Source organism: Pandoraea vervacti (assembly GCF_000934605.2).
Classification (GTDB): Bacteria; Pseudomonadota; Gammaproteobacteria; order Burkholderiales; family Burkholderiaceae; genus Pandoraea; species Pandoraea vervacti.
In genome coordinates this window covers 2819553-2877223 of the sequence record NZ_CP010897.2, presented here as the reverse complement: position 1 = coordinate 2877223, position 57671 = coordinate 2819553, and the positions used below count along the sequence as shown (strand labels likewise).

Genomic DNA, 57671 nt, shown 5'->3' with positions numbered 1-57671 from the left:
ACAACCGCGTGCTTTACACGGGAACATTCAGCAAAGTGCTGTTCCCGGGCCTTCGTCTGGCCTATCTGGTCGTGCCCGAAACGCATATCGACCGCTTTGCCGCTGCCGCCGATCAGTTGGGCGGTCCGGCGTCGGTTCCCGTTCAGGCCACGGTCGCGGATTTCATGGAGCAGGGACATTTCGCACGGCATCTTCGCAAGATGCGCACGCTCTACGCCGAGCGCCGCATGTGGCTAGTCGATGCACTCGCCAGTGTCTTTCACGACGATTTTTACGTTCAACCACAGGCAGGCGGCATTCAGACGCTGGCCTATCTGAAGCACAACGGCGAACACAATGCCGCACGACCATACGACGTGCCGATCGCGGACGCGGCACACGCACAGGGACTGGCGGTGCACGCCTTGAGTCGCTGGTACAGCGAGCAGCCTGCGCGATCGGGCTTGCTCATGGGCTTTACCAACATCCCCGACCCGGCAACGGCGATGGCATTGAGCCAGCGTCTGAAGGCTTCCATCGCGTCGCTATAGTATGCCCGGCGCGCAGCCCTCATAAGACCACTTCGGGACTGGTGCTTTCGAAACCCGCTATTCTTCGAGGATTCGCGCTCGCGCGTCCCCCCAGTTCCGTGCCGACGGCGACGACAGACTCGCCGGCACCCATTGCTTTTCAGGAGTTCCACTCGTGGCAGCGTTCGACATCGACGACATCGTTTCTTCATTGCATGCCGCCCGTTTGCGCTGGCGCGACGGCCAGCGACGCCTGCTCGAACCCGGTGGCCGCGATCTGCCCTCGCGCGAGCGGTTGGCCGACATCGTGGTGCAACTCAAGGGTGTGCTGTTCCCGATGCGGCTCGGGCCGCTCGATCTGCATCAGCAAGGCGAAAATTACTACGTGGGCCACACGCTCACGAGCGCCCTGAACGGGCTCGCCGAACAGGCGCGTCTCGAATGGCGCTACAAGGCACGTCATGATGCGGCCATCACCGCGGCGCTGATTGACGAACGCGCCCATTCGGCGATCCAGCAATTCGCCGCCAAATTGCCGCAAATTCGCGACTTGCTCGATCAGGACGTGCTCGCGGCCTATCAGGGCGACCCGGCGGCAGGCAGCGTCGACGAAGTGCTGATCTGCTATCCCGGCATCCACGCCATGATCCATCACCGGATCGCGCACGAGTTGTATCGCCTCGAATTGCCGCTGCTCGCACGCATCATCGCAGAGCAGGCGCACTCCGAAACCGGGATCGATATCCACCCGGGCGCCCAGATCGGTGCGGGGTTCTTCATCGATCATGGGACGGGCGTCGTGATCGGCGAGACCGCCATTCTGGGCCAGCGCGTGCGGGTTTATCAGGCCGTCACGCTGGGCGCCAAACGCTTTCCCGCGGATGATGACGGCCACCCGCGCAAAGGGCTGGCGCGTCACCCGATCGTGGAGGACAACGTGGTCATCTACGCGGGGGCGACGATTCTTGGACGCGTCACCATTGGTGAAGGCTCGGTCATCGGGGGGAACGTGTGGCTTACGCAGGATGTGCCGCCGTTCAGCAACATCACGCAGGCGCGCTCACGTACCGAAGCCGGCTCGCCGCCCGTCTCCGGTTGCGATAACGAGCGTTCGTAGTTCGTCATCCGCCGGGCGCGCCTGAGGGCCACGGCCGTCGGCGTCACCGGTCACACCATCGCAGGCGGCGCCGCGATGCGCGCCCGGACCTCCGGCGAGGCAAGGCACGTGGCGACGGCCTCGTAACCGGGCGAACCCGCGTAAGGAGCGACCCGCACCGGCGGACTGTGATTCGCCGGACAGAGGATGATGGCCTCGTCGGGACCGATGGCGCTCATATCGAGAATCGAGGATGAGCGCGTCATCATGAACAGCGGGTGAACACGACGCTTTGCATGGTGACGCAGATAGCGAATCAAGGCTTCCTGCGTGGGCTGCCCGAGATCCTGTTCAATCATGTCGACGACCAGTGCACCGGCGCGCTCAGCCTCCAATGCGCACAGCAGGACGGTGAGCGATTCGGATGGCTGTGCGCCTTCGTCCATCAGCCACGCCTCGGCCTGTGCGACACGCTCACGCAAGCGCGCGTCGTCGAGCGCGCGAAGCGGGGGAGCGGAAAGAGCAGTCGTGCATTGCGCATCCAGCCGATCCAGTCCCAGGAACGCGCCGTTGGGCATCGCTTGCGCCAGTCGCATTGCCAGTCGCGTCTTGCCGCTGCCCAACGCGCCGATGATGTAGTTCAACGGGCGGATGTCGCGCATGTCGAACCGCTCGCCGCCCCATGGCCATGGCAGATCGAACGAGACGCTCGGCGCGGCTTGTTCGACGAGATCCGGAAGTGCGCCGGCCGCAGGCATTCTGCCGAGGGCCAGCCCGGCGCGAAGACTCCGTACCGTTTCCAGACGCTGGAGCCGTGCCCGAATCTCGGCGTCGAGCACCGCCTCGTGGGTGGCAAGGGCGTCCGCCAGCGTCGGTTTGTCGCCATTCATGACGCTTGCGACCTGCGCGAGACTCAGGCCCAGGGCTCTTAGCGCCACGACTTCCTCAGCTCTGGCCATCTCCCGTGCATCGTAGACGCGATAGCCCGCCGATGTGCGCCCGGGCGTCAGCAGTCCGTGTTGCTCGTAGAGTCGAAGCGCCTTGTTCGACACGCCAAGCCGACGTGCCGCGTCGGAGGCATTCAGACGCGTTGTCGCAGATTTCATTGCTCACCTCGTGGTGTGTTGACCGGAGGCGACCATCGTGAGGTCGACCCCAGGGGACAGGTCAACGGCATATGGATCATCGTTGCGAACGACGTTACCGAACGACATTACGCAAGCGCTCCACACCTGTCGATTTATTTTCGGAATAATTAACCGACCGGTCGGTTTTATCATGTTAGGCTTCAATGCGCTGGCTCATAACACGCCGGCTCATAACACGCCGGTTCATAACAATTACGGAGACATTGATGACCCTGAATTCTCGCTCGCGTGTTTCAGCCCATGCAACCGCGCGCAACGTAACGCGCAGCGGCCCCCGGATGTCGGCAGGTGTCGCAGCCTCATTGCTTGCTATGGCGTTGACGGGGCCGTTGGCAACCCTGGCCGTGCCGGAAGCGTCGGCAGCGACCACGACGGCCGCCGCAAACGCCGTTCCGGGGCGCACGGACGTGACCATCAAGCGTGACGAGTTTGGCGTGCCGCACATTTACGCGTCGACGACTTACGCACTGTTCTACGGTTACGGTTACGCCATCGCGCAGGATCGACTGTTCCAGATGGAGATGGCGCGGCGCAGCACACAGGGCACCGTCGCCGAAGCGCTCGGCGAGAAATTCGTCGACTTCGACAAGTCGATTCGCGGCAACTACTGGCCGGCATCCATTCGCCGTCAACTGGCCGATCTGCCGCAACGCGAGCGAGACATCCTCGACGGCTACGCTGCCGGCATGAACGCCTGGATCGCGCAGATCCGTGCGCAGCCGGACAAGCGGATGCCCAGGCAATTCAACGACTTCGGTTTCCAGCCGGCCAACTGGGACGCCTTCGACGTGGCGATGGTCTTCGTCGGCACGATGGCCAATCGCTTCTCGGACGCGACCAGCGAGATCGATAATCTGGCGCTCGTCACCGCACTCAAGGATAAGTACGGCGAGCAGAAGGGCATGGCGCTGTTCAACGAATTGAAGTGGATCGCCAATCCGGACGCACCGTCGACGGTGCCGGCTTCGGAAGGCGCGTACCCGGTGAAGGTAGGTCCCGCGTCCGGCGCTGCGATGCAGCCGCTCGCCCGTTACGATGGTCCGGCGCCCATGCTTGCGCGGCTCGCGCGCGGTAGCGACGGCGCGCTGCTGCATCTGGACACCGAGGCCAACGCAGCCACGATGCTTGCGCAGTTCGAGACGTCCGGACAACCGGGACTGGCCGGATTTCCGACGACGAGCAACATGTGGATCGTGGGCAAAGGCAAGGCGCGCGATGCCCGCGCCATCATGCTCAACGGTCCGCAGTTCGGCTGGTTCGCGCCGGCGTACACGTACGGCATCGGCCTGCACGGCGCAGGTTTCGATCTGGTCGGCAACACCCCGTTCGGCTATCCGTGCATTTTGTTCGGTCATAACGGAAAGATCTCGTGGGGCTCGACAGCCGGTTTCGGGGACGACATCGACATTTACGCCGAAAAGCTGGACCCGGCCAATCCGAATCGCTACTTCCATAACGGCCAGTGGCACGACATGGAAAAGCGTGTCGAGATCATTCGGGTGAAAGGGGCCGTGCCGGTCGTGCAGGAGGTATATCGCACGGTGCACGGCGTGGTCATGCAGCGCGACGCGAAGCGGCCCGTCGCCTACGCCAAGGCGCGTGCATGGGACGGCCTCGAGGTGCAGTCGTTGCTCGCGTGGACGCATCAGGCGCAGGACTGGAAGTCATGGACCGCACAGGCCGCCCGGCATGCGCTGACCATCAACTGGTACTACGCCGACGTGTCCGGCAACATCGGCTACGTGCACACGGGCGCGTACCCGGCGCGACAGCCGGGACATGATCCGCGTCTGCCGGTGCCGGGCACCGGCGAGTGGGACTGGAAGGGGCTGTTGCCGTTCTCGACCAATCCGAAGGTCTACAACCCGAAGCAAGGCTGGATCGCCAACTGGAACAATTCGCCGCAGAAGGGCTACCCGGCGAGCGATCTGTTCGCGTTTGCGTGGGGCGGAGCGGACCGTGTCGTCGAAATCGACAAACGAATCGAAGCGCACGACAAACTCGGCGTGGACGAAATGTGGCAGATCCTGAAGGACACCAGCGCCGTGGACGTCAACCGCAGGCACTTCCTGCCGTTCATCGAGCGTGCGACGGCCAATCTGCCCGCCACCGACGCACGTCGTCAACTTGCCATGCAACTGAGCGCCTGGAACGGGTTAAGTCATGACGCCGCGCACACGGGCCATTACGACACGGCGGGTCCGGCAGTCATGGACGCCTGGTTGAGCGCCATGCTCAAGCGCACGCTGGGGCAAGTGGTGCCGGCGCCCTATGACAAGTGGTTCCTGGCAAGCGGCTACGCCGCGCCGCAAGACGGACCCACCGGCTCGCTCAATATCGCCAACGGCAGCAAGGTGCTCTATGAAGCGTTGCGCGGTGACAAGTCGGGCGTGCCGTTTGAATTCGACATCTTCGACGGCAAGCGTCAGGACGACGTGATTCTCGCCGCGCTCGACGACGCGATTGCAGCACTGAAGGCGAGGCTTGGGCCGGACATCTCCGCATGGCGCGCACCGACTGTTCCGCTGACGTTTCGCGCGAACAACTTCTTCGGTGTGCCGCAGGCGGGCGCTGGCGAAGCAGTTCGTACGCCCGTCTATATGAACCGGGGAACGGAGAACGACCTGATCGTGTTCGGTCCGAAGGGCAGTGCCGCGAAGGTGGCGGCGTTTGACGTGGTCGCACCCGGCCAGAGCGGTTTTATTGCGCCGGACGGCACACGTTCGCCGCACTACGCCGATCAGGTGGAGATGTACACGACGTTTGGGCGCAAGCCGCTGTGGCACGACCCGGCGGACGTGAATCGCGCCGCGAAATCGGTGGAGCATTTGCGCGTCGAACGTCTGTCCGAAGCGCAGTGACGTCGGCAGCGCTTCATGGATCAGGCAAGGCCCGTCGCACCGGCGATCGCGCACAACGCGACCACCGCCAGCGGCGGGGCTTTCCAGCGCACCAGTAAGGCAAACGCTATCGCGGCCACGGCAAAGTCGGCCGGGCCGCGAACGGCGCTCGTCCAGACTGGCGAGTACAGGGCCGATGCCAGAATCCCGACCACTGCTGCATTGACACCGGCGAGCATGGCGGCGCTCGACGTGCGGGTTCGCAATGCCTGCCAATGCGGCAACGCGGCGATGACCAGCAGCAAGCCGGGAAGGAATATGCCGACGGTGGCCAGCGTCGCGCCCAGCCACGGACCTGTCTGTTCCGCAGACAACCATCCCAGATACGACGCGAACGTGAAGAGGGGGCCCGGCACTGCCTGTGCTGCGCCATAGCCCGCAAGGAAGTCGGTCGACGTCACCCATCCCGTTGTCACGGTTTGCGCTTGCAACAGTGGGAGCACGACGTGCCCGCCGCCGAAAACCAGTGCGCCCGCGCGATAGAAGCCGTCGAAGATCGCCGTCGCCCGGTCATCCGTGAGATGCCGAAGTGCCGGAAGTCCGGCCAGCAGGACGCAGAAGAGCACGAGCGCGATGACGCTCGCCGTGCGGGAGATCCGAAAGCGCAGAAGGGCGGTTTGCGTCGGTGTGTTAAGCAGGACGTCGGACGAGGTGCCTGGCGCGTCAGCCCCGCGCAACAGCCCCCATCCCAGTGCGGCGCCGAGCACGATGACGATGAGTTGGGCGTAGACAGTGGTCGTGAACGCGAGCACCGCCACCGAGGCCAGCGCGATACCGGCGCGACGTGTGTCGGGGCAGAGTCGGCGCGCCATATCCCAGACAGCCTGCGCCACCACGGCGACCGCTACCAGCTTCAAGCCATGGACGATACCGTCGCCGACGGTGCCGCCAAGGTGCGGCGCAACTACAGCAAACGCGAGAAGCAAAAGCACCGACGGCAATGTGAACCCGCACCATGCGGCGAGCCCGCCAAGCCAGCCGGCGCGCAGCAAGCCGATCGAAAAGCCGACCTGACTACTCGCTGGCCCCGGCAGGAACTGACACAACCCGACCAGATCGACGAAGCTCGCGTCGTCGAGCCAACGACGCTTTTCCACGAACTCGCGGCGGAAATATCCAATATGCGCGATCGGCCCCCCAAAGCTCGTCAGACCGAGGATGAGGAAGGCACGCAGCACATCGAGTGCGGCGCGTGGCTCAAGGTCGAGGGATGTGTCCGCGTCAGGCGAGAGATCAGTCTTCAAGGGATCCAACGTGCGTTTTCCTGGGTGACGATGCGTCGAGCATAGCAGCGAAGCGGTGTCGCCGGAATGACGCGACGCGCCGCACCGTCGTCGTCGTTGTCCTCGTCGTTCTCGTCGTTCTCGTCGCCGTTCTCGTTGACGTTGCCGTCAACGCTGGCACAAACGCCGGTTCGTTTCAGCAATCATGAGGCTGCCAACCGCGCTAGCGTTTGCCGTGTGGCTGCGATTGGCGACTCGACGGGCATTTGCGCGACGGCCGTTCGCAGCGACTTACCCAGGAGACACGCGTCATGACCCGAATGCATCAGTCGATCCCGCACCACGCCCATCGCCCCGTGTCGCATGTTTACGACGCACCGCATCGCCGCCAGCGTCACGCGTTCGCCGACGACTGGCGCGCGGGCCGGTCGTCCTACCGACGCAGCGCGCACAGTGGCGCTCACCCACGAACCCGCCGCGTTGTGGACACTCGCGGTGGGGTGTCGGGTGCAGCGTCGGGTTCAGCGTCGGGTGCGGCACCGAACGATTTATCGGGCCGATCGAGCGCGCCGGGCATGTCGAACCGGTCGGGCGCCGTATTCGCGCTGACCTTGCTTGGCGTGACCGGACTGGCGACTGCTGCGGTGATGCCGGCCACGCCTGTCACCTCTCTCGCCTCTCTCGGCCGTCACGTTCTGGTGCCCCGCACGCCAGGCCGCAGGCACGTCGCACCTGAGCTCCTGCCACAATCGAGCCTCAGCCATGGCGTTTTCGGATTGCTGGGTATGGGGCCGGCAAGCCGCGACGCACATGACGTGTCCCCTGCGTGCCTGCCGTCCGCTGAGCACCGTCCGCTTGGTGTCACGCCGCTGCCGCGCGACAGCGCCGCTGCATTGCGCATGGGACGCGCGACGTACCGCCAAGACCTCCAACGGGCATTAGTGACGCTGATCCGTGAATCGGTAGCGGTGTCGGACAGTGAGACACGCGAGGCGTTCGCTCGGGCAGATCTGCTGATTCCATTTCGAACCTCGCTGATTGTGGGCCATGCCGCTCACCCGGGTTCGCCCGCGCAGCGCGTAATGTACGACGCGACGCACGCGATCTTGCTGGCCCTTCGCGATCCGGACGGCGACTGGCGCCAATATGCGTTATCGCTGTCTGACCAGGCCCCGCAACTCGTCTCTCCCGTATTGAACTGCGTGCCCCGTCACACGTTTTGGCCTCGCTGCTACGCGCGCACGCACGGCCCGACCTTCTGGGGCGACACCTGGCCGACGATCGAATCACGCATTGCCGAGGGCGACGAATTGCGGTTCTGGGACCGGCGGGCAGGGGCGTCGATTTCGCCGGGCTGGCCTTCGCCCGACTCGACTGTGCTCGATTCGCCCGACCTTGAGGAGGTCGTCGAACTGCTGCTGGACACGGTGCAACGGCATTTGCCTCGCGATCGGCGTCACGTGTCGGACAATGCGATGCCGGTTCGTCCGCGTCGTCATGTGGCGTTTCATTTGGCCTTAAGCGAAGATTCAGTGCGCGACCCCGCGCGAAGACTGGCCGCGCGTATGACGATGTCCGGGTTCGGGTGCCTCGCGGCAGTCGTTCGTCCCGATACGCTTGGCCACGAGGCACTCGCCTTGCTTTCGCATTTGTGGCCGCAAGACGCCTCTGACAATTCACACAACGCCCCTGCAGTCTCGGGGGAACGCACCGGCCATGCCACATACGAACACGAGTCGTTCGACGGCGCACTCGGGCGTGGCGTGCAGTGGTCGTTACCCCCGAATACCTACGTCGAATACCGGCCGGATCTGACCCGGAACGGGGTTCAGGTTTTCGAAATCGACGGCGTGCTTTACGGTACGACCGTCGCGCGCACACGCAAGCACGCGTCCAATCTGCGAGCGCTGGACGAACTGCGTGCAGAAGGGGGGCCGGACTCCCTATGTCGCGTCTCGCGTGGCCTTGGGGCCGACGTCGACGGCATGTGTCTCGAATGCCATGTGGAGCGCCCGGGGCAGGTGAGCGTAACCGAACAGGGCGCGACGGTGTCGCAGCATCAGGCCATCGAGGCCTCGCCGGTGTTGCGGTTGCGACTCGCTGTCTACGCGCAGCCGTTCGCGGGGCCGGACGGCCGCCAACGCTTCTTTGCCTTCGGGCGGCTCGGTGAATTCGATGAGGACGGTGTACCGCACGTCGGCGCGGAATCGCCAGTGGCGCACGCGTCGGTCTACGTGCCGACGGTGGACGGGGAACTGACGTTCTTCGAGCAGGCCACGACGGATGGCCCGGTCGGTGGCCGCCGAGTGCATCTCACGCTGGGCGACATGCGGTTCGCGGCCCCCTTCGGGACTTATCGGGATCGCCATGGCGTCTTGCGCGGCGTGATTCAGGTCACGCACGACATCCATTATCGGTTCGCTCTGCCGCAGCACGCGGGAGGCAGCGCGTCGCAGCACGTGCGACTGCATCGTCGCGACGTACAACATCGGGACATTCGCGAATACCGGGCCGCCCAGCAGCATCGCGCCGCGGCGGAGAACGCCATTGTGCTGCCCGCGATCTCTTACGGGGAGACGCGCACCCTGTTGCAGTTGTACCTGCGCATGTGGGAGCGCGCGCCGTCACCGGCGGACGTGTGGCGGGGATTGGAAGACGTGCCGTTGTCGGTCGTCGATGCGCGGCGCGCACTCGGTCGGATCACTCGCGCCATCGAGCATCGGATCGCCGTCGCAAGGGGAGGCATGGACGAAGTGGATGGCGCCGGCGCAAGCGCCGCGCCCGAGGTCGATCCAGCGTTGCTGCCAACGTTCGATCGATTATGGGCGCATTGGCAACAATATCCCACGCAGTCCGATGCCTTCGTGAATGCGATCGCGCGGGACTTCGTGTCGCGTCCGTCGCCGTTGGCGGTGTGGTCTCAATTGCCGTTTACGGGCGACATTCAGACGACGCGCGACGTGCTGGCGTATTTCGAAGAAGTCTTTCCGGGCATGTCGGGCCTCCAGGCCCTGGTCACGGGCAACGCCCGCGCGGCGCGTGCTGTTCAGGACCGGTTGCGCGGGCTATCCGGCAACGCGAACATTGCGCTTGCCGAGGTCACGCTCGCAGACGGATCGCGCACCTTGTATTACTGCCTGTCCGGGCTTCAGCGTTCGCGACTCCCGATACTGAGCCCCACGTCACCGGGTGTGCGTTTCGTCGACGCTGGGGCAGCTTATGCGCAACGCGAGATGAGCGTCATCCACCAGCGAAACAGCGCTGCCAAGGCGGCAAAAGCTGCAAAAGCGGCAAAGGTGACGGCGTCGATGAAGTTAACGAAAGGAAGCCAGTCGGGCGATGCGACCGAGCCGCCGGAGTTGCGCTATGTCGTGGCGGATGCCAACCTGCCGACCTACAACGCAAGGTCCGGTGAAGCCAAATCGCGCGCGCTGGACACCGAACGGATGATTCTGGCCCAGATCTATGCGGATCATCCGGCGGGTGAAGGTGTCGTGCGCTCCATCGTGATGTGCTCGCGCATGCCGTTTTGCGACTCGTGTGCGGTGAATCTGGCGATGGCCCCGTATCACTATCCCGACGCCGAATTGCGCTTCTACTACGTCGCGCCATCGCCTCGCGACAAGACGCCGGTCACGGCGGTGCCCGACGTGGTTGACGTCATCCCGACGGGCCAGCCCGCGCCGGGAACTCGCTCGCCAGCGGGCGTCGCGCACGAGCCCCTACACGTACACTCGACGCTCTGACCGGGACGATGCCGCGTTTTTCCCCTATATTGACCGCTCTCGGGGTCACGCCATGGGCATGACCTCATGACACGGCGGCCGGGCCGACGCCATCGCAGCGGCCCGGCCGCCGTGTCGCTTCATAGCGTGCTTCACCATGCGCTTCACGACGAGCTTCAAACAGGCATTCACAACGACGTTCGCAACGTCGACAAAGGACCAGCGAACCCATGACGGCGTCAGACGCTTCCTCGCGCGAACCTTCGCTCGGCCTTGGCAGTGCCGCGCGCGATCTCTATCGGGCCCTATGGCGTCACGCGAAAGGTGTGCGAAGTCACTTGCTCGGTGCGGCCGCGTTGTTGTCGGCGGCCCAGTTGTTGCGGTTGACGATGCCCTGGCTGGCGGCACAGGCGATCAACGCGCTCCAGCAAGGGAATATGGCCGTCGCGGGGCGTTGGATCGCGTATCTGGTGGGCATTTATCTGCTCTCCTGGTTGATTCATGGCCCCGGGCGGATCCTGGAGCGCAACGTCGGTGTGCGCGTGCGTGTCCGTCTGGCGGATCAGCTGTACGCGCGCATCGCGGCCGCGCCCCTCGCATGGCGCGACGGGCGGCATTCGGGCGAATTGCAGCATCGCGTCGTTCAGTCGAGCCGCGCACTGTCCGACTTCGCGCAGAACCAGTTCGGCTATCTGCAAAGCGTTTTCAATTTCGTCGGCCCCCTGGTCGCGCTGGCCTTGCTGTCTCGCACGAGTGGCGCGATTGCAGTGACGGGGTACGTCGTCATTGCCGTCATCATCCTGCGCTTCGACCGCGTGCTGATGCAACTCGCCCGGGCGGAAAATGACGCGGAACGACGCTATGCAGCGGCATTGCTCGATTTCGTCGGCAATGCCGGTACGGTGATCGGTTTGCGCTTGCAGGTCGCCTCGCGCAAGCTGCTGGGGCATCGCATGGACGCGGTGATGGCGCCATTGCGGCGCGCCGTCACGGTCAATGAAGGGAAGTGGTTCGCCGTCGACATTCTGGGCATGGGGCTGACCTGGATTCTGGTCGTGGTCTACGTATTGCAGTCACGCGAGCCCGGTCAGACGGTCATGCTCGGCACCGTCTTCATGATTTACCAATACGCGCAACAGGCGGCCACGGTCGTGGGCGCGATGGCGTCGAACTTCCAGAGCTTCGCGCGCATGCATACCGATTACGGTAGCGCCGAGCCGATCTGGGCCGCCCCCGGCGAGCCCGAAGCTGCCGTGCCCGCTGTTGTTCCGGATGCGCCCTGGGAAACATTGACTCTGCACAACGTGTCGTGGCGCTACGCGGCAGATGCGCGTGGCGGCCTTCACGGCATCGATCTGGTGTTGCGGCGCGGTTCGCGCGTAGCGCTCATCGGCCCGAGCGGCGGGGGAAAAAGCACGTTGCTGCGAACGCTGGCGGGGCTCTACCTCCCGCAGCAAGGGACATTGCTGCGCGACGACGCGCAGATCGCGTGGTCCGAGTTGCGCACGCTGGCCACGCTGATTCCACAGGAGGCCGACGTCTTCGAGGCGAGCGTCGAAGAGAATCTGACCTTCGGTGAACCGGCCAACGCTCACGCGCTGCGCGCGGCAGTGCACGCGGGCGTGTTCGACGATGTGCTGAAAACGATGCCCGAAGGGCTGTCCAGCATGCTCAATGAACGCGGCGGCAACCTGTCGGGCGGACAACGCCAGCGATTGGCGTTATCGCGCGGCGCGCTGGCCGCGCAGGGCAGTTCGTTGCTGCTTTTGGACGAACCCACGAGTGCGCTCGATCCGCTGGCAGAGGGGCGTGTGTTCGACCGGATGTACGATGCGTTTCCCTCGGCGTGTATCGTCGCCTCCGTCCATCGACCGAGTCTGCTCGTGCGCTTCGATACCGTCGTCGTGATGGAGAGCGGCCGAATCGTCGATGCGGGACCGCGTGACGAAGTGCTGGCCAGACGCCAGGGCAGTTGAGTGCTGCGCTTTTTTGTTGCGCTGACGAAAGCGGCCGACTTGAGATACGCTGACGTGTGAGTCTTCGCAATTTGCTTAATTCATAGCGTTAACACTATAAATAAGCGATTCACTTGTTATGAGTGAATGATGGAAAACCACAAAAACGTATAAAAAATAAGAGTTAATTCGAAATATTCGGGTTTTCCCTTTGTTCGTCGCCAATTAATTTGTAGTGTGTACGCTTTTTTGTTTGTGCTATACATGCACATAAGCAAGCCGCATGCACCTGCGTATCACGCGAGCGCCGCTTGCGTCACCGTTATCCAGTCGCTCACGCCACGGGAAGTCGCCATGTCCTACACCGCCACACCCAACTCGGTCGCGCAGCCTGCCTTGCACGGTAGCAATGTCGATGCGCTTTACCGAAAAGTCACCATCCGTCTGATCACGTTTCTTTGTCTGTGTTATTTCGCTGCCTATCTGGACCGGATCAACGTCGGTCTGGCCAAGCTGCAAATGCTCAATGCGCTGCAGTTCAGCGACACCGTGTACGGCCTCGGCGCCGGACTTTTCTTTGCCGGTTACATCCTGTTCGAGGTGCCGAGCAATCTGATTCTTCAGCGAGTGGGCGCGAAGCTGTGGATCGCCCGCATCATGGTCACGTGGGGGCTGCTGTCAGGCGCCACGGCGTTCGTGACGACGCCCACGCAGTTCTATGTCCTTCGATTCCTGCTTGGCGTGGCCGAAGCCGGTTTCCTGCCCGGGGTTCTGCTGTATCTGACCCATTGGTATCCGGACGAGCGCCGCGCGCGCATCATTGCGCTGTTCATGGTCGGTCTTCCGCTCTCCAGCATGGTGGGTAGCCCGATTTCGGGCTGGATCATGTCGATGTTCGATGGCGCGCACGGCTTTGGCGGCTGGCAATGGCTGTTCGTGCTCGAAGCGCTGCCGTCGGTGCTGCTCGGGGTGGCGATCTTCATGTATCTGCCCAACGGCATTGCCTCGGCCCGCTGGCTGAGCGCCGAGGAAAAGGCCATTCTGAGTGCGAATCTCGACAAGGACGCCAGCGCGCACAAGCAGCACAACCTCAGTGCGGCATTCACCGATCTGAAGGTGTGGGCGCTCGGCCTGATCGACCTCTGTGTGCTGCTCGGCCTGTACGGCGTGAGCTTCTGGCTGCCCACGATCCTGAAGGACACGGGGGTGCGCGATCCGTACACCATCGGCTGGCTGATGGCCATTCCGAACGCGATCGCCGTTGTCGGTGTGCTGGTGTGGGGCGCCAGCTCGGACAAGCGCCGCGAGCGTCGCTGGCATATCGTGCTGCCGTTCATGCTCTCGGCAGTTGCGATGTTCGTTTTCGCGACGGGGCAGCACGGCACCGTCATGACCGTCGTGCTGTTCTCGCTCATCAATCTGGGTGCCGCAGCCGCCATGCCGGTGGTCTGGGCGTTGCCCTCCACGTTCCTCAAAGGGTCCGCCGCTGCGGCAGGTATCGCGTTCGCGTGCTCGCTGGCCAACCTCGGCGGCTTCGGCAGCACGTATTTCATCGGGTGGCTGCGCGATACGTTTCACACGCAGTCCGCTGGCATCTATGGCTTTGGGGTCTGCATGCTGATCGGCTGCGCGCTTGCGCTTGCGTATCCGAAGCAACTGGTGAACCGATAGTCGTTGCGCCGGGCGACCGGCGTAATACGTCAGCGTGCGCAAGGGAAGGGCCGACAGAGGATGTCGGCCTTTTTTCGTTGTGGGGGAGGCGAAGGAGGCGGGCAGCGCAAGCGCTCGGCCTGCCTGATGGGCGTCAGTGATGCGCGTCGGTGACGCGCGTCAATGAGCTTGGGCGATGCGTGCGCGCGCCGCGGACACTTCCAGATGTTCCCAGGGCGATTGGTCCGGCGCGTAGCGGGCGCGGATGAAGGCGGCGAGCTCCGCCATTTGCTTGTCGTCGAACGAATCACGGAAACCGGGCATGTAGCCGAGCGCTTCGGTGGCCGGTTGGTCGATGCCGTTCATCAGCACATGCATCAGATTGTCCGGTGTTGCCTGACTTACGCTGGTGTTCAGCCCCATGAGCGGGCGAACGCCGAAGTGCCCGACGCCGCCGCTGTCGGTGTGGCACACGGCGCAAGCCGCCTCGAACGTGCGGCGGCCGTTTTCGAGCCCCAGTGTCGTGGCGATATCCGCGCCCTTGGCGCGCTCCCGCGCGATCTCGGTGACAGCGGCAACGTCGGTCTTCGGGGACAGAGACGCCAGATAATGCGCGATGGCTCGCACGTCGGATTCGGGCAAGGCGGCCAGGCCGGCCACGACGGGCGCCATGGGGCCGGCGGCCACGCCATGTTCCGACGAGAAGCCGGTGCGCAAATAATCGAACAGGGCGGACTCCGTCCAGGGCACCGGCGAGTCTATCGATGCGACGAGCGGCGGCGCACGCCAGCCCTCGGCTTCCCCTCCTTTGAGATACTGCTTCGACTGCTCCGCGCCGAGCATGTTGCGCGGCGTGTGGCAGGCGCCGCAATGACCCGCGCCGTCGACGAGATAACGCCCGCGATTCCATAGTGTGGATTGCGACGGGTCAGGGCGATATTCGGTGCCTTCGTGATAGAGCCAGTTCCAACCGGCGACCAGACGTCGTTGGTTGAGCGGAAACGGCAGCGACGTTTTCGGCGGTGAATACTTCACGGCGGGCGCAGACATCAGGTGTGCGTAGAGCGCCAGCATGTCGGGCTCGCTCATTTTTGCGAACGCCGTGTAGGGAAACGCAGGGTACAGATGCGCTCCGTCCCGCGAGATGCCTTCGCGCATCGCACGGGCAAATGCTGCGTAGGACCAGCGCCCGATCCCCGTCTCGGGGTCGGGCGTAATGTTTGTCGAGTAGACGGTGCCGAAAGGGGTTTCGAGGGCCAGGCCGCCGGCGTTGGTCGCGCCCTTCGGGGCGGTGTGACACACGGCGCAATCGCCGGCCAGCGCGATCTGCCGTCCTCGCTCCAGTGTGGCTGCGGACCACAACGTGTTGTCCGGCGCGGTAATCGGGGCGATTTCCGCCGCGCCGAAGAGCATGACGCCCGCAAGCCCGGCGAATCCGCCAATGCTGCCCACGGCCCCGCCTGCAAGCCACCGGGATAGCCGTCTGGCGCGCCGCTTGGGCTTCTTGCCGGCGGATTTCGGCGGTATCGCGTCGCCGGGTGTTCGCAACGCGGTGCGCAAGTTTTCCGGTGTGAACGGCGGCCGGCGCAGACGAACGCCCGTGGCGTCGAACAGGGCATTGGCAATGGCCGCCGCCGCAGGCGCTGCGGCGGCGACGAGCCGATCGGCATGGTCGGCATGGTCGGCATGGTCGGCGTCCGGGCCGACAGGCAACGTGTCGGCGCTCGATGCCGAATCGGCGTCGAGCATGACGGGGTGCGCGTCGCGCGCCGCCCCCGTCTCATCGTGAGACGGCGCCAATTGCCATCGACTGCCGAGCGCATGGCGTACGGCGTCGGCAATCTGCTGCGCCGGGACCCCGTTGACTTCCGCCGCCTTGTCGGGCGCTCCGGAGGCTTGTCCGGCGACCACGCGTCGCAGCGCGATTTCACCGGACGCGGGGTTCACGTCGAGGTCGACGATCCAGGCGGACCAGGTGTCGGGGTCGGCGTGTGCGCCGGGACTCGATGACCGTGCTGACTGTGCGTCGAAGGCGAAACCGCGGCCGCGTTGCCAGCCGTGCGGCGGCGTATGCGCATCCGTGCCGGACGGTAATCCCCACGCGGCACGCTGCGCGACCATGCGAATGACTTCGCGAGGACCGTCGTCGCTGCCGGGCGTCAGGTGGCGCAGGCGATAGGCGACGGGGTCTTGGGCGGCTTGTGCGGCCACTTCGTCGATAAACGACTCGCGAGCAAACGCATGGGCCGTCGCGGGAATGCGCTGCCCGGGGTCTAGAACCTCGGTAGCGACGTGTTCGTGGCGATACGGCGGAAGATGAGGCGGAACGGCCTCCGACGTCGGGGTGGACGATGCGGCGTCGGCCAGCCATGCGGGACCGTCCACTTCTGCGCGGTAGCGCCAGGTGCGCAGCGTGCCATCGCCCCGCGTCTGGGCAAGGACGTCAAGGTGTGCGCAAGCGTCGCCTTGTCGCGTCGGCCATGCGTAGGTGGCGTGACGCGTCGCCGCGTCGGACGAGGCATGGCTTTGTGCTATCTCCGGGATTTGTCGGGGTGCGACCGTCTGCGATCCCGGCGTGGGCGTGGGGGCGGGAGCGGCGCCGTCTGCGTCTCCGGGTGGCGCATCATCGATTCTTGTCATCTTGGAGGTATTGGGCCGCGCGATGCACGGCCTTGACGATTTCGTAATGCGTGCCGCAGCGGCACAGGTTGAAGCGCAGCGCGTCGTGAATGGCGGCGTCGTCCGGCGACGGGTTGCGATCGAGCAGCGCTTTCGTGCTCATGATCATGCCGTTGAGGCAATAGCCGCATTGCGCCGCCTGTTCGTCGATGAACGCGCGCTGAATCGGATGCAGCGATGTGGTGTCGCCGAGACCCTCCAGTGTCGTGACTTCGCGTTCGCGCGCCACGCTCACCGGCACCACGCAGGAGCGCGTGGGTTGTCCGTCGACCAGCACGGTGCATGCGCCGCATTGCCCGAGGCCGCAGCCGTACTTGGGGCCATTGAGTTCAAGATCGTTGCGCAGCACGTAAAGCAGTGGCGTCTGCGGTGTCGCATCGCTGACCGTGTGCGTCACGCCGTTCACGCGTAACGTGGTGGGGCCCGAAGGCGAGCTGGGTAGTGCCATCAACTGACTCGCAAAATGATTACGAGGGTGACGCAAGCGTCACCCCCTCAGGCTAGTGCAAGTCTCGTCCCCCGGCGGCTCAGGCGGCAGCCGTCAGCGGCGGCGCGACCGTGCGAGACGACGCGGGCACGAGCGGAATCGAGAAGACATCGTAGCCGAATACCCACGCCGGGTCTTCGTTCGTGCGCAGCCACGTGTTGTTGTGAGAGACGCGCTGCACGTCGGAGGCGCGCGCCGCACGATTGGCTTCGTACAGGCCGAACGCGTCGGCATAGTCGCCGACACCGACTTCATCGAGGCAGCGGGTGAGCATGGCGGCGTCCTCGATGGCCATCGCGGCACCCTGCGCCATGTGAGGCTTCATCGGATGGCAGGCATCCCCGAGCAGCACAAGCCGACCGCGACTCCAGACCGGCAGCGGATCGCGTTCGAGCAAAGGCCACTTGGTGATCGTCGGCGAAACTTCGATCAGGTGCTGAACGTCCTGATGATAGCCATCGAAGGCTTCGAGCATTTCCTCGCGGCTGCTCGGCAGCATCGATACCCCTTCGGGCCAATCCTTCTGCGGCACGCCGGTGACGTAGTAGTACTCGTCTTTCTTTTCCGTGACGTAGTACACCATCATGTGTCGATCCCCCGACCACCATTTCACGCACATGTCGTAAGGCTTGTTGCCCAGAAGCGACGCGGGGAATACGGCGCGATGCGCGACGTAACCGGTATAGCGGGGCGGCTCTGCGCCCAGCAGATGCTCGCGGATCTTCGAATTCACGCCATCGGCGCCGATCAGAATGTCCGCCGTTTCGACGCTGCCGTCGGTAAACGTCATGCGCACTTCGTTGCCCGTATCTTCCACCGACCTGAGGCATTTGCCGAAGCGGATCGTGCCCGGCGTGACGGCTTTCGTCATCAGTTCATGGAAGTCGCCGCGATGCACGGTCAGATAAGTGGCGCCGTAAGTCTTCACTGCGTAGTCGCCGAGCGGAATCTGCGAAATGGCTTCGGCGGTCTTCCAGTCGCGGCTGTACCAGTAGTCGGGGTGCGAGCCCATGACGTTGAGCGCGTCCTCGATACCCAGGCGACGCATGATCTTCATCACGTTGGGCCCCAGATGGATCCCGGCGCCCAGCCGTGAAAAGGCCGGGGCCTGCTCGTACAGTGCGACGTCGTAACCGCTGCGCTGCAAAAGACCTGCGGCGGCCGTGCCGCCCAGGCCAGCGCCGATGATGGCGATGCGGGGTTTGCTCATGGTGGCTCCTGATCGTGTGGCCGACATACCTGTGACAGCTGTGACGAGGTAGCCGCCGGGGGTGAGTGAGGTCAGTGATTTGTAGCGTACACATTATAAAAATACGTCGCAACTACAAAACATCCGACCTAGGGTTTGCCCCTACAAATCAAAATAAATTAGCAATAATTGTTGATTTGTTTCGGAAAAAAACTGAGAAAACCTATTTTTCCAGGGTTGCTTGCATATAGTGTATGCACTAGACTTTGAGCGAGGCATTACCTGACCCAACCTTTCGGGAGACCGTCTTCATGACCCAGCACTACCGCATCGGCCAGATCGTGCCGAGTTCGAACACCACGATGGAAACCGAGATTCCCGCGATGCTGCGTCTTCGCGAAACGATCCGTCCCGAGCGCTTTACGTTCCATTCGAGCCGCATGCGCATGAAGAAGGTCGTCAAGGAGGAACTGGCGGCAATGGACGCCGAGTCGGACCGATGCGCCGTCGAGTTGAGCGATGCACGCGTGGACGTTCTGGGCTACGCGTGCCTCGTGGCGATCATGGCAATGGGCCACGGCTATCACCGGGTGTCGCAGAAGCGCCTGACCGAACAGACCATCGCCAATGGCGGGCAAGCCCCGGTGCTCACCAGCGCAGGCGCGCTGGTCGATGCGCTGCGGGTCATCGGCGCGAAGCGCATCGTCGTGGTGGCGCCTTATATGAAGCCGCTCACGGAACTCGTCGTCGATTACATCCGCAATGAGGGTTACGACGTCATCGCTTACCGTGCGCTCGAAATTCCCGACAATCTGGACGTGGGCCGTCACGACCCGATGCGTCTGCCGGACATCGTCAAGGCGCTGCCGTATCAGGAGGCCGATGCCATCGTGCTTTCGGCCTGCGTGCAGATGCCGTCCCTGCCGGCGGTAGCCAAGGTCGAAGCCATGACCGGCAAGCCCGTGATTACCGCCGCCATCGCGACGACTTACGCGATGTTGCGCACGCTCGGTCTCGAACCGGTGGTGCCCGGTGCGGGTGCGTTGCTCTCCGGCGCGTATTGATCTCTCGATCTCCCGTCATCCTTGAGGTGCATCGCATGACTTCGATATTTCAATACGGTGCGAACGTCGCGGCCAACGGCATTCGTCAGCATTTCCTTCGGTACGGCGGCAGGGGCGGGGCGAGAGCGTCGCGTCCTGCGGTAATCGTGATCCCGGGCATCACCAGCCCGGCGGTGACGTGGGGATTCGTCGGCGAAGTCTTCGGCCGCGAATTCGACACCTACGTGCTCGACGTTCGGGGCCGGGGCTTGTCCAGTGCGTCGTCCGAACTCGACTACAGCCTCGATGCGCAGGCGGACGACGTCGTGGCGCTGTGTGCGGCGCTTGGGCTCGACCGGTTCGCGCTGGTCGGACATTCGATGGGCGCGCGCATCGCCGCACGTGCGGCACTGCGCGAACCGCGAGGTCTCACGTCGGTCGTGCTCGTCGATCCGCCAGTCTCCGGGCCTGGCCGCCGCGCCTACCCGGGCAAGTTGCCGTGGTACGTCGATTCGATGACGCTGGCGCGCGCGGGAATCGACGCCGAAGGCATGCGAGCCTTCTGTCCGACATGGTCCGAGGAGCAACTTGCGCTGCGCGCCGAATGGCTGCACACGTGCGACGAGCGCGCGGTGCTCGCCTCGTACGAAGGGTTTCATCGGGACGATTTCTTTGCGGATGCCGCGCAACTGCGCGTGCCGTCGCTGCTCATGACCGCGCAGAACGGCGACGTGGTGCGCGATGAGGAAGTGGCCGAGCTTCAGCAGGCCACGCCGTCGATGCAACATGTTCGCGTTCCCAACGCCGGTCACATGATTCCGTGGGACAACCCCGACGGGTTCTACGCGGCATTTGGCGATTTCCTCGGTGCGCCCGTGGGGCATACGGCGCGCGCTTGAGCCGCGCAGAAGGACCTGATTGGGAACCGACATGGGCGACGTGTCGGCACGACACATCGCCACGAACACGTGCAGGACACGTAACGGAGACGGCCATGGCCATCAGTGATTTCCAGTTGATCGAAGCGTGGCGAGAGGTGCTCACGCTATCGAAGTTGTCGCACGGGCAGAACGTCACCGTGCTGACCAGCGCCTCTACGCATCCCCAGACCCTGCGCTGTGCGCTGATCGCCGCGCAGTCGATGGGCGCGATCACGAACCAGCTCGATCTTCAGCCGGTCAATGGCGAAAAGGCATTCAGCCGCGATTCGCTGTCGTATCTGGGCACCACGCCGCTGACCGGAAACCGCGCCGCTATCGCGGCGCTCAAGGCGAGCGACCTCGTGCTGGACCTCATGACGCTGCTGTTCTCGCCGGAGCAGCACGACATCCTGAAGGGGGGCACGAAGATTCTTCTGGCGGTCGAGCCGCCCGAAGTGCTGGCGCGCATGGTGCCCACACCGGGGGACAAGGCCCGCGTGATGGCGGCGGCGGCCAAGCTGGGTGCGGCGCGCGAGATGCGCGTGACGTCGCCCGCCGGCACGTCGCTCGTCTGTCCGATGGGCGAGTTCGGGCCCACCGCCGAATATGGGTTTGTCGACGAGCCGGGGCGATGGGACCACTGGCCGAGCGGCTTTGCGTTGTCATATCCGAACGATCACACGGCGCACGGCACGATCGTGATCGACCGCGGCGATATTCTGCTGCCGCAGAAGCGTTACGTGAGCGAGCCGATCCGGCTGACCGTGGAAAAGGGCTATGCAACACGCATCGAAGGCGGCGTCGACGCCGACTTGTTGCGCGACTACATGGAGACGTTCCGCGACCCGGAAGGCTACGCGATCTCGCACATCGGTTGGGGCTTGCAGCCGCGCGCGCGTTGGTCGACATTGGGTTTGTACGACCGTGAAGCCACCATCGGCATGGACGCCCGAGCGTTCGAGGGCAACTTCCTGTTCTCGCTCGGCCCGAACAACGAAGGCGGCGGCACACGCACGACGACTTGCCATATCGACATTCCGCTGCGTCATTGCACCGTCTCGCTTGACGGCGAAGTCATGGTTCGCGACGGACGCGTCGTCTACGAATGACGGCCATGCACCATCACAGCGATCTTGCCGACCTCGCTCAACGTCTACCAATTCCGAAGCGCTCAATTCACCATGACTGATATCTCGCAACACGCCGAATCGGGCGTTTATCAACGCCAGGGATTCGGCACGTCCCTCGCGCCTCAGGGCAACGTCGCGCTGCTGATCGTCGATCTGGTCGTCGGCTTCGCGGACCCGGAAGTGTTCGGTGGCGGCAACATCGCGTCGGCGATCGCGCGTACGGTCGACGCGCTCGCCATTGCGCGACGGCAAGGCTGGCCGGTCGCGCACAGCCGCATTGTCTATGCGGACGACGGCAGCGACGACAACATCTTCTCGATCAAGGTGCCCGGCATGGCAACGTTGACGGAGACGAATCCGAACAGCGCCATCGTGCCCGAGCTCACGCCCGCAAAGGGCGAGCTTGTGGTGCGCAAGGTCGTTCCGTCCGCCTTCTTCGGCACGCAACTCGCCCCGTGGCTGGCGCAGCGCGGCATTCAGACGTTGCTTGTCGCGGGCGCGGTGACGAGCGGATGCGTTCGCGCGAGCGTCGTGGACGCCATGTCGTTCGGCCTGCGCCCCCTCGTGCTGTCGGATTGTGTGGGCGACCGTGCGATCGCTCCGCACGAGGCGAGCCTGTTCGACATGGCGCAGAAGTACGCCGCCGTCATGCCGCTGGCGCAGGCGGTGCAAGCCATCGAGGCTCGGCATCGCTGAGCAGGACGGGAGGCGAGGGTTGTGCATCGTGGCAGGTCTCGGTTGACGCCCCGAAATTGTCCTCCTATCGTTGGTCGTTGGCGGTGCGCCTGGCGCACCGGATCTTCAGGAACTCTTTCTCGTGAATCGCTCCGATCTGCTTGCACGTCACGGTTGTCTGGCCGTCGTGCGGCAACCCGTCACGCCAGTCAAACCTGCGCCCGGTCAGCCGGGCAGTCATTCGACGTTCGTCCCCGACGTTGCCGAGATCTTCGTTGCGATTCTCGATGACGGTCGCATTCTTGGCTTTAACGGGCACGTCGATCTCGGCACGGGCATCCGGACCTCGCTCGCGCAGATCGTTGCGGAAGAGCTCGACGTGCTTGCGCAAGACGTGACCATGGCGTTGGGTCACACCGCCGCGACGCCGAATCAGGGGCCGACGATTGCGAGCGCCACCATCCAGATCTCGGCGGGGCCGTTACGGTGCGCGGCGGCGCAGGCGCGCAGCGCGCTGCTGGCGTTGGCGTCCCGGCACTTCGGCATTGACGTCGGCCAGTTGCGTTGCGACCGCGGGCAAATCGTCGCTCACGGCTCACAGGGTGAAGTCCTGACGGTGACGTTCGCTGAACTGGTGCGAGGACGGAGGATTGCGCTCGCGCTCGATCTCGACACGCCGGTCAAGGACCCGTCGACCTATCGGGTCGTGGGCCACTCGACACGACGCGTGGACCTCCCGGCCAAAGCGACCGGCGCACTGACGTTCGTCCATGACGTGCGTGTGCCGGGCATGTTGCATGCGCGCGTGGTGCGTCCGCCGTACAGCGGCCTCGACGCCGGCGATTTCGTCGGCAGTTTGCTGGCGTCGGTCGACAAGGCGTCCGTTGCCGACTTGCCCGGCGTGCGTGAGGTCGTCGTCATCGGCGACTTTGTCGGTGTCGTGGCGCAGCGCGAGGAGCAGGCCATTCGCGCGGCCCAGGCATTGCGCGTCACCTGGAAGCCTTTGCCGCCACTGCCCGCGATGGACGACACGGCGTCGGCCATCGCGGCGGCGCCCGCCGTGAGACGTCCGCTATTGACCGAAGGTGACGTCGATGCCGTTTTTGCCCGCGACGACGTCGTGACGCTATCGAGAACCTACGTATGGCCGTATCAGATGCATGGCTCGATCGGACCGTCATGTGCCGTCGCCGATTATCGGGCGCGTGGCGACGGGCGCATCACCGTGTGGTCGGGCACGCAAAACCCGGTCTCGTTGCGCTTCGACCTCGCACAACTGATCGGCCGGGAGGAAGCCGACATCGATATCGTGCGCATGGAAGCCTCCGGATGCTACGGGCGGAACTGCGCGGACGACGTGTGCGGCGATGCCTTGCTGCTCTCGCGCGCGGTGGGCGCTCCGGTGCGCGTCCAGCTGTCGCGTGCCGACGAACACCTTTGGGAGCCGAAAGGCGCCGGGCAGGTTATGACGGTACGCGGCGCCGCCACGCCGGAGGGCGAACTTCTGGCGTACGACTTTGCCACACGTTATCCGTCCAACGACGCGCCGCTACTCGCTTCGCTGTTCGTCGGCGCGGTGTCGCCCCAGCCGCGCGTATTCGAGATGGGCGACCGCACGGCAGTGTCGCCCTACGTGAGCCAGCACCGACGTTTTGCCTGCGACGACATGGCGCCATTGGTGCGCGCTTCGTGGTTCCGGGGCGTGTCGGCGTTACCGAACTCCTTTGCCCATGACAGTTTCGCCGACGAGATGGCGTGGTCGACGGGCGTCGATCCGCTGGCGTTCAAGCTGCGGCATCTCGATGATGCGCGTGCCGTCGAACTGCTCGAGGCGGTTGCCGCCCGTGCGGGCTGGACACCTCGTGTGCAGGACGCCTCCCGATGGGACGGCGACGAACGCTTCGCGCGAGGGCGCGGCGTCGCCTATGCCCGTTATGTGCACAGTCGGTTTCCGGGCTTTGGCGCGGCCTGGTCGGCATGGATCGCCGACGTGGTCGTGGATCGGCTGACGGGCGAGGTGCGTGTCGAGCGTGTGACCGTGGGGCAGGACACCGGCACGATGGTCAATCCCGATGGCGTGCGTCATCAGCTGCACGGCAACGTGGTTCAGGTGCTCAGTCGCTCGCTCAAGGAGCGCGTGCGGTTTGTCGACGGCCGTCCGGCGAGCCGGGAGTGGGGCGGCTACCCGATCCTGACCTTCGCCGAACTACCGCCACTGGATGTCGTGTTGATGCCGCGACAGGGCGAACCGCCTATGGGCGCGGGAGAATCGGCGTCGGTGCCGGGGCCGGCGGCACTGGCCAATGCGATTTTCGATGCCACGGGCGTTCGACTCTACGCGCCGCCGTTCACGCCGGAGACGGTGCGCGCAGCGCTCGCGCGGGAAGGGCGTTTGCTCCGGCAGGCGGCGAGAACGGCCTGAATGCAGTGAAGGCGGTGAAGTCTGTGAGTGCCGTGCAGGCGGTGTTATCGGGTATTGCCGTTCATTCTGCCGAATCGGTATCCATCATCTTGCGCAGCAGAAACATCAGCGCGACGCGTTCCGCGGGGTTCAGCGCGCCGTAGGTGCGTTCGGTGACTTCCTCAGCAAACGGCACGGTTCGCTCGATCAATGACAGTCCGGCGGGCGTGGCGCGCACCAGCAGTTTCCGGCCATCGGTCGGATCCGGCTCGACTTCGATCAGGTTTCGCGCTTTAAGACGCTCGACCACGCCGCGAATGGTGGCCTGATCGATGGCGGTCGTTTTCACGATGTCGTTGAGCGAGCACGAACGCTTTTCCTTGACGGTGCATAGCGCCACGAATTGCGCGGCTGTCAGGTCGGAGTCGGGAATGGCGCTCTGGAAGATCGAAACGTGACGCTGGTAGGCGCGGCGAAGCAGGTGGCCAATCTGGTCGTGGAAATCGTAAGCGGTTTTACTGGGCATGGCTGCGCATGAGCGATGGAAGTGTGTCCCCGAGCATAGCATCGGAACCGGCGGGAATGAGCGGCGGGTGCGCAACAGACGTGAGCCATATCAAGGCACTGTCGCGACGACAGGCTTGCGGGGTGACCGGTCGGCGAGCTCAGGGTGCATCCGCGCGGACTAATACCATAATCTGATGGTCCGCCAGGGGGGGAGCGACTAGTCTTTCATGGGGTTGCACAGCGCAATACCCCAACAAGCCTCATGACCCCCAGGATCCCGACCATGTCCAATCCCAAACTTGAAGTCCTGACCCCTCAGAACAGCCAGCTCATCATCATCGACCATCAGCCGCAAATGGCCTTCGGTGTGCAGTCGATGGATCGCCAGGCGCTGAAGAACAACGTGGTGGGTCTGGCCAAGGCCGCAAAGGTCTTCGACATCCCCACGACGATCACCACGGTCGAGAGCGAGTCGTTCTCCGGCTATACCTATCCGGAACTTCTCGATGTCTTCCCGAACGCCAAGACGCTTGAGCGCACGTCGATGAACTCGTGGGACGACCAGAAAGTGCGTGACGCCCTCAAGGCCAACGGCCGCAAGAAGGTGGTGGTGGCAGGCCTCTGGACGGAAGTCTGCAATACGACCTTCGCCCTGTGCGCCATGCTCGAAGGCGATTACGAAATCTATATGGTCGCCGACGCCTCGGGCGGCACCAGCAAGGAAGCCCACGACTTCGCGATGCAGCGCATGGTGCAGGCGGGCGCCGTGCCGGTGACCTGGTTGCAGGTCACGCTCGAATGGCAGCGCGACTGGGCGCACCGCGATACCTACGACGCCGTGATGAAGCTCGTCAAGGAACATGCCGGTGCCTACGGCATGGGCGTCGACTATGCCTACACCATGGTTCACAAGGCCGCCCAACGCACGGCCACGCCGCACGAATCGGTGGCGCCGGTGCCGGCACGCTGACGCAGGGCCGCGCATGTCACGACGAGGCGGTCGCCGCCTCGTCGCATGTCTCGCCCGTGCCTGCGAGACGCCATCGATGCAATCGTCGAGCTTCAATCGTCGAGCTTCAATCGTCCAGCGGCAGCCCGCTGCGATCCTTGACGAGTGCGACGGCGACGACCGAGACCAGCGCGCAGGCGATCATGAAGAAGACGACCGGCACGTAGCTGCCACCGAAGTAGGCGACGAGGGCGGTCGCAATCAGCGGCATCGGGCCGCCCACGAGCGCCGCGCCGATCTGGTAACCGAGCGACATGCCGGTGTATCGAATCGACGGCGGGAACGCCTCGGCAAGCAACGTGCCGATCATCGAACCATACGTCGTCCAGATCACGCTCAGCCCCACGCCCACGGCCACCGACGCGAGCAGGATCGACTTCTGATTGAGCAACCAGAAATACGGGCCAATCCAGACGATGAAGGCAAACGTACCCCAGAGGAACACCTTCTTGCGACCGATCCTGTCCGACAGATGCCCGAAATAGAGCATGAACGGGAACGCGATCAGGGCGCACACCAGCACGATATTGAGAATGTCGGAGCGCTGGAAACCGTGACCGATCATGTACGAGATCGTGAACGTCGCGTACAGGAAGAAGGTCGACGTCTCCACCACCTTTGCACCGATGGCAATCAGGACCGATCGCCAGTGATCCTGCAACGTTTCCTTGAGCGGAATACGGGTTTCCGTGCGGTTCGCCATGATCTTCTTGAACGATGGCGTCTCACCCACAGCGTTGCGAATCCACATGCCGACAAGCACGAGCACGATCGAGCCGACGAACGGAATGCGCCACCCCCAGCTTTGGAAGTCGGCGTCGCTGATCGAGTTGCTCAGCACGGAAGTGATGATGTTGCCGAGCGCGAGCCCGAGCACCGCACCCGTTTGCGGCACCGCGCCGTAAAAGCCGCGACGATTGCGCGGCGAGTATTCCACGGCGAGCAGCACGCCGCCGCCCCATTCGCCACCGAGTGCCAGCCCCTGCATCAGACGCAGCAACGACAGCAGAATGGGCGCCCAAACGCCGATCTGGTCGTAATTGGGCAGCAGTCCCATAAGGACGGTCGACATCCCCATCATGCTGAGCGTGATCGCCAGCGTCTTTTTGCGACCGACCCGGTCTCCGATATGAGCGAAGATCACGCCGCCCAGCGGACGAATGATAAAGGCCAGCGCAAAGGTCGCCAGTGCCAGCAAATTACTGACGAGCGGATCGGTGCTCGGAAAAAACTGTTTGGCGAAGATGATCGACGCCATCGTGCCGTACAGGAAGTAGTCGTACCACTCGATGGTGCTCCCGACCGCGCTGCCGAGCAGGGCGCGCCGGCGCTCCGTCTCGGGAACCATGGTTTCCTTCATTGCCGACGTCAGGCCGGGGGTGCCAGCGCTACCCGCACTATTGGGCGCTATTCCGCTCATTGTCTCCACCTTGTTTTTTTGATGACCGGACGAAGTCTACAAAGGCGGTGTGCGCCAGTACACTGAACGTTGGCGTTAGCGCTATAACTTTTTCTCAAGCCAGATGGCGCTTGCACAATCGATCGTCATTTCCGCAAGGCATATCCGCGACATTCAAGGGGCCTCAATCTTTCGTGTCGTTTGCGCCACGTGCGACGATGGCCTGCATGAGCATCTGCGCGCCGTGGGATAGCGGGGCGCTGCGGCGCGTCACCAACTCGTAGGGCTCGCTCAGCGACGACAGCGTGAGCGGCAGTGTGCAGGCCACGCCGTGCTCGGTGTAGAAGCGCGCGACGTCGATCGAGACCAGTGCGACGAGCGACGGATTCTTCTGCAACAGGGAAACGGTAGCGAACGCCGACGTCGTTTCCAGTAAATGGGCCGGGAATCGCAGCCCGGCGTCGTGGAATTCGCGCTCCAGCAGACGCCGCATCGGCATGTTCGCCCGGTAGACCACCCAGCGGTATTGCGCGAGGTCTTCGAGTGAGACCTGCGCTGCGTTCGCCAGCGAATGCGCGACGTTGGCGATCACGGCCAGCGTTTCGTCCTGCACGAACACGCTGTCATACAGATAGGGCGTCTGGCTCACGCTCGTGCGGCAAATGGCGAGGTCCAGACGACCGGCGTCGATCTGGCTCAGCAGCGCCGCACTGGTGTCCTCCACGATCTCTATCGACATGTCGGGCTGCGCCTCGCTCACCGAGGTGATGGCGTCGGTGAGCAACGGCACCGCGCCCATGATGACGCCCACGGACACGCGTCCGCCATGTCCGCGCATGATGCCGACCATCTCCTCGCGAAGATGCGCCAGGTCCGACTGAATCAGACGCGCGTAGCGAATCACGCAATGCCCGACGGCGTTGGGCGCCAACCCCCGGTTCGACCGCTCGAAGAGCGCGGCGCCGAACGTCGTCTCGATTTCGTGCAGCGCCTTGCTGGCGCCCGGCTGGGTCATCGCCAACTGTGTCGCCGCCCCCAGAAGTGAGCCATGCTCCTCGATGGCAATCAACAGCCGGAGCTGTTTGACGTGCAGACGGGAGATGATCGAATTGAGCGAGGGAGGCGTCATTGTCTTGATGAAAAGTTATATCGCTATCAAATGCTCTCAATATCGCCGCGCCGGCGTGGGCCATACACTGCGAAATCTTTGCGTGAGCATAGCCTTCCTATAACTTTTCGTCATCTGCCATGTCCCTCATCAACTACGTTACCCAGATCCAGTTCGGTTACGACGCGATTCGATTGCTTGCCGGTGAATGCGAGCGGATCGGGATCTCCCGCCCGCTGATCGTGACGGACGCCGGTATTCGCGCGGCAGGTCTGCTCGATACCGTGCTCGACGCGTTGCGCGCGACGCAACCGGTGCCCGTGTTCGACCGGACGCCGCCGAACCCGAACGAGTCCGTTGTGCGCGAGGCCGTGGCGATGTACCAGTCCCACGCGTGCGATGGCGTGATCGCGTTGGGCGGCGGCTCGTCCATCGATCTGGCCAAGGGCGTCGCGGTGTGCGCCACGCACGATGGCCCGCTTCAGCACTTCGCGGTCATCGAAGGTGGCCTCGTGCGCATTACCGCAGCGACCGCGCCGGTCGTCGCCATTCCCACCACGGCGGGTACCGGCAGCGAAGTCGGACGCGGCGCCATCCTGATCCTCGACGATGGCCGGAAGGTCGGCGTAATTTCGCCGTATGTGGTGCCGCGCGTGGCGATCTGCGACCCTGCCTTGACGCTCGGCCTGCCCGCAGGTCTGACGGCCGCCACCGGCATGGACGCCATCGCCCACTGCATGGAGACGTTCATGGCGCCGGCATTCAACCCGCCGGCCGACGGCATCGCGCTCGACGGACTCTGGCGCGCGTGGCGGCATATCGAGCGCGCCACGCGCGAGCCTTCGGACCGCGAGGCGCGCCTGAACATGATGAGCGCCTCGATGCAGGGCGCACTCGCGTTCCAGAAAGGGCTGGGCTGCGTGCACAGCCTGAGCCACTCGCTCGGCGGCATCAATCCTCGGCTGCACCATGGCACGCTCAACGCTATTCTGTTGCCGGCGGTGATCGCCTTTAACCGCAGCGCGCCGTCGATGCAGGAGGCGGCCAAGCTGGACCGACTGGCGCAGGCGATGGGGCTGGCGCACGCTGACGATGTCGGCCCGGCGATTGCCGATATGACGGCGAAACTCGGACTTCCGGGCGGTCTTGCGGAACTGGGCGTGACTCGGGAGCAGTTCCCGCGCATTATCGAGGGTGCGCTCAAGGATCACAGCCACAAGACCAATCCGCGGGAAGCCTCGGCAGAGGACTATCGCGAGATGCTCGAAGCGTCGATGTCAAGCTAAAGCGCGGCGAGGCGCAGGGGCTGCGCCTCACCCATTGCCAATCGTTCTCAGGAAATTCAAATGGTTACATCAGGATATACAGATACCCGGCTTCTGATTAACGGCGAGTGGTGCGATGCCGCCAGCGGCAAAACGCTCGATGTCGTGAACCCGGCGACGGGCAACGTCATCGGCAAAGTGGCCCATGCGGGCATCGCCGATCTCGACCGCGCCCTGGAGGCCGCGCAACGCGGTTTCGCCGCCTGGCGCAAGGTGCCGGCCGCCGAGCGCGCCGTGACGATGCGCAAGGCAGCGGCGCTGGTGCGCGAGCGTGCCGACGCGATTGCACGTCTCATGACGCAGGAGCAGGGCAAGCCGTTCGCCGAAGCGCGTATCGAAGTGCTGTCGGGCGCCGGCATCATCGAATGGTTCGCCGACGAAGGGATGCGCGTGTATGGCCGCGTCGTCCCGTCACGTAATCTCAACGCCCAGCAAACGGTCCTCAAGGAACCCATCGGGCCGGTCGCTGCGTTCACGCCGTGGAACTTCCCGGTCAATCAGGTGGTTCGAAAACTGAGCGCCGCGCTTGCCTGCGGCTGCTCGTTCCTGGTCAAGGCCCCGGAAGAAACCCCGGCGTCGCCAGCTGCGCTGCTCCAGGCGTTCGTGGATGCCGGCGTGCCCGCCGGCGTGGTCGGTCTCGTTTTCGGCGACCCGGCGGAAATTTCGAGCTATCTGATTCCGCATCCGATCATTCGCAAGGTGACGTTCACCGGTTCGACGCCGGTCGGCAAGCAACTCGCGTCGCTGGCCGGTCTGCACATGAAGCGCGCAACGATGGAACTCGGCGGCCATGCGCCGGTGATCGTCGCCGAAGATGCCGACCTCGCGCTTGCCGTCAAGGCGGCGGGGGGCGCCAAGTTCCGAAACGCCGGTCAGGTGTGCATCTCGCCAACACGTTTCCTCGTGCACAACAGCGTGAAGGACGAATTCGCCAAGGCGCTCGTGAAACACGCCGAAAGCCTCAAGCTGGGCGACGGTCTCGCCGAGGGCACGACGCTCGGGCCGCTGGCGAACGCGCGTCGCCTGACAGCGATGAGCCGTGTGATCGACGACGCCCGCAAGACGGGCGCGACGGTCGCCACCGGCGGTGAGCGCGTGGGCACGTCCGGCAACTTCTTCGCGCCGACGGTGCTCACCGACGTGTCGCTCGATGCCGACGTCTTCAACAACGAGCCGTTTGGCCCGGTCGCGGCAATTCGCGGCTTCGACAAGCTCGAAGACGCCATTGCCGAAGCCAATCGCCTGCCGTACGGGCTGGCGGGCTATGCGTTTACCCAGTCGTTCCGCAACGTGCATCGGCTCTCGCAACAAATGGAAGTCGGCATGCTGTGGATCAACCAGCCGGCGGCGCCGTCGCCGGAAATGCCGTTCGGCGGCGTGAAGGACTCGGGTTACGGTTCGGAAGGCGGGCCGGAGGCCATGGAAGCGTATCTCGTGACGAAGGCGGTGTCCGTCATGGCGAATTGATCGGCGCATCGCTTTAAAGTTTGTCAATATGTCGAACATCGCGCTTGCCGTACGCGCGATGTTCGACAAACGACAACAATGGAGCGAACGATGACAACGTCGAAGACCCCTCGTGAAGTTGTAATGCATACGGTGGCCGTGGCCGCGCTTACCCTGAGCGCGGGCGGCTATGCCTTCACGGCCAATGCAGCAGACGTCGGTACGGCCAAACCGCGCATTCTCGTGCTCGCCACTGGCGGCACCATCGCCAGTACCGGCGACGCGCGATCCGCCATTGGCTACAACGCGGGCGGTGTGACAGGCGAGCAGCTCACGGCCAGCGTGCCGGGGCTGGACAAGCTCGCGAGCATCAAGGCCGAGCAGATCTCCAACATCGGCTCGCAGGACATGAACAGCAAGGTCTGGTACCAGTTGGCAGCCCGAATCAAGCAGGCATTCGAGCGCAACGAAGCCGACGGCGTCGTGATTACGCACGGCACCGATACGATGGAGGAGACGGCCTTTTTCCTGGATAACGTGCTCACCACGCCGCAGCCTGTGGTGCTGGTCGGTTCCATGCGACCGAGCACTGCCGTGAGCGCCGACGGGCCGGGCAACCTCTACGAAGCGGTGGAGGTGGCCGCGAGCCCGCAGTCGGGTCATCGCGGTGTGCTCGTTGTGATGAACGATACGATTCACGCGCCGCGCTGGGTCACGAAGACCAACACGACGTCGGTGCAAACGTTCGGCAATCCCAATGGCGGGCCGCTGGGCTACGTCGACCCGGCATCGGTCCGCTATCTCTTGCCACCTGCCGCCGCGCGCAAAGCGCCTCTGAACGTGCCCAATGGCGGATTGCCACGCGTGGACATCGTATATGCCCACGCCGATATGGACGCCGGACAGATCGACGACGCGGTGCGGCATAACGCGAAGGGAATCGTGCTCGCGGGCGTTGGCGACGGCAATGCGTCCAAGGCAGCGCTCGATGCGTTGGAGGCGGCAGCCAAGCGGGGTGTCGTCGTCGTTCGCGCCTCGCGCGTGGGCAGCGGCTTCGTCAATCGCAACGTCGAAGTCTCCGACGACAAGACTGGCTTTGTCGTCGCGTACGATCTGAATCCGCAAAAGGCCCGCGTGCTCACCCAACTGCTGATCGGCAACGGCGTCACGACGGCCGACAAGGTGCAGAAGGCATTCGACGCCACCTACTGATCTGCCGAGTGATCCACTGACTCACGCGGTCGCACCCGTCTGCGGATTGCACCATCGGGCAATCCGCAGCGCTGCGCTGCGTTAGTCGGGGGCGGCGATATCGAGGTCCATCAACGCCGAACTGAGCGATTTGCCATGGGCGTCCAGCGCGAGCGAACGTGTGACACCGCCGCCCAGTGCCTCGCACAACACGAAGTTGAAGGCGCCAATGCACGGCAGTTCGTAGCGCTCGACGGCGCCTCGCACAACATCCCCGAGAAACGCTTTGACCCGCTCGGCGGTGACTTCCCGACGAAGATGTTCGTAATGACGGGCGTCATGGCAGATCACCGAGACGTTGAGCGTATTGCCCTTGTCGCCCGTACGCGAGTGCGCAAGTTCACGCAGCTTCATGCTCACGCTCCACAAAAGTGAACGACGGCCGCGCGTGTTCACGCGCGAGCAGGACCGACTGGACAGCCAACACTTCGCGAACCGATTTGCTCGCGCCGCCGCCGCCCGCCGGACCGTTGGTGTATAACGTCTCGACCTCGTTTCCGATGCGCAGGGCTTCGCTCGCCGAGGCCGTGCGCCCCGCCACGCGCACCCGCACTTCGTATGGATCGCCGTGACGTGCGCCGGCTGTCTCGCCGTGCAGGGAATTCATGCCGATCAGATCGCAGCGCAACTCGCTTGTTTGCACACCAGTGCAGGCGAGCCGCTCACGCACGATGTCGATGGCAAGGCGCGCGCGCGCCACGGCGCCGGGGCCGCCGTAAGAGATCTGGCCTTCGCCGATGAACCCGTCGATATAGCCGACCGAGACCTTGAGTTTGCCGGTGTGGGGCGTGCCGCGCCCGCCCTGAACCTTCACCCGATCCGGGCCATCGGCTGCCACGCTCACTTGCGAAAAATCGGCAACGACATCCGGTTGCAGGTAGCGCCGGGGATCATGGATTTCGTAGAGCAGTTGCTCCTTGCAGGTGGCTGGCGTCACGCGTCCACCCGCATGCGCGACTTTGGTGATCACGACCGATCCGTCGGACGACACTTCGCCAATTGGGAAACCGAGCCGGGCCAGATCGGGGATGTCTTTATAACCGGGGTCGGCAAAGTAGCCGCCGGTGACTTGTCCTGCGCATTCGAGCAAATGGCCGACGACGGTCGCTTGTCCGAGCGTGTCCCAATCGTCCATGCGCCAGCCGAATTCATGAATCAGCGGTGCAGCGAACAGGGATGGATCGGCGACGCGGCCGGTCAGGACGATGTGTGCGCCTGCGGCCAGCGCGTCGACGATGGCGCCTGCGCCGAGGTAAGCGTTCGCGGAAACGATACGGTCGCGATACGACGCCACCGGGTCCCCCGTTTCTTCGAACGTTGTGTCCGTCGCCAGCACGACATCGAGCACGTCGTCGCCGGTCACGGCCGCGACTCTGAGCTCGCCCAGTCCCAGGCGATGTGCGATCTGCGCCGTCTTGCGCGCCGCAGCCAGTGGATTGGCTGCCCCCATGTTGGAGATGATGCGCACGCCGTTGCGAATCGCCGCAGGCAGCACAGCCGTCATACGCGCTTCGAGCAGCGGGTCGTAACCGAGATCCGGCGACTGGAGACGGGCCTGCTGCGCGATGGCGATGGTGCGTTCGGCGAGGCATTCGAATACCAGATAGTCGAGCGCACCATGCTCGGCAAGTTCGACCGCCGGTTCGATGCGGTCGCCGGAATAGCCGGCGCCCGCGCCGATACGGATCGTGCGTGTCGCGGGGGTAGACGGCGTCGATGTGCCTGTCATACGTTCATCCTTGATTTCCAAACGGCGTTCAGCGAGGCGTTCAATGGGGCTTCGACGAGGCGTTCAATATCGCGCCGCGCGGTAATGGGCTAAAGCGGGAACACGCCGAGCACGACGGCGGCGATCGTCATGACGATCGACGCGCCGAACAGCAGCGGAAAGGTGAATTTCTGATGGTCGGCGAGATCGATGCGGCATAGACCCACCACCAGGAACGTTGCCGGGGTGAGCGGACTGACCGGGAATCCGGTCGTCATCTGGCCGAGCAGCGCTGCCTGACCAACGTGAACCGCAGGCACACCGAGTTGTCCGGCGACTTCCGCGATGACCGGCAAGACGCCGAAATAGAACGAGTCGGGATCGAACAGCATGCTCAGCGGCATGGATACCAGGCCGAGTGCAACCGGGATATGACTGGCCATGCCCGGTGGCACGAAGCCGACGGCAGATTGCGCCATCGCCTTGAGCATGCCGCTGCCTTGCATCACGCCGGTAAAGACGCCCGCAGCGAGCAGGATGCCGGCCATCATGAGGGCGGCGCGCGCATGCGCATCGATGCGCTTGCGCTGCATGTCGACGTCCGGGTAGTTCACCATCAACGCGACGCACAGACCGACCATGAACATGATCGCGGGCGGGATCTTTTCCCCCATCACGACCATGGTGCCGAGCACGACCAGCGTGAGCACGATGTTGAACCAGAAAAGGTGCGGGCGTCGCAACGCTTGTTCCTCCGGCGATATCGCTCTGCGGGGCATGGGAATCGCGCCACCGACCGACGACAGACCCAGCCGCTTCTCCTCGCGTCGGCCCAGCCAATACGCCACGCCGAAGACGAACACCAGTCCGACGGCCTGCACCGGAATCAACGGATTGAAGAGACTCGAGATCGGCAAGTGCAACGATGCCGACGCGCGGATCATCGGGCCGGTCCATGGCAGGAAGTTGATGCCGGCGGCCATCGACACGGCGGCGGCCAGCACGCGCCGGTCCATGCCGAGACGATCGTAGAGCGGGAGCATGGCGGGAATCGTCACGAGGAAACAGACCGCGCCGGACCCATCGAGATGGATCAGCAGGGCGAGCAGGGTCGTGCCCATGACGATGCGCGTCGGACGGGTGCCCACCGCCTTGAGGATGCGGTCGATGATGGGATCGAGCGTGCCGGCGTCGGTAATCGTGCCGAAGTACAGGATGGCAAACACGAACATGCCCACCACGGGCGCGAGACTCCTGAGACCGTCGAGCGCGAACTTGCTTGTCTGAAAGCCGAATCCGCCGAGTAGCGACGCGCCAATCGGCACGACGATGAGCGCCACGAGTGGCGACATGCGCTTCGACAGAATCGCGCCGAGCAGCACGACGATGGTAGCCAGTCCCAATAGCGCAAGCATGTGCGTGTCTCCAATGTTGTTTTTTAATGCGATGGAGCGTAGTTTCTGGGCTTTGATAGCACAATTGAAATGATTTGATCGCAGCAATCACAAACCATAATGGATCTGAACCTACGGGACATTCGGGCGTTCATCGCGGTCGCCCACAACGGCAGCTTCACGCGAGCGGCCGCCCGCCTGCATTTGTCGCAACCGGCCCTGACCGTGCAAATCAGGCGGTTGGAGGAAACCGTGGGCGTGCGCCTGTTCGACCGTAACAGTCGAAACGTGGCATTGACGCCCACGGGTCGTGAATTGCTGCCACTGCTCCAGAAGTCGCTCCACGACATGGAGCATGTGCTGATCGACGCGCGTGCGCTGGGCGACGGGTCAAGCGGGACTATACGCGTGGCCTGTTTGCCGACATTTGCTGCGAGCGTGCTCCCCGAACTGATCCAACAAATGAACGGCGCGGTGCCACGTGCGCGTTTTCACGTGCGCGATGCCGTGGCCGGGGTCGTCGACGCACTGGTTCGCAACGAAGACGTCGATATCGGACTGACCGGTGGCGAGGTGAACGCCGCCGACTTCGATGTTCTGTACGCCGGCGCGGACCATCTCGTCGCCGTCTTGCCGCCCGCTCACCGGCTCGCGAGACGCAAACGCCTCACGCTGCAAGACCTTACCGACGTGCCCTTGGTCCTGACCGCGCAGGGCACGAGCGTTCGGGCCGTGGTGGACGCCGCGCTGGCTCGCAGCGGTGTCGTGCCGGATATTGCGTGTGAGCCGACCTACATGATGACGGCCGTCGCCATGGTCCGTGCCGGACTGGGCGTAACGATCCTGCCGGCCTCCGCCCGTGAGGTCAGGGCAGAGCCGCAATTGCGCGTGCGTCCGGTCGATCATGACGACTTCCTTCGGCCAATCGCGCTGATCAGGAAGCGCGGGCGTACGCTGCCGCCGGTGACGCAGACGTTTGTGGAGATGTTGTTGGACCGTCTGGCCGCGAAAGAGATCGCCTGAGTCCCGAGGTTCCTGATGTGGCGGAGCCTTGCCGCCGCCACGCGAGGCCTTGGGAACGATGAAAAGTCGTGCGGGCGCCCCATCCATAATGCGTTGACCTGCAATAACGAGGATAACGGCAATAGCGACGATAGCGCGGTAGCCCAGTGTCGGCGTGCCCCATTTCGGGACTGTCGACATCAGGGTTTTCACTTACGTTTTTGCCGGTCTGCGTTACAATCCGCGCTTCGCATCGCTCGGCAACCGGCTTCGACCTCGACCGCCGACGCACAGACACGATGGCGTCGACCGAGACTGGTCCAGTGCCCCTCGGCCCGGTTCTGAACGATCCGGTGACGCCCAACGCCATTTTTTTAGGGTGACTCTCATGACCCAAACGGACAAGAACACGGCGCCCGGACGCGGCCGCAAGCCTTTCACCCGACGCAAATTCCTGGCCACCGCTGTCGGTGCTGCCGCCGTCTGGGGCGGGTATTCCTATTTCTTCGGCAGTCAGTACCGAGCCGCCAAAGCCGATCGCACGGTCGACGTGCTGCTCATCGGCGGCGGCATCATGAGTGCGACGCTCGGTGTCTATCTGAAGGAACTGGAACCGAATTGGACATGCGAGGTGTTCGAGCGGCTGGACAAGGTCGCCGAAGAGAGTTCCAACGGCTGGAATAATGCCGGCACCGGCCACTCGGCGCTTTGCGAGCTCAATTACACGCCGATGGACGACAAGGGCAACGTCCACATTACGCAGGCCATCAACATCAACGAGAATTTCCAGATCTCCCGCCAGTTCTGGGCGCATCAGGTGCGCAAGGGCGTGCTGGGCAATCCGCGCGAATTCATCAACGCCACGCCGCACATGAATCTGGTGTTCGGCGAAGAGAACCGGGAGTTCATCCGTAAGCGCGTCGAGGCGCTCAAGGCATCGCCGCTGTTCGCCGGCATGGAAATGACGACCGACCCGGCGAAGATCGCCGAGTGGATTCCGATCATGATGGAAGGGCGCAAGGCGGACGAGGTGGTGACCGCGACGCGCTCGCCTCTGGGCACCGACGTGAATCTCGGCGAAATCACGCGCCAGTTCTACAAGCATCTCACCGGCAATTCGGGCGTCAAAGTGACGACCGGGTATGAAGTCCGCTCGATCACGCGCAACGAAGACGGCACGTGGCGCGTGTCGGCGTTCGATATGAACGACAGCTCGAAGATCCAGACGGTGGATGCGCGCAATCTGTTCATCGGCGCGGGTGGAGCCGCGTTGCCTCTGCTTCAGCTCTCGGGTATCCCGGAGGCCAAGCAATATGGCGGATTCCCGGTCGGCGGCGAGTTCCTTGTGACCGAAAATCCCGAGATCGCTTCGCGCCATCTGGCGAAGGTCTACGGACTGGCGGATACCGGTTCGCCGCCCATGTCCGTGCCCCATCTGGACACGCGCGTGCTGGACGGCAAGCGCGTCATTCTGTTCGGGCCATTTGCCACCTGGTCGAGCAAGTTCCTGAAGAACGGGTCGTACTTCGATCTGGCCAAGGCGGCCACGCCGTCGAACATCGTTCCGCAGTTGCAGGTCGGCGTCCATGAATTTGCGTTGGTGAAGTATCTCGCGCAGCAGTTGGCGTTGTCCCGTGAGGAGAAGATGGCCGCGCTGCGTCATTACATGCCGCAGGCAAAGGATGAAGACTGGCGTCTCTGGGAAGCGGGACAGCGCGTCCAGATCATCAAGAACGATCCCGAAAAGGGCGGTGTGCTGAAGCTTGGCACCGAAGTCGTGGTGTCCAGCGATCGTTCGGTGTCTGCACTGCTCGGCGCCTCGCCGGGCGGGTCCACCTCGCCGGCGATCATGCTCTCGCTGCTTGAGCGCGTGTTTCCCGAGCAGATGAAGACGCCGGCCTGGCAGCAAAAGATTCGCGAGATCGTGCCCAGCTATGGCAAGAAGCTCAACGAGCATCCGGAACTGCTTGCGGCGCAATGGGCAAGCACGGCCGAGACGCTGCAACTGGCGATCGCGCCGCCGAACCTCGATGGCGTCGTCCCCGCCGCTCCCGTGGCGACCCCGGGCGTGGTGAAGAAGGTGCCGGACATCGCGCTCTAAGCGTGGACCGGTTCGCGCTGGCACGTTCGACTACCCATACCCCTTCGGATTTCGGACCTGCCAGCGCCAGTGATCGATACACATGCGCTCCAGACTTCGGCTGGCTTCCCAGCCGATCAGCTCCCGCGCGAGCGACGTGGCTGCGTAACAGCACGCGACGTCGCCTTCGCGCCGGGGCATGAGTTCATACGGCACGCGCTGACCGCAACTCGCCTCGAACGCCCGGATCACCTCCAAAACGGTGTAGCCGCGTCCCGCCCCCAGGTTGACCGTGAAGCCGCGACCGAGGCGGTCCAATGCGCGAAGCGCCATCACATGGCCGTGCGCAACGTCCATCACATGCACGTAATCACGCATGCCCGTGCCGTCCACCGTATCCCAGTCGCTTCCGTACACTTTCAGCCGCGATTCCTGACCGAGCGCAACGCGTGTCACCCGCGGCATGAGGTTGTTCGGCGCTCCGACACTGTCCTCACCGATGCGCCCGCTCTCGTGTGCGCCCACCGGATTGAAATAGCGAAGCACGGCAAAGCGCCACGCGGTATCCGCTTGTGCGGCGTCGCGCAGCATCGCTTCTGCGACCACCTTCGTTTGCCCGTACGGACTGGCGGCGCACAATGCGCATGATTCGTCGATCGGCACACGCTCGGGGTGGCCGTACACCGCAGCAGACGAGCTGAAGACGAGGCGCCTCACGTGGTGGGACTGCATTGCGCGAATCAACGCCAGCACACCGCCGACATTGTTGCAGTAGTAATCGACCGGTCGCTCGACGGATTCTCCGACGGCCTTGAGCGCCGCAAAGTGAATGACCGCCGAGATATCGAACGTCGCAAAAATGCGGTCGAGCACGCCCGGCGAACAGACATCCGCTTCCACAAATACGGGCGCGCGCCCGGAAATATCGGCAATTCTGGCAACTACCGCCCGCCGGCTGTTCACGAGATTGTCCACGATCACCACGTCGAAGCCGCGCTCAAGCAACGCCACACAAGTGTGCGAGCCGATATAACCGGTACCCCCCGTCACCAGAACGGTCTCTCGATGCATCGCTGATTTCCCTGGCTGCGGACGACTGGCGTCACGTTGCGAGCCGTCTCGCAAATATCGTGCCGCTCGCGCGATCCGCTCGTCGCTGTGCGATCGCGCGTCGGGCGCGACATGGCGCACTGCCAAATTGCACCCGTTTGCAGAATCCGCCAGTTCCTTGCATCCGTCGGGGGACGGCGGGCACGGCGGGCAGGAGGGCGGCGCGATGGTATGGCTCTTGCGAGTCATTGCGCTTCGAGAGCACTCGCCATGCGTCGCGCTCCCCGTACAGGCGAGGGCGACGCCCGGCAACCCGGGAGGTCATGCGCTTGACGACGAAACCCGCTTCCGCCCACGTGAGATGGCAGATCGCGACCTATCTCTGGCAGGCCGTGCGCGCCCATGGCCGGCGTGTGGTCATTGCCCTGAGCCTGCTGGTCGCGGCCAAACTCGCGTCGGTGTCGGTCCCGATCCTGCTCAAAAGCATCGTGGACGAACTCGGGGCGCCCACGCTCGCCATGCTCCCCGTATTTCTGATCCTCGGCTATGCCGTCGTACGCTTTCTCTCGAACGCCTTCAATGAAGTCCGGGACGTTGCCTTCTCGGAGGTCACGCAGCGCACGGTCGCCGATCTTACCGTCAACACCTTTTCGCACCTGCATCGCCTGAGCGCGCGATTTCACGCCCAGCGCGAGACCGGAGCGGTCATTCGCGACATCGAAAAGGGGACGACCGCCGTCGGTTTTCTGCTTGGGGTATCGCTGTTCGCCATTGTGCCGACGCTCATCGAGATCGGGCTGATTCTGGTCATCATCGTGCGCAATTACGGGGCCGGCTTCCTCACCATCATCGCCGCGACATTCGTGTCTTATGCGGCGTGGACCGCCTATGCAACGCGGCGCCGAATGCGCATGCAGATGCAGGTCAATGCGCTGGAGGCGGCACAGAGCAGCCGAATCGTGGACAGTCTGCTCAATGCCGATACCGTCAAGTATTTCGCACGGGAGTCGTTCGAGACCGAGCGGCTTCGCAGTGTCGCGGACGACTGGGCCAAAGCAGGCGTCGCCAACCAGTCGGCGCTCTCCGCGCTGCACATCGGACAAAGCGCCTGCATCGGCGCGGGCATCGCGGCCGTCATGCTGCTCGCGGGGCAACACGTCATGGCGCGCGCCATGACCATCGGCGATCTCGTGCTGATCAACGCCTACATCATTCAGGTCAGCTTGCCGCTCAACGCGCTGGGTTTTGTGTTTCGCGAGACCAACGACGCCATTACCAACATCGAACGCCTTTTCGCGTTGCTGTTCGCGAAGGGGCGCGACGACGAGGACAACGACGCCCCGGGCGCGCATGCATTGAAGGTCGAAGGCGGCGCCATCGAGTTTGCGGGTGTCGATTTCAGCTATGAGCCGGGTCGCCAGCTGTTGCACGACGTCTCATTTCGGGTGGGCAGCGGCCAGACGGTCGCGATCGTCGGCGGCAGCGGTTCGGGGAAATCGACGCTCGCTCGCCTGCTGTTTCGCCTGTATCAACCGGATGCGGGCACCGTAAGCATCGACGGCCAGAATCTGCGTGACGTCACGCAGCAGAGTCTGCGCGACGCCATCGGCATCGTGCCGCAGGACACCATCCTGTTCAACGAGACGCTCGCGTACAACATTGCGTACGGACGCCCCGGTGCGACACGTGCCGACGTCGTCAAGGCGGCTCGCAGCGCACAGCTCGCGCCGTTCATCGAATCGCTCCCGGATGCATACGAAACGCGGGTCGGGGAGCGGGGCATGCGGCTCTCGGGCGGCGAGCGACAGCGTATCGCCATTGCCCGCGCCTTGCTCAAGAGCCCGCCGATCATCGTGTTCGACGAGGCGACGTCCGCACTCGACACGCGAACCGAACGCGCCATCCAGGACGAGATGATGCAATTGGCGGCGCAGCGAACGAGCCTGCTGATCGCCCACCGTTTGTCCACGGTCGTGGGTGCCGACTGGATCCTGGTAATGGAGCGGGGGCGGGTCGTCGAACAAGGCCGCCACGACGACCTGCTCGCGCGAGGCACCGTCTACGCTCAGATGTGGCAGCTCCAGGAGCAACAACGCGCGCTTGAACAAATCGAGCGTCGTGTCGTCATGCGACCGGTGTCGCTGGTGCCGCTCGTCGATGGCGTGCTCGACGCCTTGCGCGAGTCCATTGCTGCGCACGGCACGCAGGTTCACCGGGAAATGACGATCGAGGACCTCGTCGTGAACGTGGATGCGCCGAGCCTTCACCACGTGCTGTGGGAACTCTGCCGCCTCGGCGTGGAAACGATGGGGCAGGGCGGGCAGCTCGAGGTTCGCGTGCGGCGCGACGACGACCACGCATTCATCGAGTTCGCCAGTCCGCTCTTCGACGCGCCTGAGCTCTCCTTGCTCGACTTTGCGTCGATACAGGCAAGCCTCGAACATCACGGCGCCTATCTCACCCGCTCGCACGACGATGTCGGTGTCGCTCTGCGCATTACGCTACCGCTTCGTCGCGAAGCCGTCATCGACGTGCCGCCTGCTCAGGCCCCCGTTGTCCAACATCCCGCGCAACCTCACCGACGCTGATATGACACGCTACCAAGGAAGTCACTTCGCCGATCGCGCAGCGGCCATCGCTGCCCTGGAACTTCTCATGCCGACGTTGCTAAGCGCGATGCAAAACGACATCGTCGGGCAAAGCGGATGCCTGCACATCGTTGTCATGGACCCCGCCATGGGGCCTGACGTGGCAACTTTCGAGGAGTCGATCCTCTACGAGTTGTCGTTGCCCGACCCGAAGCAGTGGGACGCGGATTACGGCGCGTATGCGCGTGCCAAGGCACGCGTGTCATGGCAGACGGGCAAGGACAGCCGGGTGGTACAACTTTGCGAGCCCTACCGTCTGCGCTGCGGCGACACCAATCTCTGGGGCAGTGTGGCGCAGCACGGAATCGTCGTTGCGGTATCCGGTGCGCTGCCGCATTTCGACGAAGCGCTCGCCGGATGCGTCGCCCATTGCCTTCGCGCCATGGCGCAGCACCGTGCCAACGGCACCGCGGAAACCTTGGCGCTGAGCGACGACTGAGGGGTGTCGCGCGCCGCCCCCGGTCGTGTCGACGCCAAATTACATACCGCTGGCAGAAAGGCAGAGGACCGACGCCGCATCTCCCAACGGCGCCCATCGCCGAGTCCGGACTTGCTCACGACCCCAAGGTCATAAGGCTTTATGAAACAAAGGGTTGCGCATGCGCTTCACGGCCGCGACGGGTGCCCTTGGCGACGTGGCACGTAATTCGCTCTATGAGAGACACACGCTTGTCGAATCAAGCGTCACCCACTTCCCCGTGTCTCTCAGGAGCCAGCATGTCAGCAAAGGAAACCCGCGACACCAGTCACGTCGCCACGCCCCTCGAATCGTCGTTACGGGGAAAACATGTTCTCGTGACGGGCGGCGCGAGAGGGTTGGGCGCGGCCATCTGCGAAAACCTCGCGAGCGCGGGCGCTCGCGTGACGCTTGCGGATGTCGATCGCGCCAGCGCATCGAACACCTGCGAAGCGCTCGCCGCGCGAGGACTCGACGTTGCGTGTCAGTGCTTCGACGTGCGTCACGAGGCGTCCGTGTCCGAGGCCATTCACGATGCGCGCACGCGCATGGGGGGCCTCGACGTCATCGTCAACAACGCGGGTATCGACATTACCGCGCCGGTTGACGAAGTCGGCGCGAGCGCGTGGCACGACGTCCTCATGACCAATCTGTTCGGCCCGTATCTGATGTGCCACGCGGCCGTACCGATGATGCGGGCGAGCGGAGGCGGACATATCGTCAACATCGCCTCGACGGCAGCCAAACGCGCCTGGCCCAACGCTTCGGCGTATCACGCGACGAAGTGGGGCCTGTTGGGACTGTCGCACGCGCTGCATGCCGAGCTGCGCCAGGCTGGCATCAAGGTGACGGCCATCGTCGCGGGCGGCATGCGCACCCCGTTCCTGCTCGATCGCTTTCCGGACATCGACGAGTCGACCCTGCAACCGCCCGAAAACGTGGCGAACACCGTGCGCTTCGTTCTCACGCAACCCGAAGGCACAGTCATCCCCGAGGTGATGGTGCTGCCCATGCGTGAAACCTCATGGCCGTGATCGGCGGGGCGCCCGCCATGAACGGCGCCATTCTGATCGACAAGGACGGCACGCTCATCGACGACGAACCGTTCAACGTCGACGCCGACCGAATTCGTCTGGCGCCCGGCGCGGCGCAGGCGCTGCGCGATTTTGCGTCGCTGCGGTGGCCCGTTGCCGTCGTCTCCAACCAACCGGGGGTCGCGTTCGGCTATTTCGCGGAGTCGTCGCTCAGGGACGTGCGCGATTACCTGTCTCGTGCGATGACGTACTACGGCGTCGACTTCGCCGGATTCTTCTACTGCCCGCACCATCCGGAAGGACGCGAGGCGGCCTACCGGACTGCGTGTACGTGCCGAAAGCCCGCGCCGGGCCTGTTGCAGGCGGCGGCGCGACACATCGGCGTGCCGCTGTCGTCGTGCTGGATGATCGGAGACATTCTGGACGATGTCGAGGCAGGCAATGTCGCGGGATGCCAGACCATCCTCGTTGATTGCGGCAACGAAACGATGTGGCGCTGCGGCGCCCATCGAACGCCGGATCACACCGTGGGCAGTGTCGACGCCGCAGCCCGGCTGGTGTTGACCCATGTGCGCGACGCGGCGCCGTCACCTCTGTTACCTCTGGGGAAATCATGATGAGCTATTGGCGCGCGGCACGACGCATCCTGTGCGTGAGGCTCGACAACATGGGCGACGTCCTGATGACGACGCCCGCGATGCGGGCCCTCAAACAATCCGGCACGGACCGGCATCTCACGCTGCTGACGTCGTCGTCCGCCGCCAGGCTGGCGCCGTATCTGAACATGGTCGACGATGTCTGGGCCTATGACGCGCCGTGGGTCAAACACGCCGCCACATCGACATCGGAGGCCGATCTCTCGATGATCGACAAGCTCAGGGCAGGGCGCTTCGATGCGGCGGTGATCTTCACCGTCTACTCGCAAAGCCCGTTGCCCGCCGCAATGATGTGTCGCCTTGCCGGTATTCCGCTGCGGCTGGCGCATTGTCGCGAGAACCCATACGCGTTGCTCACCGAGCGCATCGTCGAGAGCGAACCGCATGCGGGCACACGGCACGAGGTTGTTCGCCAACTCGCTCTGGTGCAGTCGGTCGGCGCGCTCGCTTCCGATGAGCGACTGGGCTTCGACGTCCAGCGCCAGGACAGACACGCCATATCGGAACTTCTTGCCACTGCGGGCAACCGCCGCGCCTGCGGGCGATGGCTCGTCATCCATCCCGGCGCCAGCGCACCCTCGCGCCGATGGCCTGCGGAGCGTTTTGCGCAGGCCGGCGCGCAACTCGCGAATGACTTCGACGGCATTGCCGTGACCGGTTCACACGAGGAGCACGCGCTTGTCGCGGCCGTGTGCGCCCGGATCGGCAAGAAGGCCCTGCCGCTGGCTGGTGCGCTGTCCCTTGGCAAACTCGCCGCGCTCATCGAGCGCGCAGACCTGCTCGTCGCCAATAACACCGGGCCCGTCCATATCGCGGCGGCCGTGGGTACGCCGGTTGTCGATCTGTACGCGCTCACCAATCCGCAGCATCGCCCATGGCAGGTGCCGCATCGTGTGCTCAACGTCGACGTGCCATGCCGGAACTGTTATCGGAGCGAGTGCGCCGTTCCCGGGCATCCGTGCCTGACCGGTGTGTCGCCCGACGCCGTGCTGGCTGCCGCTCGCCATTTGCTGTCGTGCGCCGTGCCGCGCGAGACCTCGCCAGTGGCGCCGCTTCGTACGCCGGCGCAAGGACCACGCAGCCCTGGCCCGGTTAGCAGCGCCACGCGCAACGTGCACCCCGATCCACTCAAGGAGCCGATGATATGTCGTCGCTTGCACCACCGTTAGCCACCCGTTACACGCTGGGTATCAACGCCGCCTTTCACGACAGTGCCGCCTGCCTGATTCGCGATGGCGAAGTCGTGGCTGCCGCCGAAGAGGAGCGTTTTACTCACATCAAGCACGGAAAGCGGCCTGTGCCGTTCTCGGCGTGGGAATTGCCGTACCACGCCATCGACTATTGCCTGCAAACGGCCGACATCGAAATGCGCGACGTCCACAACGTGGCCTACGCCTACGATCCCTGGCTGCAGGTAGCGCGCGGCGACATCCCGGGCATCGACCTGCGCGCGGCGGTCCATGGCGATGCCGCTGGCCATACCGCCGCCCTCGGTCACAACGCGTTCATGCAACTGCCGCTGATGCCATCGGCCCATGCACGGCCCACCGGTGATGGTTCGCCGTGGGATCCGCTGTTTCTGTCGTACGTCGCCAATGCGCCGCGGCAACTGGCCGACGGTGCGCCGCATCACTTGCAAAAGCGCTTTCGCGGGCTGCGCCATGACGGCCCACACGCCTGGCACAACGTCGAGCATCATCTCTCCCACGAGGCCAGCGCGTTTCTCGCCGCGCCGTTCGAGCGATGCGCGGTGCTGACGATGGATGGCCGGGGCGAAATCGCCACGACCAGCTATGGTTTGTTCGACGGCAATCGCTATCAGCGCATCAAGCAGATCGACCTGCCGAACTCGCTCGGTCTGCTCTATGAGCGCATTACCCGCCATCTGGGCTTTCTTCACTCATCGGATGAATACAAGGTGATGGCGCTCGCGTCGTTCGGCAAGCCGTCGTTCCTGCCGGAGATGCAGGCGCTCGCGCGGTATGTCGGCAACGGCGGATACGTTGTCGCGGAGCGCGACCTGACCGACTTGCTGGGGCCCGCGCGGCAACGCGGCTGGCCGTTGGAGCATCGCCATTTCGATATTGCGAGATCGCTGCAGGACACGCTGGAATCCATCGTGCTCGACATGACGGCGTGGCTCTCGCAAGAGACGGGCGAACGTTGTCTGGCAATGGCTGGCGGCGTGGCGCTCAACTGTGTCATGAATGCGCGCGTGCGCGACGACGGCCCCTTCGATCAGGTTTGGGTCCAGCCGGCCGCCGGTGATGCGGGCACGGCGCTGGGCGCGGCGCTGTGGGTCGACTATGAGCAACGGGGCACACGCGGCCCGTGGCGCATGGATCACGCGTATCTCGGGCCGTCGTACGGTGAAGCGGCCATTCAGGCGTTCCTCGACGAGGCCAAGCTTCGCTATCGGCGGATGGACGACGTACCTCGCGAGACGGCGGCGTTACTCGCGCGAAACCGGGTGCTCGGTTGGTTTCAGGGGCGCATGGAGTTCGGTCCCCGGGCGCTGGGGGCCCGCTCGATTCTGGCCTCACCGGTCGATCCCGGCATGCAGCAGCGCCTGAACCAGATCAAGGACCGGGAGGATTTCCGGCCCGTGGCGCCCGTCGTGCTCGAAGAGAAAGCGCACGAATGGTTTCGGGCACGACGCCCCGGCACGCCGGGAGAGGCGGCCACGCTGTACGCGCCCTTCATGCTGTTCGTCTACGGAATCGTGCCGGACCAGGAGGCGCGTATCCCGGCCGTTTGCCACGTCGACGGCACGGCGCGCGTGCAAACGGTCAACGCGTTGCAAAATCCGCTGTATCACGCATTGCTTACCGAGTTCGAAGCGTTGACCGGCGTGCCCGTGCTCGTGAACACGTCGTTCAACACACGCGGCGAGCCTATCGTATGCACGCCACGCGACGCGGTGGAGTGCTTCTGGGCCTCGCCGCTCGATGCCCTCGTCATCGGACCATTCCTGTTGGAGAAACCGCAATGACCGACGATCGCCATGCGAGAAGTGCTGCACCGGTCGTCTCCGTCGTCGTGCCGACATGGCGACGCCCCGACTTGTTGCACCGGTGCCTGACGGCACTTTGCTCGCAGCAATTCGATGCCGAAGCGTTCGAGATCATCATCGCGGACGATGGACCCGACGATGCGACGCGCGAGGCGGTCGAGCGAATCGGGGCGCGAATGGCAGGCGCACCCGCCGTGATTTACCTGCCGGTCACCCGCACCCAGGGTCCGGCTGCCGCCCGTAACGCCGGTTGGCGGCACGCGCGCGCCTCGGTCGTCGCCTTCACCGACGACGACACGATTCCCGACCCGCTTTGGCTGCGCGGCGGATGCGCGGCGCTGTTGCGTGAGCCCGAAGCAGTCGCTGTTACGGGCGAGATCGACATGCCGATCCCGGATCCGCCGACCGATTACGAACGCGATGCCAGCGGTCTGGCGCATGCAGAATTCGCGACCGCGAACTGCTTCGTGCGGCGAAGCGCACTGGAGGCCGTGGGCGGTTTCGACGAGCGCTTTACCCGCGCATGGCGGGAGGACGCCGATCTGATGTTTGCGCTGCGTGCCGTTGGCGCCATTTCCTTTGCGCAGGGCGCAAAGGTTGTGCATCCGGTGCGACCCGCCCATTGGGGTGTGAGCATCGGGCAGCAGTCGAAAGTGTTTTTCGATGCCTTGCTCTACAAGAAGTATCCCACGCTCTACCGCCGTCACATCCGCCCGTCGCCGCCCTGGCTGTACTACACGGCAGGCATCGCCTTGCTGGGCGCAGTCGTGTTGTTCGCCTTTGCACAATTGCCGATGGCTATCGTGGCGCTCGCGGTCTGGGCGGCCGCCACCGCCATGTTCTGTGTCAGACGACTGCGTCATACCGTACGCACGCCCGCGCATGTGGCCGAAATGGTCTGGACGTCGATCGTCATCCCACCGGTTTCCTTGTACTGGCGTATGCGGGGCGGCCTTCATTTCAAGGTCCTATTCCTATGAGCCGCCTCCACAGCTTTCACAGCCTTTCCAACGGTTCCACGTTTGCCACGCCGACAGAGTCGCCGGGCATGCCGCCGCCGGGCGCAATACCTGCGCGCATGGACATTCCCGGCCTCGGCACCCATCGACGCATTGTCGTGTTTCGCGCGCTGCAACTCGGCGACATGCTCTGTGCGGTACCTGCGCTCAGAGCAATCCGGCTTGGGGAGCCTTCGGCGCGCATCACGCTCGCGGGTTTGCCGTGGGCCGAATCGTTCGCCGCGCGGTTCAAGGCGTACATCGACGACTTTCTGCCGTTCCCAGGGGCGCCGGGATTGCCGGAGCAGAACACCGACGCCGAAAAGCTGCACGCCTTCGAGCGCCAATGTCAGGACCGGCACTTCGATCTGGCGGTGCAATTGCATGGCAGCGGCGCTTTTTCGAACGCCGTGGTCCGCCGCATGGGGGCCGACCGGTGCGTCGGGTTCGTGCCACAGCGCGACATGCCGAGCGGAGCGCCACAGGGCACTGCCGAGGGGATTGCGCACGGACTTCCGTGGCCGGAGACCGGCTCCGAAGTGCACCGCTGCCTGGCGCTCACCGGGGCGATGGGCTACCAGGCGTGGGGCGATCATCTGGAATTTCCGTTGGCCGCCCTGGATTACGCCACGTTTCAGGTGCTCTGCGACAAATTCCGCCTTGAACCGGGTCGCTTTGTCGTGGTGCATCCCGGCTCGCGGATGCCATCGCGTCGCTGGCCTGTGGAGCGCTTCGCCAGCATCGCCGACAAGGTAACGCGCCTGGGCTATCGGGTGATTCTGACCGGCGGCGCACAGGAACGCGAGATTGCGGACGCCCTGACGACGCGAGCGCACGAGCCCATCGTCGACTTTTGCAGCAAGACGTCGCTGGGCACGCTCGCAGCGCTGATCGCGCATGCGCGACTACTGATTTGCAACGACACCGGTGTCTCGCACATTGCCGCCGCACTCGGCACGCGCAGCGTTGTGGTGGCATGCGGCAGCGATGTCCCGCGATGGGCGCCGTTGGACGCCACGCGTCATGACGTATTGGCGAAGTATCCGACGTGCCGTCCGTGCATGTTTCATACCTGCCCGTATGGACACGAATGCGCGAACGACATATCGGTAGCCGAGGTCATGCGTCACGTGCAAGCGATGCTCGGCACCGACACCGGCGCGGGAGACATGTCATGAAACGACTGAAAGTACTGACGTGGCAGGTGCATGGCAACTATCTGTTTTACCTGTCGCAGGCGCCGCACGACTTTTACATCGTGACGAAGCCTGGAAATCCTGCAGGTTATGCCGGCTGCGGCAATGCGTTGCCGTGGGGAAGCAATGTGTATGAGGTGCCGTATCACGCGGTGCCGCAAACCGAATTCGACTGTGTCCTATACCAGCACCACCGTCACTATCTCGAAGACGGACCAGCGCTTCTTAGCGAGGCGCAGCAACGCCTGCCCACGGCGTTCGTCGAGCACGATCCGCCGCAGGCGCATCCCACGAATACGCGTCATCCGGTGCAAGATCCCGACGTCATGCTGATCCACGTCACGCCGTTCAACGCGCTGATGTGGGATTCGGGCGATACGCCCACGCGGGTGATCGAGCACGGGGTGAAATTGGTCGACGAGGTCGAGTGGCACGGCACGCTGCCCAAGGGCATCACGGTTGTGAACCATCTCGCGCGTCGGGGGCGACGGCTCGGGGCGGACCTGTTCGGGCAGCTCAGACGAGAAATCCCGCTCGATCTCGTCGGCATGGACGCGCAGGCACTGGGCGGCATCGGTGAAATACCGGCATCGGAGCTGCCGCGTTTCATGTCGGCGTACCGGTTCTTTTTCAATCCGATCCGCTATACGAGCCTCGGGTTGGCGGTGATCGAAGCCATGATGGCGGGGCTACCGGTCGTGGCGCTGGCCACGACGGAAATGGCGATGCTGATTCGCTCGGGCCATAACGGTGTGGCCGACACGCGGCTGGACGTGCTTGCGGACGCCATGCGGCAGTTGATACGAGATCCGGCGCTCGCTGCCGAATGGGGACAAGCCGCACGGCGCGATGCGCAGGCGCGGTTCAGTATCGGCCGCTTTGCGCAGGACTGGGACCGCGCGCTGCGTGAGCTGACGCAGTAGCGGCGGCCCGACGACGGATTCGCCGCCAGGTCGTCGAAGCCCGGGCATCGCAGCGTGCGGTTCCCTCACACCGATATCATCGATATCACCGAGCGGACCGAGCGGACCGATAGGACCGAGAGGGGCGGCGTCTCGCGTCAGCCCATGGCGGCGACTGACACCGCTTCGGGCTGCGCGGTGTCCGGCGTCATCAGCGCCAATCGGTTGTAGAGCGTCTTCAGGCTGATGCCGAGCGCCTTCGCCGTTCGCGGCTTGTCGCCGTCGAAGTGCCGCAACGTGGCGGCAATAAAAGCCTGCTGGGCCTGTGCAAGGGTGGCGCCGATCGGAATGCTGAGTGCACCGTCGAGCAGTTCCTCGCGCTGTTTCGGCGCCGGTAGCGGCTGCAACTCGAGATCGTCATCCGTCATGATGAACGCACGCTCGATCGTGTTGTGAAGCTCGCGCACGTTACCCGGCCATGTATGTCGGCGCAAAACGGCCAGCGACTGTGCCGAAAACCGCTTTGTCGTACCGCGCGCCGTATTGAGGTGGTCGAGGTGGGCTTGCGCCAGTGCGATCACATCGTTTTCACGGCGGCGCAATGGCGGCACGTATAGGGTGAACGCCGCCAGGCGAAAAAGCAGGTCCTCGCGCAGGCGTCCCTCGCGCACCGCGCGCCCGGGGTGAGCGTGCGTTGCGGCGACAACCCGCGCATTGAAGCCCACCGGTTCGCTCCCGCCGACACGCACGACCGTGCGGGTCTCGAGCGCGCGCAGCAACTTCACCTGCAACGGCAACGGCATGTCCTGAATTTCGTCGAGAAACAAGGTCCCGTCCGAAGCTGCCTCGAAGACACCGACGCGTTGCGACACGGCGCCGGTAAAGCTGCCGCGCTCGTGGCCGAACAACTGCGACTCCGCCAGTTCGTGAGGAATGGCAGCACAGTTCACGGCGACAAATGGAAGGGATTGACGCAGCCCCGCGTCATGAAGATATCGGGCAACGACTTCCTTGCCGCTCCCGCTCTCGCCAACGATCAGCACATTGGCCGGTACGTCAGCTAACCGTTCGATTTTGGCACGCAACTCCGTCACGCATCGCGAATCTCCTGCGAGTCGCGCATACGCATCCTCATGCACTGCCATGCATTTTCTCCCTGATTGCCCCGACGACAACGACCGGTAATCCCGGCTCTGTAAGACGGCGCTGACAGACGCTCGATGCTTTTCGCTCTATAAAGGGTAACGCATCGAGCGCAGTGTCGGATTGATTGTTTGGGTACCTGAGGGTTTTCGGATAGCCACATTGCATGACCCCCGCGCAACCTTTGGAATTCGAACGCTGTCCGAACATTGCGATCGTAACGATCCTATTGGGGCGCATCGCAATGCCATACATTCTCGTTGTTGAAGATGATCAGGACACGCGCGACATGCTCAGCGCGCTGGTGAAGACGCAGCAACTGACGTGCGATGCCGTGTCGACGCTCGCCCATGCGCGCGAAAAGATCGCCAGACGCGTGCCCGATCTGATTCTGGCCGATCTCATGCTGCCGGATGGCAACGGACTGGACTTACTTGGCGATTTTCCGCATGCCGCTAATGTCGAGGTCGTGGTGATGACCGGGCACGCCAGTGTCGACAGCGCCATCGACGCCTTACGCAGGGGCGCCGCGGATTATCTGGTCAAGCCCATCAATATGCAGCGCCTGAACAGCATCATCGCGCGCGTGCCTCGTCCCGACGAGCTTCGCGGCGAGATTCTTGCGCTGCGGCGCGAGTTGCAGGAACTCGGACGGTTCGGCCGAATGCTTGGCAGTTCGCCCGCCATGCAGTCGGTCTATCGTTCGATCGGTCGTGTTGCACCGAGCGAAGCGTCGGTCTTTCTGATGGGCGAGTCGGGCACGGGCAAGGAACTCGCGGCGCAGACGGTGCATGACCTCAGCTTGCGGCGCAAGGGGCCTTTTGTGGCAGTCAATTGCGGCGCGATTGCGGCCAATCTGGTCGAGAGCGAAATGTTCGGCCACGATCGCGGCAGCTTTACCGGTGCCGAGCGGCAGCACAAAGGCTTCTTCGAGCGTGCAGACGGTGGCACGCTGTTTCTCGACGAAGTGACCGAAATGCCGCCGGAATCGCAGGTCAAGCTACTTCGCGTGCTCGAGACGGGGCGGCTTACGCGTCTCGGATCCACGCAGGAAATCGACGTGGACGTGCGCATCATTGCCGCGACCAACGTGAATCCGGAAATCGCCGTGAGCGAGGGGCGCTTTCGTCTCGATCTCTATCACCGCCTGAACGTCTTTCCCATCACGCTGCCGCCCCTGCGCGAGCGCGGCGACGATATTCCCATGCTGGCCAAGTCGTTCCTCGCATCGCTGACCGAAACCGATGGTCGGCAGATGCGCTTTGGCGACGCAACGCTCGAAGCCCTCAGGGAGTACGACTGGCCGGGCAACGTGCGCGAGCTTCGTAATCTCGTTCACCGCGCGCGCATTCTCAACGACGGCGATGTCATCGAGACACTGCCGCCGCCGATTCTTGCGGAACTCGACGAGGCCATCGTCAACGACGACAGCGTCACCGTTCCCCTGGAGACACCGCTGGAAGACATGGACAGGCAGCTGATTCTCGGCACGCTGGCGCGGTGCGGCGGCGTCAAGGCGAGGGCCGCCGAAATGCTCAACATCAGCCTGAAGACGCTGTACAGCCGCCTGGCCGAGACCCCCGACAAGGATGACGGGCCGAAGGCGCAGTCACGATGACCCGGCAGCCGCGTGTCAGCAGATCCCGGCCAACATCGTTCGCGAATTCACCGCGCTACTCCCCCGCGCCCGCCAGCGCTGGGTCGAGTTCCGCAGCTTCCACACGCTGGCGCATCGCTTCCACGCGCCGTGGAATGACGCTGCGCTCGCGCAGAATCCATGAGAGGCCGCGCAGTGTATGGGCCCAGCCGACGATGCCGCCGGCTTCGCGCCAGACGTTCGGCGCGTGTCGCCAGGTTTGTTGCAACGCGGCGCACAGCGGAAAGCGCAACCACGCCGTCCAGATCGCGTTGCGAGCGAGCGTGGCACGCCGGGCGACGGTGTCGCGCACGAGCGAGGGATAGTGATGAACGGTCAACTGGTCACTGTAGACGAGCGTCCAGCCGCGCGCGGCGATGTCCAGCGCGAGCAGCGCTTCCTCGCCGCCGAGAAAGAAGCGCGGATGGTATCCGCCAGCGGCCACGAAGGCGGATCTGCGAAAGACAGTAGCGCCTGCAAGCATGCCCAGAATCGTCGGGCCGGGTTGCCTGGAGAAGGTCTCGAGCGGGCTGTGGCGCATGATCTTGCTGGTGGTGTCCTCATGACGCTCGACGCCGACGAGCACGCGGGCCGTCAGCGCACCGATGTGCGTATGTTTATCGAGCAGGTCGGCGGCGAGACACAGCGAGCCCGGTTCCCACCACGTATCGTCGTCGCAAAACGCGACGTAAGGCGTTCGCGCATGGCGTACGCCGATGTTACGCGCGCACGCACCGAGATTCGTTGCAGAGCGCAGCAATGTCACGTCCGGGAACTGTTCCCGAACCATGTCCGCCAGCGCGCGTTCGGAGCCGTTATCGACGACGATGATGGCCGGGCGCTCCGGCAGCGCGACGAGCCTTCGCAGCGTGCGTCGCAGTTCGAACGGACGCCGATGGGACAACACCACGACGGTGAGACGAGGATCTCGCCGCACCACGACTCGGGCGGGAGATGCACTTAGCGAGATACAGGAGACCATTGCAGTTGCCAATAACTCTCGGAAGTATTCAGTTCGATCAACGCCTCGGGCGCGAGCAGCCTCAACTGGCTCTCGTATGCCTCCATGGCCCGGACCTTGCGCGCGGCGCACTCGGCATCGGCGCCATCGGCAGTCTCGGCAGGCACGGGCTCGACGCGCCCGGCCGTGTACCCTTGCGCTCGCCACGCGGCAATGCGCGCGCCGACGAGTCCGCTCAGGCGTCGGTATGGCATGTCCTCGTAAAACCACCAACGCGCGAGGTCCGTCATGCCGGACTCGGGCTCGGTATCCTCACCGGCTGCACCGGCCGCACCGACGAGGGCATGAGTTCGCTCGTGGAGCATTGTCCAGACGGCATCGAATACGAGCGCATGATCGCTGTGAAACAACCCGAGCGGACTGAGCACGCGGCGCTGCGGATATTGGTCGACGACGGCGCCAAGCGCCGTGGCAATGGCTTGCGCCGTATTGCCTTCGACATACTGCCTGTCGAGAAACGGCAGCCACAGAGGTTCGGCGCCGAGCATACCGAGCGCGGTGAGGTCCTCGGCGCGCCGCGCCTGCATGGCGGCATTCGCCGACGCGAAGCCCGCGGCTTCGTCCCACGGCGGCGCTGCGACATCGTCTGGCGGAATACCCGCGAAGACGGTGACGACGATGGCGCCGGGCGCGGCGGCAAGGAGCCGTCCGCAGCTGAAAACGGCATCGTCGAGATGGGGCGATATCACCAGCCAGTTCGACGTGTCCCAAGCTTCGGGAGGTGGGCGTTGCATCATTTGCGTCCTCGATCAATGCGGTGGCCGTCATGAGCAGCAAGTTTCGTGCCGGACGCGGGGCGGCGCTCATCGGGGTCACGGTGGCGGCCTTGGCGATCGATCTCGTTCTGAGGACCCGCACGCCGCCTGGCGTCGCTGAACTCACCGGGCTCATCTACGTGCCGGTGATCGCGCTGGCCGCGTGCTGGACCCACCGCACCGGTAGTGCGCGTGCGGCCCAGCGTGTGCTCGATGCCATGCCCAATGCAACGTTGAGCGTCGATGCCGAGCTTCGCATCACTCACTGGAATCCGGCTGCCGAGCGCATGTTCGGGGTATCGTCGGATCAGGCCGTAGGACAGGTCGCGACACGGTTCATTGCGCGACACTGGCTCAGAAAGCACCCGTTGCGCCTGCCGCAAAGTGCCGAAGCTGCGCGTGCGACGGCAGTCGATGTCGTATGTCTGCGTGCCGACGGGCGGCCGTTTCGTGCGACGTTCTCCAGCGCGCCCTTGCGCGACAGCGCGGGCCAATGTGTCGGCGCGACGGTCCTCATGCGTGACGAAGGTTCCCGACATCTCGACAATCGCCGCATTCGCCAATCGCTGCGCGGCGCGCGCGACGAACGTGATCAGGCCGATACATCCAATCGCATGAAAGATGAGTTGCTCGCAACAGTTTCACACGAGTTGAGAACGCCGCTCAATGCCATCTACGGGTGGGTGGAGGTGCTTCGGCACCCGTCGGGGCAGACCATGCAGTCGCAGGCCGTCGACGCGATCGACCGCAGCGCACGCTCGTTGGCGCACATGGTCGACGACATTCTGGACGTCTCGTCGCTCGCTACCGGAAAACTGCGGCTGGAGCGCGCGCTGGTCGACCTGGAGCGTATCGTGCATGACGTCACGGTGACGATGCAGACCATGGCGAACACCGAAGGGGTCACGCTCACATCGAGCATGTCGGCGCCGACCGGCATGTTGCTGGCCGACGGCGAGCGGCTGCGGCAGATGCTCACGAATCTGGTGTCGAACGCCATCAAGTTCACGCCGCGCGGCGGACACGTGGAGGTGTCGCTTGAGCAGGACGCCCGATGGCTGCGTCTGTCCGTTATCGATTCGGGGCAGGGCATCGCGCCCGAATTCCTGCCGCATGTCTTTGACGCTTTCCGGCGCGAGTCGGATGCACCGGTGTCCCCGCGTCGCGGACTGGGACTGGGGCTTTCGATCGTCCGGCACATCGCGGAATTGCATGGCGGCAGTGTGGAGGTGGCCAGTCGCGGTGTCGGCACCGGCAGTCGCTTTACCGTACGTTTGCCATACGACAGACCTGCCACAAACTTGCTTTCACCGGATGCACGCGTCGTGCCGACGCACCCGTCGACGGTACTTCAGGGACAGCGCATCCTGCTGGTCGACGACGACGATCCGTCGCGCGAGAGTCTGGCCGCCGCCTTGCGCACTCTCGGCGCCGAGGTGCGCGAAGTCGGCAGTGGACAGGAAGCGCTGGCTGCCTTGCACGAGTCCATGCCGTCCGTCGTACTGTCGGATCTGGCGATGCCGGACGGAGACGGGTTCTGGCTCGCACGGCAGTTGCGCGAGGTTTTCGCCGCCCGGGGCAGTCAGCCCGACGTGCCGCTGGTCGCGGTGACCGCACACGCTGACAACGCGCTGCGTCGGCAGGCGCTTTCCGAAGGGTTCGGAGCCTATGTCGCCAAGCCTGTCGAGTTGCGTTCGCTGGCGCGTCAGATACTTACGCTGACCTCGCGCTAAGGGAAGGGCGAACGCTCGACCAGGGCCGTCCCGGCATGCCGTTTTTTCAACCCCACTGTGAAAATTACCCGATAGCCGTCCGACGCGTCGGCGAGACACGCATCGGATCCGCCTCGATCTGCCTCGGTGCGCCTCCCGCCCTCCAGTGGTCCCGTCAAGGTCATTCCTCGGAAAACACCCGAATGCGGCACGAACCTTGCGCTAATCAGGTATTTACCGGGAGGACATTGTCATGTCACAGCGTGTGGGAGATTTTCTGCTTGAGCGACTCCGCTTGTGGGGCGTACAGCGAGTGTTCGGCTATCCGGGCGACGGTATCAACGGCATTGTGGGCGCGTTCGGTCGCGCGAAGAATGATCCCGCGTTCGTGCAGGTGCGCCACGAGGAGATGGCCGCCTTCATGGCCTGCGCCCACGCGAAGTTCACGGGCGAGACCGGCGTGTGTCTGGCGACATCCGGCCCTGGCGCGA

Annotated in this window: 44 protein-coding genes and 1 pseudogene (2 of these 45 cut by a window edge); 29 read left to right on the top strand and 16 right to left on the bottom strand. The window is 64.2% G+C overall.

Annotated features, from left to right (window positions below; genetic code table 11):
- Both pdxR and epsC read left to right on the top strand, forming a co-directional pair.
- A protein-coding gene (pdxR, locus tag UC34_RS12670) for a MocR-like pyridoxine biosynthesis transcription factor PdxR (protein WP_044455828.1) crosses the window boundary here: on the top strand, window positions 1-530 show its 3' end. Its footprint begins 919 nt before the window's first position; the window shows 530 of its 1449 coding nt (coding positions 920-1449); its start codon lies off the left edge, out of view; the stop codon is at window positions 528-530.
- Window positions 531-684: 154 nt separating this feature from the next.
- Window positions 685-1626, top strand: a complete 942-nt coding sequence (epsC, locus tag UC34_RS12665) for a serine O-acetyltransferase EpsC (protein ID WP_044455827.1) — start codon at window positions 685-687, stop codon at window positions 1624-1626.
- 50 nt (window positions 1627-1676) lie between these two features.
- Here the strand turns inward: epsC and UC34_RS12660 are convergent, their stop codons facing one another.
- Window positions 1677-2711, bottom strand: a complete 1035-nt coding sequence (locus UC34_RS12660) for a MerR family transcriptional regulator (protein ID WP_044455826.1) — start codon at window positions 2709-2711, stop codon at window positions 1677-1679.
- A 248-nt stretch (window positions 2712-2959) separates the two neighbouring features.
- Here UC34_RS12660 and UC34_RS12655 point away from each other — a divergent pair, with 248 nt between their 5' ends.
- A complete protein-coding gene (locus UC34_RS12655) occupies window positions 2960-5614 on the top strand; it encodes a penicillin acylase family protein (protein ID WP_237165098.1) in 2655 nt (884 codons plus the stop codon).
- Window positions 5615-5634: 20 nt separating this feature from the next.
- Here the strand turns inward: UC34_RS12655 and chrA are convergent, their stop codons facing one another.
- Together chrA and UC34_RS12645 are read right to left on the bottom strand one after the other, a co-directional pair.
- Window positions 5635-6897, bottom strand: coding sequence for a chromate efflux transporter (chrA, locus tag UC34_RS12650; protein WP_044458105.1), 1263 nt, complete (start codon window positions 6895-6897; stop codon window positions 5635-5637).
- Window positions 6894-7079 carry a hypothetical protein gene (locus tag UC34_RS12645; protein ID WP_044455825.1) on the bottom strand — a complete coding sequence of 62 codons (186 nt, stop codon included), beginning with the start codon at window positions 7077-7079 and terminating at the stop codon, window positions 6894-6896. Before UC34_RS12645 ends, chrA begins: the two co-directional genes overlap by 4 nt.
- 108 nt (window positions 7080-7187) lie before the next feature.
- On the opposite strand from UC34_RS12645, the gene UC34_RS12640 reads away from it, so the two are divergent.
- From UC34_RS12640 to UC34_RS12630, 3 genes are all read left to right on the top strand, one after another.
- On the top strand, window positions 7188-10622 hold the full coding sequence (locus UC34_RS12640) for a hypothetical protein (protein ID WP_167370659.1): 3435 nt from the start codon (window positions 7188-7190) through the stop codon (window positions 10620-10622).
- Window positions 10623-10831: 209 nt separating this feature from the next.
- Window positions 10832-12577 carry an ATP-binding cassette domain-containing protein gene (locus UC34_RS12635; protein ID WP_044455823.1) on the top strand — a complete coding sequence of 582 codons (1746 nt, stop codon included), beginning with the start codon at window positions 10832-10834 and terminating at the stop codon, window positions 12575-12577.
- Window positions 12578-12910: 333 nt separating this feature from the next.
- The gene (locus UC34_RS12630) at window positions 12911-14227 is read left to right on the top strand and encodes an MFS transporter (protein ID WP_044455822.1); all 1317 of its coding nucleotides are present in this window, start codon (window positions 12911-12913) and stop codon (window positions 14225-14227) included.
- 159 nt (window positions 14228-14386) lie between these two features.
- Here the strand turns inward: UC34_RS12630 and UC34_RS12625 are convergent, their stop codons facing one another.
- The 3 genes from UC34_RS12625 to UC34_RS12615 all read right to left on the bottom strand — a co-directional run bounded on the left by UC34_RS12625 (window position 14387) and on the right by UC34_RS12615 (window position 18582).
- Window positions 14387-16846: a c-type cytochrome gene (locus tag UC34_RS12625; protein WP_084070596.1), complete on the bottom strand. Its 2460-nt coding sequence runs from the start codon at window positions 16844-16846 to the stop codon at window positions 14387-14389.
- Window positions 16830-17333, bottom strand: a complete 504-nt coding sequence (locus tag UC34_RS12620) for a (2Fe-2S)-binding protein (protein WP_044455821.1) — start codon at window positions 17331-17333, stop codon at window positions 16830-16832. The genes UC34_RS12625 and UC34_RS12620 overlap by 17 nt, the downstream gene beginning before the upstream one ends.
- Before the next feature lie 79 nt (window positions 17334-17412).
- Window positions 17413-18582 (bottom strand): FAD-dependent monooxygenase, encoded by a 1170-nt coding sequence (locus UC34_RS12615; RefSeq protein ID WP_044455820.1) that lies wholly within the window; start codon window positions 18580-18582, stop codon window positions 17413-17415.
- Window positions 18583-18872: 290 nt separating this feature from the next.
- On the opposite strand from UC34_RS12615, the gene UC34_RS12610 reads away from it, so the two are divergent.
- The 5 genes from UC34_RS12610 to UC34_RS12590 all read left to right on the top strand — a co-directional run bounded on the left by UC34_RS12610 (window position 18873) and on the right by UC34_RS12590 (window position 24751).
- Entirely contained in the window at window positions 18873-19625 is a 753-nt protein-coding gene (locus tag UC34_RS12610) for a maleate cis-trans isomerase family protein (protein ID WP_044455819.1), read from the top strand.
- A gap of 35 nt (window positions 19626-19660) precedes the next feature.
- Window positions 19661-20503, top strand: a complete 843-nt coding sequence (locus UC34_RS12605) for an alpha/beta fold hydrolase (protein ID WP_044455818.1) — start codon at window positions 19661-19663, stop codon at window positions 20501-20503.
- 95 nt (window positions 20504-20598) lie between these two features.
- Entirely contained in the window at window positions 20599-21633 is a 1035-nt protein-coding gene (locus tag UC34_RS12600; RefSeq protein ID WP_044455817.1) for a 2,5-dihydroxypyridine 5,6-dioxygenase NicX family protein, read from the top strand.
- A 72-nt stretch (window positions 21634-21705) separates the two neighbouring features.
- Window positions 21706-22350 carry an isochorismatase family protein gene (locus tag UC34_RS12595; RefSeq protein WP_044458103.1) on the top strand — a complete coding sequence of 215 codons (645 nt, stop codon included), beginning with the start codon at window positions 21706-21708 and terminating at the stop codon, window positions 22348-22350.
- Window positions 22351-22471: 121 nt separating this feature from the next.
- Complete coding sequence (locus UC34_RS12590; protein ID WP_044458102.1) at window positions 22472-24751, top strand: xanthine dehydrogenase family protein molybdopterin-binding subunit; 2280 nt, start codon at window positions 22472-22474, stop codon at window positions 24749-24751.
- A gap of 61 nt (window positions 24752-24812) precedes the next feature.
- Here the strand turns inward: UC34_RS12590 and UC34_RS12585 are convergent, their stop codons facing one another.
- On the bottom strand, window positions 24813-25256 hold the full coding sequence (locus tag UC34_RS12585; RefSeq protein WP_044455816.1) for a MarR family winged helix-turn-helix transcriptional regulator: 444 nt from the start codon (window positions 25254-25256) through the stop codon (window positions 24813-24815).
- Window positions 25257-25520: 264 nt separating this feature from the next.
- Between UC34_RS12585 and UC34_RS12580 the strand changes: the two genes are divergently transcribed.
- Window positions 25521-26207, top strand: a complete 687-nt coding sequence (locus UC34_RS12580) for a hydrolase (protein WP_044455815.1) — start codon at window positions 25521-25523, stop codon at window positions 26205-26207.
- A gap of 106 nt (window positions 26208-26313) precedes the next feature.
- On the opposite strand, the gene UC34_RS12575 is transcribed toward UC34_RS12580, so the two are convergent.
- Window positions 26314-27666 carry an MFS transporter gene (locus tag UC34_RS12575; RefSeq protein WP_052811024.1) on the bottom strand — a complete coding sequence of 451 codons (1353 nt, stop codon included), beginning with the start codon at window positions 27664-27666 and terminating at the stop codon, window positions 26314-26316.
- Between the two features lie 163 nt (window positions 27667-27829).
- Window positions 27830-28774, bottom strand: coding sequence for a LysR family transcriptional regulator (locus UC34_RS12570; RefSeq protein ID WP_044455813.1), 945 nt, complete (start codon window positions 28772-28774; stop codon window positions 27830-27832).
- Between the two features lie 119 nt (window positions 28775-28893).
- On the opposite strand from UC34_RS12570, the gene UC34_RS12565 reads away from it, so the two are divergent.
- The 3 genes from UC34_RS12565 (at window position 28894) to UC34_RS12555 (ending at window position 32736) form a co-directional block, all read left to right on the top strand.
- Window positions 28894-30039, top strand: a complete 1146-nt coding sequence (locus tag UC34_RS12565) for an iron-containing alcohol dehydrogenase (protein ID WP_044455812.1) — start codon at window positions 28894-28896, stop codon at window positions 30037-30039.
- A gap of 60 nt (window positions 30040-30099) precedes the next feature.
- Window positions 30100-31545 carry an NAD-dependent succinate-semialdehyde dehydrogenase gene (locus UC34_RS12560; RefSeq protein WP_044455811.1) on the top strand — a complete coding sequence of 482 codons (1446 nt, stop codon included), beginning with the start codon at window positions 30100-30102 and terminating at the stop codon, window positions 31543-31545.
- 90 nt (window positions 31546-31635) lie between these two features.
- Window positions 31636-32736, top strand: a complete 1101-nt coding sequence (locus tag UC34_RS12555; protein WP_044455810.1) for an asparaginase — start codon at window positions 31636-31638, stop codon at window positions 32734-32736.
- Between the two features lie 81 nt (window positions 32737-32817).
- On the opposite strand, the gene UC34_RS12550 is transcribed toward UC34_RS12555, so the two are convergent.
- The 3 genes from UC34_RS12550 to UC34_RS12540 form a co-directional block, all read right to left on the bottom strand.
- Complete coding sequence (locus UC34_RS12550; RefSeq protein ID WP_044455809.1) at window positions 32818-33129, bottom strand: AtuA-related protein; 312 nt, start codon at window positions 33127-33129, stop codon at window positions 32818-32820.
- Complete coding sequence (locus tag UC34_RS12545) at window positions 33116-34504, bottom strand: acyclic terpene utilization AtuA family protein (RefSeq protein ID WP_044455808.1); 1389 nt, start codon at window positions 34502-34504, stop codon at window positions 33116-33118. Before UC34_RS12545 ends, UC34_RS12550 begins: the two co-directional genes overlap by 14 nt.
- A gap of 89 nt (window positions 34505-34593) precedes the next feature.
- Window positions 34594-35898, bottom strand: coding sequence for a CitMHS family transporter (locus UC34_RS12540; protein WP_044455807.1), 1305 nt, complete (start codon window positions 35896-35898; stop codon window positions 34594-34596).
- Window positions 35899-35997: 99 nt separating this feature from the next.
- On the opposite strand from UC34_RS12540, the gene UC34_RS12535 reads away from it, so the two are divergent.
- Together UC34_RS12535 and mqo are read left to right on the top strand one after the other, a co-directional pair.
- A complete protein-coding gene (locus tag UC34_RS12535; protein ID WP_044455806.1) occupies window positions 35998-36900 on the top strand; it encodes a LysR family transcriptional regulator in 903 nt (300 codons plus the stop codon).
- A 367-nt stretch (window positions 36901-37267) separates the two neighbouring features.
- Entirely contained in the window at window positions 37268-38980 is a 1713-nt protein-coding gene (gene mqo, locus UC34_RS12530; RefSeq protein ID WP_044455805.1) for a malate dehydrogenase (quinone), read from the top strand.
- A 30-nt stretch (window positions 38981-39010) separates the two neighbouring features.
- On the opposite strand, the gene galE is transcribed toward mqo, so the two are convergent.
- Window positions 39011-40030 carry a UDP-glucose 4-epimerase GalE gene (galE, locus tag UC34_RS12525; protein ID WP_044455804.1) on the bottom strand — a complete coding sequence of 340 codons (1020 nt, stop codon included), beginning with the start codon at window positions 40028-40030 and terminating at the stop codon, window positions 39011-39013.
- Window positions 40031-40256: 226 nt separating this feature from the next.
- Between galE and UC34_RS12520 the strand changes: the two are divergent.
- The 9 genes and pseudogenes from UC34_RS12520 to UC34_RS12480 all read left to right on the top strand — a co-directional run.
- Window positions 40257-42561 (top strand): annotated as a pseudogene (locus tag UC34_RS12520) (ATP-binding cassette domain-containing protein); the annotation flags it as partial.
- A 37-nt stretch (window positions 42562-42598) separates the two neighbouring features.
- Complete coding sequence (locus tag UC34_RS12515) at window positions 42599-43096, top strand: hypothetical protein (RefSeq protein ID WP_044455803.1); 498 nt, start codon at window positions 42599-42601, stop codon at window positions 43094-43096.
- A gap of 278 nt (window positions 43097-43374) precedes the next feature.
- A complete protein-coding gene (locus tag UC34_RS12510) occupies window positions 43375-44148 on the top strand; it encodes an SDR family oxidoreductase (RefSeq protein ID WP_044455802.1) in 774 nt (257 codons plus the stop codon).
- Entirely contained in the window at window positions 44139-44765 is a 627-nt protein-coding gene (locus tag UC34_RS12505) for a D-glycero-alpha-D-manno-heptose-1,7-bisphosphate 7-phosphatase (RefSeq protein ID WP_044455801.1), read from the top strand. The genes UC34_RS12510 and UC34_RS12505 overlap by 10 nt, the downstream gene beginning before the upstream one ends.
- Entirely contained in the window at window positions 44762-45973 is a 1212-nt protein-coding gene (locus UC34_RS12500; RefSeq protein WP_084070593.1) for a glycosyltransferase family 9 protein, read from the top strand. The genes UC34_RS12505 and UC34_RS12500 overlap by 4 nt, the downstream gene beginning before the upstream one ends.
- A complete protein-coding gene (locus tag UC34_RS12495; protein ID WP_044455800.1) occupies window positions 45949-47796 on the top strand; it encodes a carbamoyltransferase family protein in 1848 nt (615 codons plus the stop codon). Before UC34_RS12500 ends, UC34_RS12495 begins: the two co-directional genes overlap by 25 nt.
- Window positions 47793-48797: a glycosyltransferase family 2 protein gene (locus tag UC34_RS12490; protein WP_044455799.1), complete on the top strand. Its 1005-nt coding sequence runs from the start codon at window positions 47793-47795 to the stop codon at window positions 48795-48797. The genes UC34_RS12495 and UC34_RS12490 overlap by 4 nt, the downstream gene beginning before the upstream one ends.
- 68 nt (window positions 48798-48865) lie before the next feature.
- Window positions 48866-49993 carry a glycosyltransferase family 9 protein gene (locus UC34_RS12485; protein ID WP_418303940.1) on the top strand — a complete coding sequence of 376 codons (1128 nt, stop codon included), beginning with the start codon at window positions 48866-48868 and terminating at the stop codon, window positions 49991-49993.
- Entirely contained in the window at window positions 49990-50934 is a 945-nt protein-coding gene (locus UC34_RS12480) for a glycosyltransferase family 4 protein (protein ID WP_044455797.1), read from the top strand. The genes UC34_RS12485 and UC34_RS12480 overlap by 4 nt, the downstream gene beginning before the upstream one ends.
- Window positions 50935-51071: 137 nt before the next feature.
- On the opposite strand, the gene UC34_RS12475 is transcribed toward UC34_RS12480, so the two are convergent.
- Window positions 51072-52058 carry a sigma 54-interacting transcriptional regulator gene (locus UC34_RS12475; RefSeq protein ID WP_044455796.1) on the bottom strand — a complete coding sequence of 329 codons (987 nt, stop codon included), beginning with the start codon at window positions 52056-52058 and terminating at the stop codon, window positions 51072-51074.
- Window positions 52059-52300: 242 nt separating this feature from the next.
- On the opposite strand from UC34_RS12475, the gene UC34_RS12470 reads away from it, so the two are divergent.
- Complete coding sequence (locus tag UC34_RS12470) at window positions 52301-53674, top strand: sigma-54-dependent transcriptional regulator (RefSeq protein ID WP_044458099.1); 1374 nt, start codon at window positions 52301-52303, stop codon at window positions 53672-53674.
- A 55-nt stretch (window positions 53675-53729) separates the two neighbouring features.
- Here the strand turns inward: UC34_RS12470 and UC34_RS12465 are convergent, their stop codons facing one another.
- A complete protein-coding gene (locus tag UC34_RS12465; RefSeq protein WP_044455795.1) occupies window positions 53730-54674 on the bottom strand; it encodes a glycosyltransferase family 2 protein in 945 nt (314 codons plus the stop codon).
- Window positions 54653-55450, bottom strand: coding sequence for a PIG-L family deacetylase (locus UC34_RS12460; protein ID WP_052811022.1), 798 nt, complete (start codon window positions 55448-55450; stop codon window positions 54653-54655). Before UC34_RS12460 ends, UC34_RS12465 begins: the two co-directional genes overlap by 22 nt.
- 29 nt (window positions 55451-55479) lie before the next feature.
- On the opposite strand from UC34_RS12460, the gene UC34_RS12455 reads away from it, so the two are divergent.
- Together UC34_RS12455 and UC34_RS12450 are read left to right on the top strand one after the other, a co-directional pair.
- A complete protein-coding gene (locus UC34_RS12455; RefSeq protein ID WP_157123177.1) occupies window positions 55480-57201 on the top strand; it encodes a PAS domain-containing hybrid sensor histidine kinase/response regulator in 1722 nt (573 codons plus the stop codon).
- A 232-nt stretch (window positions 57202-57433) separates the two neighbouring features.
- A protein-coding gene (locus UC34_RS12450; protein WP_044455794.1) for a thiamine pyrophosphate-requiring protein crosses the window boundary here: on the top strand, window positions 57434-57671 show its 5' end (the start). It continues 1571 nt past the right edge of the window; 238 of the gene's 1809 nt are visible here — the first part of the coding sequence; it begins with the start codon at window positions 57434-57436; its stop codon lies beyond the right edge, outside the window.

Coding starts and splice junctions, on each gene's coding strand:
- UC34_RS12660 (WP_044455826.1), bottom strand. CDS start 2,711: ATGAAATCTGCGACAACGCGTCTGAATGCCTCCGACGCGGCACGTCGG.
- UC34_RS12655 (WP_237165098.1), top strand. CDS start 2,960: ATGACCCTGAATTCTCGCTCGCGTGTTTCAGCCCATGCAACCGCGCGC.
- UC34_RS12640 (WP_167370659.1), top strand. CDS start 7,188: ATGACCCGAATGCATCAGTCGATCCCGCACCACGCCCATCGCCCCGTG.
- UC34_RS12635 (WP_044455823.1), top strand. CDS start 10,832: ATGACGGCGTCAGACGCTTCCTCGCGCGAACCTTCGCTCGGCCTTGGC.
- UC34_RS12630 (WP_044455822.1), top strand. CDS start 12,911: ATGTCCTACACCGCCACACCCAACTCGGTCGCGCAGCCTGCCTTGCAC.
- UC34_RS12625 (WP_084070596.1), bottom strand. CDS start 16,846: ATGACAAGAATCGATGATGCGCCACCCGGAGACGCAGACGGCGCCGCT.
- UC34_RS12620 (WP_044455821.1), bottom strand. CDS start 17,333: ATGGCACTACCCAGCTCGCCTTCGGGCCCCACCACGTTACGCGTGAAC.
- UC34_RS12615 (WP_044455820.1), bottom strand. CDS start 18,582: ATGAGCAAACCCCGCATCGCCATCATCGGCGCTGGCCTGGGCGGCACG.
- UC34_RS12610 (WP_044455819.1), top strand. CDS start 18,873: ATGACCCAGCACTACCGCATCGGCCAGATCGTGCCGAGTTCGAACACC.
- UC34_RS12605 (WP_044455818.1), top strand. CDS start 19,661: ATGACTTCGATATTTCAATACGGTGCGAACGTCGCGGCCAACGGCATT.
- UC34_RS12600 (WP_044455817.1), top strand. CDS start 20,599: ATGGCCATCAGTGATTTCCAGTTGATCGAAGCGTGGCGAGAGGTGCTC.
- UC34_RS12595 (WP_044458103.1), top strand. CDS start 21,706: ATGACTGATATCTCGCAACACGCCGAATCGGGCGTTTATCAACGCCAG.
- UC34_RS12585 (WP_044455816.1), bottom strand. CDS start 25,256: ATGCCCAGTAAAACCGCTTACGATTTCCACGACCAGATTGGCCACCTG.
- UC34_RS12580 (WP_044455815.1), top strand. CDS start 25,521: ATGTCCAATCCCAAACTTGAAGTCCTGACCCCTCAGAACAGCCAGCTC.
- UC34_RS12575 (WP_052811024.1), bottom strand. CDS start 27,666: ATGAGCGGAATAGCGCCCAATAGTGCGGGTAGCGCTGGCACCCCCGGC.
- UC34_RS12570 (WP_044455813.1), bottom strand. CDS start 28,774: ATGACGCCTCCCTCGCTCAATTCGATCATCTCCCGTCTGCACGTCAAA.
- UC34_RS12565 (WP_044455812.1), top strand. CDS start 28,894: ATGTCCCTCATCAACTACGTTACCCAGATCCAGTTCGGTTACGACGCG.
- UC34_RS12560 (WP_044455811.1), top strand. CDS start 30,100: ATGGTTACATCAGGATATACAGATACCCGGCTTCTGATTAACGGCGAG.
- UC34_RS12555 (WP_044455810.1), top strand. CDS start 31,636: ATGACAACGTCGAAGACCCCTCGTGAAGTTGTAATGCATACGGTGGCC.
- UC34_RS12550 (WP_044455809.1), bottom strand. CDS start 33,129: ATGAAGCTGCGTGAACTTGCGCACTCGCGTACGGGCGACAAGGGCAAT.
- UC34_RS12545 (WP_044455808.1), bottom strand. CDS start 34,504: ATGACAGGCACATCGACGCCGTCTACCCCCGCGACACGCACGATCCGT.
- UC34_RS12540 (WP_044455807.1), bottom strand. CDS start 35,898: ATGCTTGCGCTATTGGGACTGGCTACCATCGTCGTGCTGCTCGGCGCG.
- UC34_RS12535 (WP_044455806.1), top strand. CDS start 35,998: ATGGATCTGAACCTACGGGACATTCGGGCGTTCATCGCGGTCGCCCAC.
- mqo (WP_044455805.1), top strand. CDS start 37,268: ATGACCCAAACGGACAAGAACACGGCGCCCGGACGCGGCCGCAAGCCT.
- galE (WP_044455804.1), bottom strand. CDS start 40,030: ATGCATCGAGAGACCGTTCTGGTGACGGGGGGTACCGGTTATATCGGC.
- UC34_RS12515 (WP_044455803.1), top strand. CDS start 42,599: ATGACACGCTACCAAGGAAGTCACTTCGCCGATCGCGCAGCGGCCATC.
- UC34_RS12510 (WP_044455802.1), top strand. CDS start 43,375: ATGTCAGCAAAGGAAACCCGCGACACCAGTCACGTCGCCACGCCCCTC.
- UC34_RS12505 (WP_044455801.1), top strand. CDS start 44,139: ATGGCCGTGATCGGCGGGGCGCCCGCCATGAACGGCGCCATTCTGATC.
- UC34_RS12500 (WP_084070593.1), top strand. CDS start 44,762: ATGATGAGCTATTGGCGCGCGGCACGACGCATCCTGTGCGTGAGGCTC.
- UC34_RS12495 (WP_044455800.1), top strand. CDS start 45,949: ATGTCGTCGCTTGCACCACCGTTAGCCACCCGTTACACGCTGGGTATC.
- UC34_RS12490 (WP_044455799.1), top strand. CDS start 47,793: ATGACCGACGATCGCCATGCGAGAAGTGCTGCACCGGTCGTCTCCGTC.
- UC34_RS12485 (WP_418303940.1), top strand. CDS start 48,866: ATGCCGCCGCCGGGCGCAATACCTGCGCGCATGGACATTCCCGGCCTC.
- UC34_RS12480 (WP_044455797.1), top strand. CDS start 49,990: ATGAAACGACTGAAAGTACTGACGTGGCAGGTGCATGGCAACTATCTG.
- UC34_RS12475 (WP_044455796.1), bottom strand. CDS start 52,058: ATGGCAGTGCATGAGGATGCGTATGCGCGACTCGCAGGAGATTCGCGA.
- UC34_RS12470 (WP_044458099.1), top strand. CDS start 52,301: ATGCCATACATTCTCGTTGTTGAAGATGATCAGGACACGCGCGACATG.
- UC34_RS12465 (WP_044455795.1), bottom strand. CDS start 54,674: ATGGTCTCCTGTATCTCGCTAAGTGCATCTCCCGCCCGAGTCGTGGTG.
- UC34_RS12460 (WP_052811022.1), bottom strand. CDS start 55,450: ATGATGCAACGCCCACCTCCCGAAGCTTGGGACACGTCGAACTGGCTG.
- UC34_RS12455 (WP_157123177.1), top strand. CDS start 55,480: ATGAGCAGCAAGTTTCGTGCCGGACGCGGGGCGGCGCTCATCGGGGTC.